The sequence below is a fragment of the Enterobacter chengduensis genome (genome assembly GCF_001984825.2).
In the GTDB taxonomy this organism is placed as follows: domain Bacteria; phylum Pseudomonadota; class Gammaproteobacteria; order Enterobacterales; family Enterobacteriaceae; genus Enterobacter; species Enterobacter chengduensis.
Genome location: NZ_CP043318.1, coordinates 917,964 through 975,634 on the forward strand (window position 1 = coordinate 917,964; position 57,671 = coordinate 975,634).

Genomic DNA, 57,671 nt, shown 5'->3' on the forward strand with positions numbered 1-57,671 from the left:
GGCCCTGAACCGCGGTGGTCACGATCCGAAGAAAGTTTACGCTGCACTGAAAAAAGCGCAGGAAACCAAAGGTAAAGCGACTGTGATCCTGGCCCATACCATCAAAGGTTACGGCATGGGTGATACCGCAGAAGGTAAAAACATCGCGCACCAGGTTAAGAAAATGAACATGGACGGCGTGCGTTATATCCGCGACCGTTTCAACGTTCCAGTGACCGATGAGCAGGTAGAAAACCTCTCTTACATCACCTTCCCGGAAGGTTCTGAAGAGCACAAGTACCTGCACGAACGTCGTCAGGCGCTGAAAGGCTACCTGCCAGCTCGCCAGCCTAACTTCACCGAGAAGCTGGAACTGCCAGCGCTGGAAGACTTCTCTCAGCTGCTGGAAGAGCAGAACAAAGAGATCTCCACCACTATCGCTTTCGTTCGTGCCCTGAACGTGATGCTGAAGAACAAGTCGATCAAAGATCGCCTGGTGCCAATCATCGCCGACGAAGCGCGTACTTTCGGTATGGAAGGTCTGTTCCGTCAGATCGGTATCTACAGCCCGAACGGCCAGCAGTACACCCCGCAGGACCGTGAGCAGGTTGCCTACTACAAAGAAGACGAGAAAGGTCAGATCCTGCAGGAAGGTATCAACGAGCTGGGCGCAGGCGCATCCTGGCTGGCTGCTGCGACCTCTTACAGCACCAACAACCTGCCGATGATCCCGTTCTACATCTACTACTCCATGTTCGGGTTCCAGCGTATCGGTGACCTGTGCTGGCAGGCAGGCGACCAGCAGGCTCGCGGCTTCCTGGTAGGCGGTACGTCCGGTCGTACGACCCTGAACGGTGAAGGGCTGCAGCACGAAGATGGTCACAGCCACATTCAGTCTCTGACTATCCCTAACTGTATCTCTTACGACCCGTCTTACGCGTACGAAGTGGCAGTCATCATGCATGACGGTCTGCAGCGCATGTACGGTGAAGCGCAAGAGAACATTTACTACTACATCACCACCCTGAACGAAAACTACCACATGCCGGCCATGCCAGCAGGTGCCGAGGAAGGTATCCGTAAAGGTATCTACAAGCTCGAAACCATTGAAGGTAGCAAAGGTAAAGTTCAGCTGCTGGGCTCCGGCTCTATCCTGCGTCACGTGCGTGAAGCCGCGCAGATCCTGGCGAACGACTACGGCGTGGGTTCCGACGTGTACTCTGTGACTTCCTTCACCGAACTGGCGCGTGATGGCCAGGATTGTGAGCGCTGGAACATGCTGCACCCGCTGGAAACCCCACGCGTTCCGTACATCGCTCAGGTGATGAACGACGCGCCAGCGGTGGCGTCTACTGACTATATGAAACTGTTCGCTGAGCAGGTTCGTACTTACGTTCCAGCTGATGATTATCGCGTACTGGGTACTGACGGCTTCGGTCGTTCTGACAGCCGCGAAAACCTGCGTCACCACTTCGAAGTTGATGCTTCTTACGTGGTTGTAGCAGCACTGGGCGAACTGGCTAAACGTGGCGAAATCGATAAGAAAGTGGTTGCGGACGCAATCACCAAATTCAACATCGATGCAGAAAAAGTTAACCCGCGTCTGGCGTAAGAGGTAAAAGAATAATGGCTATCGAAATCAATGTACCGGACATCGGGGCTGATGAAGTTGAAATCACCGAGATCCTGGTCAAAGTAGGCGACAAAGTTGAAGCTGAACAGTCGCTGATCACCGTAGAAGGCGACAAAGCCTCTATGGAAGTCCCGTCTCCTCAGGCTGGCATCGTTAAAGAGATCAAAGTCTCCGTTGGCGATAAAACCGAGACCGGCAAACTGATCATGATTTTCGATTCCGCCGACGGTGCAGCAGTTGCTGCACCTGCGCAGGAAGAGAAGAAAGAAGCCGCTCCGGCCGCCGCTGCTCCTGCAGCTGCCGCGGCAGCGAAAGAAGTTAACGTGCCTGACATCGGCGGTGACGAAGTTGAAGTCACTGAGATCCTGGTGAAAGTGGGCGATACCGTTGCGGCCGAGCAGTCGCTGATCACCGTAGAAGGCGACAAAGCCTCTATGGAAGTGCCGGCGCCGTTCGCGGGTACCGTTAAAGAGATCAAGATCAACACCGGCGACAAAGTGTCTACTGGCTCCCTGATTATGGTCTTCGAAGTGGCGGGTGCTGCACCTGCTGCTGCCCCGGCTCAGGCGGCTGCTCCGGCACCTGCCGCTGCTCCAGCTGCGGCTGGCGGTGCGAAAGACGTGAACGTGCCTGACATCGGCGGTGACGAAGTTGAAGTGACCGAAGTGATGGTGAAAGTGGGCGATAAAGTTGCCGCTGAGCAGTCACTGATCACCGTTGAAGGCGACAAGGCTTCTATGGAAGTCCCAGCGCCGTTCGCCGGTACCGTTAAAGAGATCAAAATCAGCACCGGCGACAAAGTGTCTACCGGCTCTCTGATCATGGTCTTCGAAGTGGAAGGCGCTGCGCCTGCCGCTGCTCCGGCGGCCGCGGCTGCGCCGGCACCGGCTGCTGCACCGGCTCAGGCTGCTAAACCAGCTGCTGCCCCTGCTGCGAAAGCGGAAGGCAAATCTGAGTTCGCTGAAAACGACGCTTACGTCCACGCGACTCCGCTGATTCGCCGCCTGGCGCGCGAGTTCGGTGTGAACCTGGCGAAAGTGAAAGGGACCGGCCGTAAGGGTCGTATCCTGCGCGAAGACGTTCAGACCTACGTGAAAGACGCGGTGAAACGCGCCGAAGCTGCACCAGCTGCAGCCGCCGGTGGCGGTATCCCGGGCATGCTGCCATGGCCGAAAGTCGACTTCAGCAAGTTCGGCGAAATCGAAGAAGTGGAGCTGGGCCGCATCCAGAAAATCTCTGGTGCTAACCTGAGCCGTAACTGGGTGATGATCCCGCACGTTACGCACTTCGACAAAACCGATATCACCGATCTGGAAGCGTTCCGTAAACAGCAGAACGCCGAAGCCGAGAAGCGCAAGCTGGACGTGAAATTCACCCCAGTGGTCTTCATCATGAAGGCCGTTGCCGCTGCACTTGAGCAGATGCCACGCTTCAACAGCTCCCTGTCCGAAGACGGCCAGAAGCTGACGCTGAAGAAATACATCAACATCGGTGTTGCGGTTGATACGCCAAATGGTCTGGTTGTTCCGGTCTTCAAGGACGTGAACAAGAAGAGCATCACCGAGCTGTCCCGCGAACTGACCGTGATCTCCAAGAAAGCGCGTGATGGTAAGCTGACTGCCGGCGAAATGCAGGGCGGCTGCTTCACGATCTCCAGCATCGGCGGCCTGGGTACCACCCACTTCGCGCCGATTGTTAACGCGCCGGAAGTGGCGATCCTTGGCGTGTCCAAGTCCGCCATGGAGCCGGTGTGGAATGGCAAAGAGTTCATGCCGCGTCTGATGATGCCAATCTCTCTGTCCTTCGACCACCGCGTGATCGACGGTGCTGATGGTGCGCGCTTCATCACCATCATCAACAACATGCTGAGCGACATTCGCCGCCTGGTGATGTAATCGAAAAGCCGGCCAGTCGGCCGGCTTTTTTCTGGTAACCTCATGGTGTTATTGAAGTTACTGGCGTAAGCAAAAATTCATGAGCCGTTTGTTGTTTCAAAATTGTTAACAATTTTGTAAAATGCGGGCGGATAGAACGACCCGGTGGACGACGGGTATAAATTAAGAGGTCATGATGAGCACAGAAATCAAAACTCAGGTCGTAGTACTTGGGGCAGGCCCGGCAGGTTATTCCGCAGCATTCCGCGCCGCGGATTTAGGTCTGGAAACCGTCATCGTAGAACGTTACAGCACCCTCGGCGGTGTTTGTCTGAACGTCGGCTGTATCCCTTCTAAAGCGCTGCTGCACGTCGCGAAAGTGATCGAAGAAGCCAAAGCGCTGGCAGAACACGGTATCGTCTTCGGCGAGCCGAAAACCGATATCGACAAAATTCGTACCTGGAAAGAGAAAGTTATCACTCAGCTGACCGGCGGTCTGGCGGGTATGGCCAAAGGCCGTAAGGTGAAAGTGGTAAACGGTCTGGGTAAATTCACCGGTGCGAACACCCTGGAAGTGGATGGCGAAAACGGCAAAACCGTGATCAACTTCGACAACGCGATCATCGCGGCAGGCTCTCGCCCAATCGAACTGCCTTTCATTCCGCATGAAGATCCGCGCGTGTGGGATTCCACCGATGCCCTGGAGCTGAAAACCGTTCCTAAGCGCCTGCTGGTTATGGGCGGCGGTATCATCGGTCTGGAAATGGGTACCGTGTACCATGCGCTGGGTTCAGAGATCGACGTGGTTGAAATGTTCGACCAGGTTATCCCGGCTGCCGATAAAGACATCGTTAAGGTCTTCACCAAGCGCATCAGCAAGAAATTCAACCTGATGCTGGAAACCAAAGTAACTGCCGTTGAAGCGAAAGAAGACGGTATTTACGTTTCCATGGAAGGCAAAAAAGCCCCGTCCGAACCACAGCGTTACGACGCCGTGCTGGTGGCTATCGGCCGCGTGCCGAACGGTAAAAACCTCGACGCGGGCAAAGCCGGCGTGGAAGTGGACGACCGTGGCTTCATCCGCGTTGATAAACAGCTGCGCACCAACGTGCCGCACATCTTTGCTATCGGCGATATCGTCGGTCAGCCAATGCTGGCGCACAAAGGCGTTCACGAAGGTCACGTTGCCGCTGAAGTTATTGCCGGCATGAAGCACTACTTCGATCCGAAAGTCATTCCATCTATCGCGTACACCGAGCCAGAAGTGGCATGGGTGGGTCTGACCGAGAAAGAAGCGAAAGAGAAAGGCATCAGCTACGAAACCGCCACCTTCCCGTGGGCTGCTTCTGGCCGTGCTATCGCTTCCGACTGCGCAGACGGTATGACCAAACTGATCTTCGACAAAGAGACTCACCGCGTGATCGGTGGTGCGATTGTCGGCACCAACGGCGGCGAGCTGCTGGGTGAAATCGGTCTGGCGATCGAAATGGGCTGTGACGCGGAAGACATCGCGCTGACCATCCACGCTCACCCGACTCTGCACGAGTCCGTGGGCCTGGCGGCAGAAGTGTTTGAAGGCAGCATCACCGACCTGCCAAACGCGAAAGCGAAGAAGAAATAAGCTTCTTTCGATTGCTAAACGCCTCCCCGGAGGCGTTTTTTTTTGCCCGGAAACTACCCGAATTGGTAGTCATCTCATTGATATTTCCGCTAAAAATTTCCCTTCTTCTGCCGATACTTTTTTCACCGTTGTGTGGCTACTGGCTGCGCGGTTCAGGGGTTCTGGACTTTTAATTACACGAAAAAAGGAAAAAGCATGTCTTTTAAGAAAATTGTGGGAATTGGCTTACTGGCGTCAGTTATGACGCTGACCGGATGTGGCGCAATGACGACAGCCGTGAAAAAGCGCAACCTGGAAGTGAAAACCCAGATGAGCGAAACCATCTGGCTTGAGCCATCCAGTGAAAAAACGGTCTACATTCAGGTAAAAAACACCTCCGATAAAGACATGAGCAACCTCCAGACGCTGCTGGCAAACGATCTGAGTGCCAAAGGGTACAAGGTCACCAGCTCACCTGACGGCGCATACTACTGGGTTCAGGCTAACGTCCTCAAAGCCGATAAAATGGACCTCCGCGAGTCTCAGGGCTACCTGAAAACTGGCTATGAAGGTGCCGCCGTGGGCGCCGCGCTAGGGGCCGGTATCACTGCCTACAACAGCAACTCTTCCGGCGCCGCGCTGGGCGTGGGGCTGGCGGCAGGCCTGATCGGGATGGCGGCGGATGCGATGGTGGAAGACGTGAACTACACCATGGTTACCGACCTGCAGATCTCTGAGCGTAGCAAAGCGAAAGTCACCACCGATAACATTGCGGCGCTGCGCCAGGGGACGTCCGGCGTGAAGCTGCAAACCAGCTCCGAGCAGGGCGATCGCGCGAAGTATCAGACCCGCGTGGTATCGAATGCTAACAAGGTCAATCTGAAGTTCGAAGAAGCGAAACCGGTTCTGGAAGCGCAGCTGGCGAAATCGGTGGCAAATATTCTGTAAGTAAAACAGCCGGGTGGCGGCTTCGCCTTACCCGGCCTGCAAAATGGCGTTAGGGGACCACAGGCTGCCAGCTTTTATCAGGACTATAGGCGGTCATTGCCCGGGCTTTCTGCTCGGAATCGCTGCCAAGATCGGACTGATACACCTTGTCATCCTGATTTACCACAAAGCTCATGACGCCCGTCTGGCCGTAGCTAACCGGCCAGGCAACCATCGCGAAACCGTGATTATCCGGCAGGATCCGAAAGCGATAGCCGTGATAGCCGGTACCCGGCACGCTCGGGCTAAATGCCGGTCCGAGCGGGCTGGGCGCTTCGCCGGGTGAGGCGGGCCAGTACAGGCCGTCCTTTTTCCCCTGCGAGCTGACAATCTTCTGCGCGTATTGCTGGTTCATCGCAAAGTAGCTTTGCTGCGCATCAACATAGGCATGTAGGGCTTCAATGGCGGCGAGCTCGTTACGCCCGATTTCGCGGGTCAGGATCTCTTCCGCCCCTTCTTTAATATCAAACGCCCAGCCGGCAGCGGTTTTGATCACCGGAATGGGGAGCTGCCAGCCGCTGTCTCCGACGACAAGATGCGCCGTATCGCCTTCGACAACCGTGTTGTGACGGACTTTCCAGTCGCGCAGGAAGCGATCGACGGCGTCCGGATCAACGCCTTCCGGCGGCAGAAAATCGCGCCAGTTCTCTCCAAGCAGGTTGCTCATCGCGCGCCCATTTTGCTCACTGATGGCTTTAGCCAGCGCATCGGTTGCCTGGTCTGGCGTACTAAAGGACTGCTGCGCCATCACCGAGGCCGAAAGCACGAACAACGCTATTCCACTGAGTAGTTTACTTTTCATGTCGGTTCCCTTAGCGATGTCGAATTTCACGGCGCTCAACGCGTCCACCAGACGCCTGACGCATCTGCTGCTGGCGAGCGGCGAGCTGTCTGCTTTGCGCACCGCGCTGCTGCTGCGCCTGCCAGTTCGCGGAGCGGCTGTCGTTGCCGCTCAGCGCATTGGCCCGGGGCTGACTGTTTCGCTGCTGAAGAGGGCGTTGCTGCGCGGGCTGCGACGCGCGTTTCTCTTGTCGCTGCGCGGTACTTCGCTTCGCCGTCTGCGGTTTGGTGTCGTAGCCACGGTAGTTATTGCGCTGCGAAATCTGCTTCAGCTGTTCGCTTGAGGCCTGACGCTGCGCGTCTCTCGTTCCGCTGCGCGCCGTTTGCGGGAAGGTTTTGCCCGTGGATTTCTCCATCTGGCTCAGCGCAGCCTGACGCTGGCTATCCCGGTTAACCGGTGTTTGCTGCGCTGAGCTTAGCCCGGTCGCCGCGCTGGTTGAGTGGAAGCGGGTGTTGAGCTGGTTAGTGGGATAGGGCACGCCTTCCCGATAGGCCGGGTTGTGCTGCCAGGTGCGGTTGGCGTCCGTCAGGCGCTGTCCGCTGATTTTATTGAAGTTCTGAACGTTGATATTGATATTGTTATCGCCGTTGCGGTTATAGCCGCCGTGATTATCCCAGTCGCCATGGTGGTGATCCCAGTCATCGTCATCATCCCAGTCGATGTTGCTGAAAATGGCATAGGTTGTGGCGACGCCCAGGCTGAAGCCTAAACCGTTGACGAAGCTGTTGCCAAACTGCTCCCAGGGCGTTGGCGGAAGATAGGTGGGCGGATAGGCGGTGTTTGGCCAGGTTCCGTAAACCGTATTGGGGTTATAGGTGGGGACGTAAATCACCTGCGGGTCGGCAGATTCAATTTTGATTACCGTTGGGGCGGGCGCGGACGTCGTCGCTGTCGTTGTCTCGCTGGTGCTGGTTTTCGCCGGCGCCGGTTTTGTCACGGTGGTGACCTTCTGCTGAGGCGTGGATTGCAGCGCGCCGGTCTTCTGTGCCAGCGCGCGCAGGCGTTGCACGGAATCCATCACGTCTTTCGGCTGCGCGAGAAACGCATCACCCAGATTTTGCACCCACGGCGGGTTTTCCCCCATCAGCGACATCAGCTGAGGAAACGCGACCAGCGATTTTACGCTCGGATCCCACGGCTGGCCCGCAACGGCCTGGATCGCGGCGTCCCCTTCCATTTTGGGGTTGTCTTTGGACCACTGCGCCGCCTGGATCACGTTGGCTGGGTAAGTTGCGGCCATCAGAATTTGTGACAGCAGGGCGTCAGGGTAGAGCGCAATGGGGGCAACCCACTGATCGATTTGCGCGGCCGTATACGTTGGCGCGGCGACCGGGGCGGGCTGGGCTGCGGCAGGCGCTGGTGCAGCCGGCTGTTGAGCGGCCGCTGCCGGCGCTGCGGGCTCCGTCGCGCGGCCTTTGACAAACATGACGCCTGAGGCGGCAAACAGCCCGGCACTGCACAGAAGGACGAGCAGATGTGGCTTAAAGGACAACTTCATAAAATGACTCCAACGAGACAAGCGCTGTGCCGTGAGGCGTTACGGTTGGCGTGAGTATTATTCACCCGTCTTTGACTGTTTTGACTTTTATTGGGAAGCGTCCGGCACGTCCGGATAAAGAGTGTGAGTATTTATTACGCAATTATATCCGATGACGAAAAAACTGAAGCGTTACGGTGCAGCAGAAACGGCAAAATGCTGCCCTAAATCCCTGCTACACCATGCTTAACGATTCAGCAAATTTTTTAATGTTGCTTTTTTGTAAACGGATTAACACTGTGCAGAAATCCTGCTATGCTGCCCGACGCGGTATCGGGCATTTACCCTACAAACTGCTGTCTCACAGGAGCGTGAAGAGAACGCCCGCCGCATATGACAATGAGAGCGAGGAGAACCGTCGTGCTAGAAGAATACCGTAAGCACGTAGCAGAACGTGCCGCCGAGGGAATTGTACCCAAACCTTTAGATGCAACCCAAATGGCCGCGCTCGTCGAGCTGCTGAAGAACCCGCCTAAGGGCGAAGAAGAATTCCTGTTAGATCTGTTGATCAACCGCGTACCGCCTGGCGTAGATGAAGCTGCCTACGTAAAAGCCGGATTCCTTGCCGCTATCGCCAAAGGCGAAGCCACCTCCCCACTGGTCACTCCTGAAAAAGCCATTGAACTGCTCGGCACCATGCAGGGTGGTTATAACATTCATCCGCTGATTGACGCGCTGGATAACGACAAGCTGGCACCGATTGCCGCTAAAGCGCTCTCTTCCACGCTGCTGATGTTCGATAACTTCTACGATGTAGAAGAAAAAGCCAAAGCAGGCAACGTCTACGCGAAGCAGGTGATGCAGTCCTGGGCGGATGCCGAATGGTTCCTGAACCGTCCCCAGCTTGCTGAGAAAATCACCGTTACCGTCTTCAAAGTGACCGGTGAAACCAACACCGACGACCTCTCTCCGGCGCCGGACGCGTGGTCTCGCCCGGATATTCCTCTGCACGCTCTGGCGATGCTGAAAAACGCCCGCGAAGGCATTGAGCCGGATCAGCCGGGCGTGGTGGGTCCGATCAAACAGATCGAAGCCCTGCAGAAAAAAGGTTTCCCGCTGGCCTACGTGGGTGACGTTGTGGGTACCGGTTCTTCCCGTAAGTCCGCGACCAACTCCGTGCTGTGGTTCATGGGCGACGACATTCCGCACGTGCCGAACAAGCGCGGCGGCGGCCTGTGCCTCGGCGGCAAAATTGCGCCAATCTTCTTCAACACCATGGAAGATGCGGGCGCGCTGCCAATCGAGGTGGACGTGAGCAACCTGAACATGGGCGACGTGATTGACGTTTACCCGTTCAAGGGTGAAGTACGTAACCACGACACCAACGAGCTGCTGGCAAGCTTCGAGCTGAAAACCGACGTGCTGGTCGATGAAGTGCGTGCGGGTGGCCGTATTCCGCTGATCATCGGTCGTGGCCTGACCACCAAGGCGCGTGAAGCGCTCGGTCTGCCGCACTCGGACGTTTTCCGTCAGGCGAAAGACGTCGCGGAAAGCAACCGCGGTTATTCGCTGGCGCAGAAAATGGTGGGTCGCGCGTGCGGCGTTGCGGGCGTTCGTCCTGGCGCGTACTGCGAGCCGAAGATGACCTCCGTGGGCTCTCAGGACACCACCGGCCCAATGACCCGTGACGAACTGAAAGACCTGGCGTGCCTGGGCTTCTCTTCCGACCTGGTCATGCAGTCCTTCTGCCACACCGCGGCGTATCCGAAGCCGGTTGACGTGACCACGCACCACACGCTGCCAGACTTCATCATGAACCGCGGTGGCGTTTCCCTGCGTCCGGGTGACGGCGTTATCCACTCCTGGCTGAACCGCATGCTGCTGCCGGATACCGTGGGTACCGGCGGTGACTCCCATACCCGTTTCCCTATCGGGATTTCCTTCCCGGCGGGCTCCGGTCTGGTGGCGTTTGCTGCGGCGACCGGCGTGATGCCGCTGGATATGCCGGAATCGGTGCTGGTGCGCTTCAAAGGTAAAATGCAGCCGGGTATCACCCTGCGCGACCTGGTTCACGCTATCCCGCTGTATGCGATTAAACAGGGCCTGCTGACCGTTGAGAAGAAAGGGAAGAAAAACATCTTCTCTGGCCGCATTCTGGAAATTGAAGGTCTGCCGGACCTGAAAGTGGAGCAGGCGTTCGAGCTGACCGACGCCTCCGCCGAGCGTTCCGCCGCGGGCTGCACCATCAAGCTGAACAAAGAGCCGATTATTGAGTATCTGAACTCTAACATCGTGCTGCTGAAGTGGATGATTGCAGAAGGCTACGGCGACCGTCGCACGCTGGAGCGTCGTATTCAGGGTATGGAAAAATGGCTGGCCGATCCGCAGCTGCTGGAAGCCGACGCTGACGCAGAGTACGCGGCGGTGATCGACATCGATCTGGCGGATATCAAAGAGCCGATCCTGTGTGCACCGAACGATCCGGACGACGCGCGTCCGCTGTCTGAGGTTCAGGGCGAGAAGATCGACGAAGTGTTCATCGGTTCCTGCATGACCAACATTGGTCACTTCCGTGCGGCCGGCAAACTGCTGGATACCCACAAGGGCCAGCTGCCGACCCGCCTGTGGGTGGCGCCGCCAACCCGTATGGATGCCGCGCAGCTGACGGAAGAAGGCTACTACAGCGTGTTTGGTAAGAGCGGTGCCCGCATCGAAATTCCTGGCTGCTCCCTGTGCATGGGTAACCAGGCGCGCGTAGCCGACGGTGCGACGGTGGTCTCCACCTCGACCCGTAACTTCCCGAACCGTTTAGGTACCGGTGCGAACGTCTTCCTGGCTTCTGCGGAGCTGGCGGCGGTTGCCGCGCTGATTGGCAAACTGCCAACGCCGGAAGAGTACCAGACCTTTGTGGCTCAGGTAGATAAGACGGCGGTGGATACCTATCGCTATCTGAACTTCGACCAGCTTTCTCAGTATACCGAGAAGGCCGACGGGGTTATCTTCCAGACCGCGGTATAAAAACCAACCCCTCACCCTGGCCCTCTCCCCAAAGGGTAGAGGGAATATAACCCCCCCTCGCCCCTGTGGGGAGAGGGGCTGGGGGTGAGGGGTATTTTTTTATTTTCATTCCTCCCACCTCTCACGCTTTTTTTCTTCCTCTCTGCTGCGATAATTACCCTAATGGCTTTGCAGAGGAAAATACTATGGATTACGAATTTCTGCGCGACATCACCGGAGTGGTGAAAGTGCGTATGTCGATGGGCCACGAAGCCGTTGGACACTGGTTTAACGAAGAGGTGAAAGAAAATCTTGCCCTTCTTGATGAAGTTGAACAGGCGGCAAATACGGTGAAAGGCAGTGAACGCTCCTGGCAGCGTGCCGGCCACGAATACACGCTGTGGCTGGATGGAGAAGAGGTGATGGTGCGTGCCAACCAGCTCGAGTTTTCAGGCGACGAGATGGAAGAGGGCATGAGCTACTATGACGAAGAGAGCCTGTCGATGTGCGGCGTCGAGGACTTTTTGCAGGTGGTCGCTGCGTACCGGGCGTTTATGAAACAGAAGTAACGGACGTTCCCTCCGGAGAGTTCCGGAGGGAATCTGCGGGTTTCACCCTACAGTAAAAATCTCACAAAATTAGCGGTGGGGTTGGTTGCCGCAACCGGCGTTGCCTTCCCGGCGCTGAACGACCACGCCTGGCACTGGGAAGCGACTGGCATACCGTCGTTACGTACAAGGAATTTCACACCACCCGGGTTTTGCGGCGGCTCGCTGACCGGCATTCCGCAGGCTATCAAAAAATCAATGTCGCTGCTTTTGCTCTGCAGCTCCGCGACCCGTTGCTCCCAGCCCGCCGGGCGCACATTCCCCTGCGTGAAGTAATCCAGACAGATATCAATGCTGAACGGCTTATCGCCAGCATAGGTATTGGTGAAGTAGTCGGTCACAACGATCCCATTCAGTGATTCTGCCGACACTTCGCTGCTGTCGCCGATATGAACGATCTGGCCATCCGGCAATTGGACTGAAATATGGCCGGGGATCGCGTGACCCTCCACCTGAGGAAAGAAATCAATCGTGGAAACGTAGCGTTTTGGCCACATCGTCAGGGATTTATCGCTACGGGTGTTTTGCCCGCACAGCAGCCAGTTCACGGCGTGAAAAACAGGGTCGTGACAGGGCGTTTTCTCACTCTCGTCATCATCGCGATACAGGGTGGCACAGGTTCCCGCCAGAAAGGTGATGGCAGAAGAGGGATCCCCGGACCGGGCAGGGAAGGCATCAATCAGTTTGTTAACGACGTCGCTAACATTGCTCATGTAGAAGTCACCGAGCTTCATGATGTCATCTTCACCGTGCACATTAGACCAGCGGGTATTCCAGAAGAATTCTGGAAGCGTGACAAAGGTATGATCCCAGCTACCCGCGTCGGTTTCGAGGACCGTTTTGAGCTGAGCAATGACCTGACTCAGACGCAACGCCATCCGCTCTTTGGCGTGTGCCAGCAGATCTTCATCCGCACTCCGCAGGTCGTCTGCCTCGTGCGTAAAGGAGTCAGCACGCCAGGAAAGAATTCGAATTGTCATGTTACACCTCGTGATTGATCAGGATAAAAACAGGTTTTTTTCAGCGTTTCGACGTGCCGTCAGGCCCGCCAGAACCTGGCCACCGGCATGGTTCCATTTCGGAAATTCTTCTGCTGCGCCGCTGAAGTCGCCGCTGTTCACTTTGCGCAGCAGGGTTGAGCTCTTGAGATTGGCTGGCCCCAGATTAAAGGCGAAGCTCACCAGGGCATCGAACTGGTTCTGGGTGACGTCCACCGTCAGCATGCTGTTGACGTCATGCTCAAACCGCTGCAAATCCTCACGAAGGATCTGTTCCGCGGTTTCCGCGGTGATGGTTCGCGTGCCGCCCGGGGGGATCGGGTTTTCGACATGGCCATAACCGATGGTCGGAATACCGACGGCATCTTTGTAGGTGGTTAAGCGCAGGCCTTCATACTGTTTGATAAGGGCAATGCCGCCATTGCCTGTTGTTTTCACAGCATTACTCATGGTTTTTCTCCTTTATGGGGACGGGGGTCATACGGTGGATGAATTCATCAAGCAGGCGGAGCACCGCTTCTGGCGGCTCCTGAGCGACAAAATTAATTTCAATATCAATGTTTTGGGTGTCCGTTTTGCCCTCATGAGGCTGGGGCGCCATGGTGACGTGGAAGTGTCCGCGCTCTCCCTGTCCCGTCAGCGTGCTTATGGATTCGGTCGCATCGCCGCGAACGGTCAGGCGCATCTTCATTCTCTCCATCGAGAGATTGCGCGGTGGTGCAAGCGTGACCAGCGGCACGTTCAAACGGTGCTCATCATCCAGCTGAAGCTCGGCGTAGTCCGGCCTGTAGCTGCCGTCCGGGGCCTGCTCAAACAGCTGGGAGAGCACGGCGATGTACTGATGGGTCATATACTGGTTGGCACTGAACGCAGCGTGCTGGAGCCCTTGTACCAGGGCATCTAAGCCCATAGCGTGGTTGCCCTTGTTGCCGGCTGGAGGTGGTGGCGTACCGTTATCGCCTCCACCGGCACCGCCGTTGTTTCCCCCACCATTGCCCCCGGTGTTGCCACTTTCCCCGGAGGGAGCGGGGGACGGTGTTACGTCCAGGGGCGCTTCAGACGCCAGCGTTGGCGGTGTATCCGCCGGGGTTTCGGGACTGGCTTCAGGCGTTGCAGCGTCGGGCGATTTACGGCTGAACCAGAATCGACGTGAATCAGGCATGCTTTTTCTCCTTCAGGCAGGTGCCCGCTAGCCGGGCACCTGTCAGGGGTAATAAATGCGTTTGAACGTGTGGCGTGGGTTAACCGTTACCCCCTTGAGGCGGCGCGACCGGGGCCGGGGCCGGTGCTGGGGTAATCAGACCTGAACTGTTGGTCGCAGGCAGTGTTGCAGGCTGATCTTCTGCGCGTTGCGCCGGTTTGGTGGCAGCATTTGTCAGATAATCGACCACGCGGCTGAGCGCCTCCGGCATTGGCTGACGTTTTACAGAGGTGTGGATGGAGTATTTGGCGCGGGTATCGGTCGAGCGGGTCTGTTCTGACTTATGGCTAACGCTCCCCTTCACGCTGACGGAGAATGGACCCCAGCCGATTTTGCCCTCCAGGGAGCCTTCCTGGCTGCTGCTTTCGTTGCTGGCCGCGCTCTGGTGGATCTCAAGCTCGAAGTCGATAGTCCCTTCTTCGATACAGATGATGGGATGCACGACTGCCGCGAGCAGGGGAATACGCATGACTTTGGTCTGCGTACCGGTCGTCACGCCTTTCTCATCGACGAGCGTTTCTTCATAATCAAACTGTACCGAAACGGCCTTGCCGTCCTTAATACAGACGCTCAATAAGAAATCGGTATAACTTTTTGCCGCCTGGGTTTGGGCTTTAATCATTGCCTGCAGTGGCGCAGAAATCATACTGTCTAGCGGCAATGAACTAATAACTGAACCTATAAATCCGGCATCAACATTTGCATCTGGCATAATTCATTCCTCAATATTCGTGTGGTCGCAGAATATGTCTGCCCCTTAATCATGGATATCGATGAATAAAGCATCTATGAGCCTAAAGTTATGTTTTCAGAAATCATTGCATCTGTATGGAACGGCCTGTATCGAAAGTTACATGGCGAAATGTGACGGGCTGTGCTTAATAAATTAAACCAGCATTATTCCTGCAGTTGAAAATTTCATCTGGTGTTATTGCTTTTCATCGCACAGCAGCTCTCGCGTTGAGGTCTGTATGAGAGTTTTAAGTGCCGCTAACAAGATAACGATTATTTAAGTGGGACGACAATGAATATACTTATTTATGATGAATTGCCGCTGTTCGTTCATGGCATCCGATGCCGTTGGGCTGAGCTTGCGCCCGCGCTGCACATCACAGCTGCACATAGCGAAGATGAGGTCTGGAAAGGTTTAATAAAAAACCGGGCTGATGTTATTATTCTGGATGCCGATTATGAAATTGAGAAAAAAAGAACATTATTAACGCAGTTAACATCACAGGCGGATAATGGTTTCGTGTTGATGAACTTTTCTCGGCTGGATAATGTGAATCCAATTTATTTTCTGGAGAATGGTGCGGCTGGCATTTTGACAAAGAAAATGGAGTCGGAAGAGTTATTGCAGGCAATCGAATGGGTGCGTCAAGGAAGAATATATTTACCGGATTGTTGCCTGCGCGAGCCTAAATTAATACGGATGCAAAATTACCCGTCCCCTCTGCGCGCGCTTTCACCCCGGCAGCGCGAGATCCTGCATCTTGTTGTACAGGGAAATAGTAATAAACAAATTTGTCGTGTACTGGGGATTGCGGAAGGAACGGTTAAGAATCATCTCCATGCCCTGTTTCGTCAACTGGGCGTCAGAAATCGTACGGAAGCGGCGATGATACTGGCCCAAACGCCGGTCTAGAAAACAAACAGAATAGTAAAGAAGGAAAAATCATCGCTTTTCCTTCTTTATCTACCTGCATGCGCGTTACACGGTCGGAATATTACGGCCGTAGTAGATCTCGCGCATCTCTTTCCAGAGCAGGTCGGTAATCGCCTGACGCTCTTCTTCGCTTAAATCTTCCGGCTTCGTGTGGAACATATAGTGCTTAAGGTCGAATTCCTTAAGCAACATCTTGGTATGGAAGATATTTTCCTGGTACACGTTCACGTCCATCATGTCGTATAGCGATTTCATGTCCTCGGACATAAAGTTCTGGATGGAGTTGATCTCGTGGTCGATGAAGTGCTTCATGCCGTTGACATCACGGGTAAACCCGCGCACGCGATAATCAATGGTCACGATGTCGGATTCAAGCTGGTGGATGAGATAGTTCAGCGCGTTCAGCGGAGAAATCACGCCGCAGGTTGACACTTCAATATCCGCGCGGAAGGTACACAGCCCGCCTTCCGGGTGGCTCTCCGGATAGGTATGGACGCAGATATGGCTTTTATCCAGATGGGCAACCACCACTTCCGGCAGCGGGCCCGGATGTTCCGTTTTGTCGATAAGCTGCGGGTCGACCGGCTCTTCGCTGACCAGGATGGTCACGCTCGCGCCCTGGGGTTCATAATCCTGTCGGGCGATATTCAGGATGTTGGCGCCGATAATGGAACAGGTTTCTGACAGGATCTCGGTCAGACGGTTGGCGTTGTAGAGTTCGTCGATATAGGCGATGTAGCCATCGCGCTCTTCCGCTGTTTTGGCATAGCAGATATCGTAAATACAAAAACTCAGGCTTTTGGTCAGGTTGTTAAAGCCATGCAGCTTAAGCTTTTTCAATTAGCTCACCCCCTTAGTGGATAATGCGTCTTGCAGGTACTGCGGCAGCGCAAACGCTGCGGTATGAATGGCCGGATTGTAGTAGCGGCACGTGAGGCCAGCGTGATGGAAGCGGGCCTGAATAATTTCGGTGGAGAGATGGCGTAATACGTCGTTATCCGTCGCCCAGGCGAAGGTCATGATCCCGCCGTAGTACGTCGGAATGGCGGCCTGGTAGAAGCTGACGTCATCGAAATAGGTGCTGAGCTTGCGATGGCTATCCAGCGCTTCATCCTGCTGCAGGAAACAGACGCCGTTTTGGGCGACGAAGATCCCGCCCGGGTTCAGGCAGCGTTTGCAGCCTTCGTAGAAGGAGGAGGTAAAAAGCGACGCGCCGGGACCGATGGGGTCGGTGCAGTCGGAGATGATCACGTCAAAGGTCTGGGAAGTCTGGTTAACAAAGTTAACGCCGTCGTCAATCACCAGGCTAAAGCGCGGATCGTCATAGCTACCGGCATTGTGGTTGGGCAGGTACTGGCGGCAGAAAGAGACCACGCCCACATCGATTTCCACCATGGTGATGGTTTCAATGGAACGATGGCGGGAGACTTCACGCAGCATTGCGCCGTCGCCACCGCCGATAATCAGGACATGCTTCGCGTGCCCGTGCGCCAGCAGCGGAACGTGGGTCATCATCTCATGATAGATAAACTCATCCCGCTCGGTGGTCTGCACCACGCCGTCCAGCGCCATGACGCGGCCAAAGGCGGCATTCTCGAAGATGATCAGATCCTGGTGATCGGTTTTCTCATGATAGAGCACGTTATCAACGGCAAAGTACTGCCCAAACTGGTCATGCAGCGTTTCATGCCACAACGTGTTGTCGGCCATACGCGGACTCCTCCTTTGTTAACATCCGTAACACTCATTAAAAATGAGCGAAACATCATAGCTAACTCTAACCGTGGTTGCACGGTCAGAGGTTCAACAGGAGGCGTCGTCGGGAAGGTTATTTGACGTAGGCGAGCAGGCTGAGTGAATCGCGAGCCAGCGCTTTACATTTTTTGGCGGTGGGAATACCAATACCGCTCAAGTCACGGTAGCTGTCTTCGCCGAGCGCCTTCATGTCGAAGCTATCGTAGTTGCTGAGATCCCACTGGTTCTGCTGGGCAAAAAAGACCAGCGCGCGGCGAATTTGCCCGTTGGGTAAATTCTGGTAGCCGCAATCATTTTTCAGGAATACAAAAACCGCCGTTAAATCGGCCATATCTTCCGCTTCATTTTCACTGAGCGCATAGCTGTTCGCACACATTGCCATCAGGCTTCCGAACAAAATTGTCCTGAAAAACGTCTTCATTGCTTCTACCACTTCTTCACGGAAAATTAACGTTAGCATACTTGATGCCGGTGCGACGATCTTTATTATTGCCGCTTGACTTGACCTTCCGGTAAGGGGAGGGTTTATGCTCAAAAGATCGCCTGCTGGAAATAAGGAAATGAACATGCAACGTCGTGATTTTTTAAAATATTCCGCTGCGCTGGGTGCTGCCAGCGCATTACCCCTCTGGAGCCGCGCGGTTTTCGCCGCTGACAGGCCTGCCTTACCCATCCCTGACCTACTGACCGCGGACGCCCGCAGCCGAATCCAGCTTGTGGTTCAGGCCGGTAAGACGGCGTTTGGCGCACACAACGCCACGACGTGGGGCTATAACGGCAATCTGCTCGGCCCGGCGCTGCAGCTGCGCAAAGGGAAGGCGGTGACGGTGGATGTCCACAACACGCTCGCCGAAGAGACGACGGTGCACTGGCACGGGCTGGAAGTGCCTGGCGAGGTAGACGGCGGGCCGCAGGGCATCATCAAAGCGGGCGGCTCGCGCAGCGTGACCTTTACGCCCGACCAGCGCGCGGCGACCTGCTGGTTCCATCCGCATCAGCATGGCAAAACGGGCCATCAGGTGGCGATGGGGCTGGCGGGGCTGGTGCTGATTGAAGACGACGAAAGCCGCCTGCTGCGCTTGCCGAAGCAGTGGGGCATCGACGACGTGCCGGTGATTGTGCAGGACAAGAAATTCACCGCTGACGGGCAAATTGACTATCAGCTGGACGTGATGAGCGCGGCGGTAGGCTGGTTTGGCGACACGCTGCTGGCCAACGGCGCGATTTACCCGCAGCACGCCGCGCCGAAAGGCTGGCTGCGCCTGCGCCTGCTGAACGGCTGTAACGCGCGTTCGCTCAACTTCGCCACCAGCGATAAGCGCCCGCTGTACGTGGTCGCCAGCGACGGCGGGCTGCTGCCGGAGCCGGTAAAAGTGAGCGAGCTGCCGATGCTGATGGGCGAACGCTTTGAGGTGCTGGTGGATATCAGCGACGGCAAGCCGTTTGACCTCGTGACCCTGCCGGTGAGCCAGATGGGGATGGCGGTTGCGCCCTTCGACAAGCCGCATCCGGTGCTGCGTATTCAGCCGCTGCTGGTGGCCGCTTCCGGCACGCTGCCCGATACGCTGACCACGCTGCCAGCCCTCCCGTCGCTGGACGGGCTTACCCAGCGCAAGCTGCAGCTCTCCATGAATCCGATGCTGGATATGATGGGGATGCAGGCGCTGATGGCGAAATATGGCGATAAGGCGATGGCGGGGATGCACCACGGGCAGATGATGGGCCACATGAATATGGACCACGGCAGCATGGGCGGTATGGGGAACATGCATCACGGCGACCGTGGCTTTGATTTCCACAACGCCAATATGATCAACGGCAAAGCGTTCGACATGAACACGCCGATGTTTGCTGCGGCAAAAGGCCAGCCTGAGCGCTGGGTGATTTCAGGCGAAGGGGACATGATGCTGCACCCGTTCCACATCCACGGCACCCAGTTCCGCATTCTTTCCGAGAATGGCAAAGCGCCCGAGGCGCATCGCGCGGGCTGGAAGGATACGGTGAGAGTGGAAGGCGGCGTCAGCGAGGTGTTGGTGAAGTTTGACCACGAGGCGCCGAAAGAGTTTGCCTATATGGCGCACTGCCACCTGCTGGAGCATGAGGATACGGGGATGATGCTGGGCTTTACCGTATAAAAAAAGCCGGGTGGCGGCTACGCCTTACCCGGCCTACATTTCGCTGGTGCGGCCTGATGCCCTCACCCTGACCCTCTCCCACGGGGAGAGGGAACAAACACTAAAACGGCAACTTTCGTTGCCGTTTTGCTTTTATTTGCCTTCGTCAGGCAGCGCATACGCGACGATATAGTCGCCCATCTTCGTACCAAACGAACCGTGACCGCCCGCGGAGATGACAACGTACTGCTTGCCATTCACCTCGTAGGTCATCGGCGTGGCCTGTCCACCCGCTGGCAGACGGCCTTGCCACAGTTTTTCACCGTTGGTCATGTTGTACGCTCGCAGGTAGTTATCTGCGGTTGCCGCGATGAACAGCACGTTACCGGCGGTGGAGATTGGGCCACCCAGCATTGGCATACCCATATTGAACGGCACCGGAACCGGCATCGGGAACGGCATGCTGTCCTGCGGCGTACCAATACGTTTTTTCCACACGATCTGGTTAGTTTTCAGATCCAGACCGGAGATATAACCCCAGGCAGGCTGTTTACACGGCAGACCAAACGGCGACAGGAACGGGTTCAGCGTTACGCCATACGGTACGCCGTACTGCGGCTGGATGCCGGCTTCGGTACCACTGCCTTTCGCGTCTTTCGGCTGCTCCATTGGGTTGCCCGGACCGCGTGGGATCAGACGAGAAACGAACGGCAGCGCCATTGGGTTCGCAATAGCAACCTGACGGTTAGGGTCGACGGAGATCCCGCCCCACTCGAACATCCCCAGGTTACCCGGGAAGACCAGCGTGCCCTGCTCGGAAGGCGGCGTGAAGATGCCTTCATAGCGCAGCTGGTGGAACATTACGCGGCACACCAGCTGGTCAAACATGGTGGCACCCCACATGTCTGCCCCGCTCAGGTCTTTCTTCGGACGGAAGCTCAGGTCAGAGAACGGCTGCGTTTTAGAGACGTAGTCGCCTTTCGCCGCGCCCTGCGGAACCGGTTTTTCCGGCGCAGGCACAACCAGCTTGCCGTTGCTGCGATCCAGCACGAAGATGTTGCCGGTTTTCGCCGGGGCGTAAATTACCGGCACGGTTTTGCCGTTAACGGTAATGTCGGCCAGCGTCGGCTGGGACGGCATATCCATATCCCACAGATCGTGGTGTACGGTCTGGTAGCTCCACGCCAGCTTACCGGTGGTCGCGTTCAGCGCCACGATGGCGCTCGCATAGCGCTCCTGCTCCGGCGTGCGGTTACCGCCCCAGATATCCGGCGTGGTTACACCCATCGGCAGGTAGACCAGGTCCAGCTTCGCGTCATACGCGGCGGGTGCCCAGGAGTTTGGCGAGTTGAAGGTAAACGTGTGTTCGTCTGACGGGATCGCGTTAGGATCTTTCGCGCCCGGGTCGAAGGCCCACAGCAGCTTACCGGTGTTCACGTCGAAGCCGCGGATCACGCCGGAGGTTTCGCGCGTGGAGAAGTTATCCGTTACCGAACCGGCAATCACGATGGTTTTATCGGTGATGATTGGCGGTGAGGTTGGTTCATACAGACCCGGCGTGGTGTCAGGCATGTTGGTCTGCAGGTTCAGAATACCTTTGTTGGCAAAGGTTTCGCACAGCTTGCCCGTTTCGGCGTTAATCGCGAACAGGCGACCATCGTTCACCGGCAGCATGATGCGGCGCGGGCAGTCGGCAACCACTTCCGGGCTCGCATTATCGGCGCGCGCTTCGTGGTAAGAGACGCCGCGGCAGGTCACGTGCTGGAAGGACGGGTTGGAGTTCAGCTGCGGATCGAAGTGCCATTTCTCTTTACCGGTGGCCGCGTCGAGCGCGAACAGACGCTGGTGCGCCGTACACAGATAAAGCATGTTGCCGACCTTAATCGGCGTCACTTCGTTGGTCAGCTCGCCCGGATCGTTTGGCATCTTCAGATCGCCGGTACGGAATACCCAGGCTTCCTTCAGGTTTTTAACGTTGTCCGCGTTGATTTGCTTCAGCGGGGAGTAGCGTTGACCTTCCTGGTTACGGCCATAGGCCGGCCAGTCACCGTCAGCAACCTGCGAGATAGCCGCAGCTGGCGTCGATTCGGTGTTCAGCGTGCCGTGAATTTCCTGCGGGTCGTTAAAGCCGGCCCAGGTGAGGATACCGCCGCTGATCAGCAGGGCCACCACCAGCGCCGCAACGGCACCGCTGGACGGCACGATCAGGCGACGCCAGACGAACGGCAGGATCAGCCAGATGCCGAAGAAGACCAGGATGTCGCTGCGCGGCGTCAGCGCCCAGAAGTCAAACCCGACTTCCCAGACGCCCCAGATCATGGTGGCAAGGAGGAGTGCAGCATACAGCCACAGAGCAGATTGTTTTCTACGCAAGAGCAGGACGGTTACGCCAAGCATAACCAGGCCTGCAATCGGGTAGTACCAGGAGCCGCCGATCGCGACCAGCCAGACGCCACCGATTAACAGATACAGCGCGCAGAAGGCTGCGAATGCTGCAGTTAATGTCACCAGTAGACGCGGCTGTTTAGAGTGTGTTTCAGCCATAGAAAGTGTACTCGTCAGTTTTTGTTAATAATTTGCTAGCAACTAATTATAGGTATTAACAAGTGTGATCGGAATCACAATATTTGCTTTTTATAACTCATACGCCAGGGTTATCCATTTGCTGGTATAATAGCTGGCTTGCGTATCAGTGCTGGATATTAACGCATCCGTATTGAGAGATTTTCATTAAAATCATTTGGTTAGTTATATGAAACATACTGTTGAAGTGATGATCCCGGAAGCCGAGATCAAAGCGCGTATCGCCGAACTGGGTCGTCAAATCACCGAACATTACAAGGACAGCGGCAGCGAAATGGTGCTGGTCGGTCTGCTGCGCGGCTCTTTCATGTTCATGGCAGACCTGTGCCGTGAAGTGCATGTGCCTCACGAGGTCGATTTTATGACCGCCTCCAGCTACGGCAGCGGCATGTCTACCACTCGTGATGTGAAAATCCTGAAAGATCTGGATGAAGATATTCGTGGCAAAGATGTGTTGATCGTTGAGGACATTATCGACTCCGGCAACACGCTCTCTAAAGTGCGCGAGATCCTGAGCCTGCGCGAGCCGAAATCGCTGGCGATTTGTACGCTGCTGGATAAACCTGAGCGCCGTGAAGTGCAGGTGCCGGTCGAGTTCGTCGGCTTCTCGATTCCGGACGAATTCGTGGTGGGTTACGGTATCGACTACGCGCAGCGCTATCGTCATCTGCCGTATGTGGGAAAAGTGGTATTACTGGACGAGTAGTTGCGGTTTGTTGCCCGGTGGCGCTACGCTTACCGGGCCTACGAATGGGCACATGTAGGCCGGGTAAGGCGCAGCCGCCACCCGGCTTTTTAACGTGCACTTATTTGTGGTTCACATGCTTAAGCTTGAGGTTGGCGATCCCTGAACGGTAGCGCTGCTCCAGCGTCTCGCGGTTGGTGGCGGTGACTTCCAGATTGCGCAGCAGACCGTCGTGAATGCCGTACGCCCAGCCGTGGATCGAAACCTTCTGCCCGCGCTTCCACGCTGACTGCATGATGGTCGAATGCCCAAGGTTATACACCTGCTCCATCACGTTGAGCTCGCACAGGGTGTCCATGCGGCGCTCCTGCGGCATTTCGCCCAGCAGTGAGCTATGTTTGAACCAGATATCGCGGATGTGCAGCAGCCAGTTATCAATCAATCCCAGCTCCGGGTTTTCCACTGCCGCCTGCACGCCGCCGCAGCCGTAGTGGCCGCAAATAATGATGTGCTCGACTTCCAGAACGTCAACGGCATACTGAACCACAGAAAGACAGTTGAGATCGGTGTGGATCACTAGGTTGGCAACGTTGCGGTGAACAAACAGCTCGCCAGGCTCAAGACCGGTCAGACGTTCGGCGGGCACGCGGCTGTCGGAACAGCCAATCCAGAGAAAGCGCGGGTTTTGGGCCTGTGCGAGTTTTCCAAAAAATCCGGGGTCTTCCTCCACCAGCATTTTTGACCATAGTGCATTGTTGCTAATGAGTGTATCTATGTCGTTCATGGAGGTTAGCGACCTGTAACCAAGTAATTGCGTTGCGCTACTATAGGGTAACCCGACTTTTAATGAAACCACACAACGTGTGTCAGAACTGAAGGTAAGTTAAATTCATGGCAATTGCACTGGAGCTTGAGCAGCTTAAAAAAACCTATTCGGGTGGCGTTCAGGCGCTACGCGGAATAGATCTCAAAGTAGAAGCCGGGGATTTTTACGCGCTTCTGGGGCCGAACGGGGCGGGAAAATCCACCACCATCGGGATCATCAGCTCGCTGGTGAACAAAACCTCCGGCCGCGTGAGCGTGTTCGGCTACGATTTGCAAAAAGATGTGGTTAACGCCAAGCGCCAGCTGGGGCTGGTACCGCAGGAGTTCAACTTCAACCCGTTCGAGACGGTGCAGCAAATTGTCGTTAACCAGGCGGGTTATTACGGCGTTGAGCGCAAAGAGGCGCTGGAGCGCAGCGAAAAATACCTGAAACAGCTCGATTTGTGGGAAAAGCGTAACGAACGCGCGCGGATGTTGTCCGGCGGGATGAAGCGCCGCCTGATGATTGCCCGCGCGCTGATGCACGAGCCAAAACTGCTGATTCTGGATGAGCCGACGGCGGGCGTAGACATTGAGCTGCGCCGCTCCATGTGGGGCTTTCTGAAGGATCTCAACGACAAAGGCACCACCATTATTCTGACCACCCACTATCTGGAAGAGGCAGAAATGCTGTGCCGCAACATCGGCATCATTCAGCACGGCGAGCTGGTGGAAAACACCTCGATGAAAAATCTGCTCTCCAAGCTGAAATCCGAAACGTTCATTCTCGATCTGGCGGCAAAAAGCCCGCTACCGAAGCTCGAAGGGTATCAGTATCGCCTGGTGGATACCTCGACGCTGGAGGTAGAAGTGCTGCGCGAGCAGGGGATTAACAGCGTGTTCTCCCAGCTGAGCGCGCAGGGGATTCAGGTCTTGAGTATGCGTAACAAAGCGAACCGACTGGAAGAGCTGTTTGTCTCTCTGGTGCAGGATAAACAAGGAGACAAGGCATGACGCATCTTTACTGGGTCGCGCTGAAAAGTATCTGGGCGAAAGAGATTAACCGCTTTATGCGTATCTGGGTGCAAACCCTGGTGCCGCCGGTGATCACCATGACGCTCTATTTCATCATCTTCGGTAACCTGATTGGCTCCCGGATTGGTGAGATGCACGGCTTTACCTATATGCAGTTTATCGTCCCGGGGCTGATCATGATGGCGGTGATCACCAACGCCTATGCCAACGTGGCGTCGTCGTTCTTTAGCGCCAAATTCCAGCGCAATATCGAAGAGCTGCTGGTAGCACCCGTGCCGACGCACGTGATTATCGCCGGGTACGTGGGCGGCGGCGTGGCGCGCGGGCTGTGCGTGGGGATCCTGGTCACGGCGATTTCGCTGTTCTTCGTGCCGTTCCAGGTCCATTCGTGGCTGTTTGTCGCGCTGACGCTGCTCCTGACGGCAATTCTGTTCTCGCTGGCCGGTCTGCTGAACGCCGTGTTCGCCAAAACGTTTGACGACATCAGCCTGATCCCGACCTTCGTGCTGACGCCGCTGACCTATCTCGGCGGGGTGTTCTACTCCCTGACGCTGCTGCCGCCGTTCTGGCAGGCGCTGTCGCACCTGAACCCGATTGTTTATATGATCAGCGGCTTCCGCTTTGGCTTCCTTGGGATCACCGACGTGCCGCTGTTCACCACGGTGGCGGTGCTGGTGGTGTTCATCATTGCCTTCTACCTGCTGTGCTGGTATCTGATCCAGCGCGGGCGCGGTCTGCGCAGCTAATCTTTTGCCCGGCGACGTTCTGTTTGCCGGGCGCTTTCTTTGACAGTTATCACCGAAAGCTAACCTTCACTCCGCTAAACTACTTGCCTGCTAAGGAGAGAGTTATGCTGGGATGGGTTATCACCTGCCACGATGAACGGGCGCAGGACATGTTGCTGAAGCTGGAAGCCAGGTTTGGTCCGCTGCCACAGTGTCGCGCCGTCAACTACTGGCGCGGCTTAAGCACCAACATGCTGGGCCGGATGATGTGCGATGCCCTGCACGAAACCGACACCGGAGAGGGCGTCATTTTTCTTACCGATAAATCCGGCGCGGCGCCTTACCGTGCTGCGGCCCTGCTGAGCCACAAGCACGACTGCTGTGAAGTGATCTCCGGTATCAGCTTTCCATTACTTGAAATGATGTATCCCCAGCGCGCAACATTAACCAGCGCGGCGTTCCGTAACGCCATCGTCGAGCAGGGGGCTCCGGACGTCAGCAGCCTGTGGCATCAGCAGCAAAAAAATCCGCCCTTCGTCCTGCTTCATGACCTGTATAAGAATTAAACGTTGGTATTGATGTCGCTTTTGCTACAATGGCATAAGTATTTCCGCTTCGACTAAGATCCTCATGTTCACGCGTATTGTTTTCCTGCTTTTGATGTTCGTGTCCGGCACGTCTTCTGCCAGTTTATTAAGTCAGCAAAGATTGCCTGCTCAATATATGCAAACCACCGAAGATGCCGCGATTTGGGCCCAGGTCGGCAATAGCGTCATTAACGTTGGCAACGTGCGGGCAGGGCAGATCCTCGCGGTGGTGCCTGCGGCGGCGGACTACTATGAATTTCGCTTCGGATTCGGCACGGGCTTTATCGACAAGGGGCACCTGGAGCCGGTTCAGGGTAAACAGCGCGTTGAGGATGGCCTGGGGGATTTGAATAAACCGCTGAGCAATCAAAACCTGATAACGTGGAAAGACACGCCTGTTTATAACGCCCCAAACAACGGCAGTGCCCCCTTCGGCACCCTAAGCGCCAACCTTCGCTATCCGATCCTGAACAAACTCAAGGACCGTTTGAACCAGACCTGGTTCCAGATCCGCATCGGCAACCGCCTGGCCTGGATCAGCAGCCTGGACGCGCAGGAAGATAACGGCATTCCGGTGATTACCTATCATCATATTCTGCGCGACGAAGAGAATACCCGTTTTCGCCATACCTCCACGACGACCAGCGTGCGTGCGTTTAACAACCAGATGACCTGGCTGCGCGACCAGGGCTATACCACCCTGACGCTCTATCAGCTGGAAGGGTACGTGCGCAATAAGATGAACCTGCCGGCGAAATCGGTGGTGATTACCTTCGACGATGGCCTGAAGTCCGTTAACCGCTACGCTTACCCGATCCTCAAAGCGTATGGCTTTAAGGCCACGGCGTTTATCATCTCGTCGCGCATCAAGCGCCACCCGCAGAAGTGGGCGCCAAAATCCCTGCAGTTTATGAGCGTGTCGGAGCTGGAGCAGATGCATGACGTGTTCGACTATCAGTCACACACGCACTTCCTGCATCGCGTTGACGACAACCATCAGCCCATTTTGCTGAGCCGCAGCTATCACAATATTTTGTTTGATTTTAAGCGCTCACGAAGGGATCTGGCGCAGTTTAACCCGCACGTGCTTTACCTCTCTTACCCGTTCGGCGGTTACGACGACAAGGCGATCAAAGCCGCAAATGACGCCGGGTTCCATCTGGCGGTGACGACGGTACGAGGGAAGGTTAAGCCGGGGGATAATCCGTTCTTGCTGAAGCGGCTGTACATCCTGAGAACGGATTCGCTGGAGACGATGTCGCGGCTGATTAGCAATCAGCCGCAAGGTTAACTTACTCGTAGGTGACCTGGAAGGTGACGTTAGCGCCGAAAACGCCCGGCGTCACGGGATCGCTGCCATATTTAACCAGCCGCGCGTGGAAGGCCTGATCAAAATCCATGCTGATGGGAGTCCACTCAGGACTTGCTGCGATAGCCTGTTTGTTCATGCTTTTTGTCATGCGGCTGTTGCCGTCCATTCGGATTTCGACACCCACCCCGCTGGCTTTGGTTACGCTCTCTCCGTTGACATCATTCTTGATGTATTGACCGTCGTCCGTCCAGTTATTTGACGAGACTTTCATCCATACTACGGTTGTGTTGATACAGTTGCCGGTAATATCGAACTGTACCTGCGTTGTACCGGTGCTGGTGATTTCCTGCGGCCACCAGTCACCCAAGTCAACGGTCGTAGGGCCTCGTACCGCGCAGGTGGGTCTGTCCAGCGGGATGTCAAAGTTCATCTGTGATAGCTCGACGAACGGGCTCGGCTCTTCTGAACCGCTATCGTGATAGGGATCGCCCAGGACCATCTGCCCAACTGGACCAGGACCGATGCTCAGAAAATTGACGTCTGATGGTACGCCGGTAAAACCGTTGGTTTGATAAAATTCCATGCGCACATGCCATTTTTTTCCGTCCACAAGCGATTCGTTTTCGTGAATATCGCCGGTTTTAGCCCACTGCCCACCGCCGGAGGGTGGAAACCACGCCGTCACGCCGTTGCCGTCCGGATAGAATGCCAGGGTGAAATAAATACCAGGAATATTGGTGTTGAATAATGCCCTACCTTCGGATGTTTGAGCAGATGACATGGCATTGTTGGTCCACATGTAGACGTTATCGCCATCATTACCCGCGCGGCATGATGATGAGACCATCGGTGTGGTTTCCATGATAATGGTGTCACTGATCTTCGTGGGGCCTACGACGGTGCCAACAGGGCGTGGCACAATATTCGGCTTTACGCCCGGTGACATAATTTGCAGCGTGGCGCCGCTGTTAAATACACATTCAATAGCCGCATGGCTGAGGCCGGAAACCAGCATCAGCGCAGCAGCGATAAAGACTTTACACTTCATCCTAAATCCCTTTATTCGTAACGTACATCGACCAGAACATTGCTGGTGACGGACCCGCCCGTCACTGCACCGGTGTTCTGATAGCGCACGCTGAATTCATAATCCGTTAAAACATTCCCGTTTTCCGCAATGTCATAGGCCACGTCTGAACTGCCATCGCTTTTCAAAACGTTGGTATTGTACTTTGCAGAAAAAATAACCAGGCCGACGTTCTGTGCGGCACCGGTAGTGGCATCATTTTTAAATACCTGATTCTGCCCGCTCCAGAATCCATTTTGCGGGGAAAAGCTGAAATGCAGCTGTCTGATCCCAGAGGTGTCTTCTTCGCCAGTGTAGCAATCCGTTACCGACACGGTGAACGGCGTTCCGGAGACGTAATCCGTCGGCGCGAGTCGGGTGGTGTTATCGCTGTTGTAAAACCAACTACGCGTAACCGTTGGCAGATAGACGTTCCCGCCATTGTTCACACTGATCTGACAGGTCGAGTTAACAATATTGGCCGTCATGTTCACATCCAGGCCTGAACTTGCCTGGCATACGCCAGGCAAAAGCCCACCAGCCAGGCCGACAAGCAACACAAGACCGGGCTGGCGAAATAAAATCGGTGATTGTTGCATGACAATTCCTGTATTACTGATAGGTGACGGTGAAGGTCACGGGTGCAGTTACCGAACCTGTACCGACGTCGGAGATGGTTTTATCTTTCGCGACCACAATACGGGAGTTCATTGGGAACTCACCTGCGCCGCTGGTGATGTTAACCGTCTGTGCTGCAGGTGGCGTCTTACAGGCCAACTCCACGCCGGAATCCACCGCGCCAGACCAAATTTCAAAGGCGGTGTTCTGGCCTGCGGCATAAGAGCTACCGTCCTTGTTAGTACCTGAACATGAACCACCTGTACCGGCCGCCGCAGAGACCGTGGCTTTTTTGACGCCTGAACAACCCGAGAATGAGATTTTCAGCGGTTCTACGCGACTTTTGTTCGCAATATCAGGTTTAAACACATCACCAAAATTCACCACAGTGGTATCAGCACCGGCGCTGTTGGTGACTTTAGCCGTACAGGTGCCCGCAGTAATCGTCGACTGTACGGTTAGCTTGACGCTGGAGGTGCCGGTGATGGCCGCATTTGCCGCGCTAGTAGCGAAAAGGGCAGCAACGGACAGGGCGAGTAATGTTGAGTTAAATTTCATTGGAGTGCTCCGTTATCTGCACAAATCATTCGTAGCTGAATTCAAACGTCACCACGGCTTCGAAATCGCCTGTGGTCATTTTGCCGGTTTGGGTTTCTTTCAGGGTCGCTACCAGTGGGACTTCCTTACTGGTGATTTCCGCCGCGCTCCAGACCAGACGTTGAGAATCGGTAGTCGAGTTAATGGTAAACGGTGCGTTTGTCGCGGATGCACGGGCAATGGTGACGGCCGCATAATCTGAACCACCGCTGGCGACGGGTTTCGAGTTGGTAATCCCCGTTGACAGATAGCCGCTTTGTGTACCTTTCACCGTGGTTTTCAGTGAGGTCAGCGATGACGGACATTCAACGATCGCCAGCTTGAAGCTGGCTGTTGCCGTACCCGCCTGTACCTGGTCGAGACCAATTTTGCCTTGTGAGTCGCCGATTTTGATCGTCTGCTCGGTATCGGAACCTGAGCCGCCCACCAGTTTCATATCACAGGTGGTTTCCTTGATGTTGGCGATAAAGTTAACGTCAAGATCGGTGCTGCGTGCCGTCCCTGAGAGAGTCAGCGCTGTCACTGCAATGACAGACAGGCTGAGAAGCGTCTTTTTCATATGATTTCTCTTGATTTCCCTGATTACATTTCACAAGTTTGGTTATTGAGGAGGGTGATAAGCCCGGCTTTTTCTGCATCCGGTCTCAGCTGATAGCGCACCGTGCAGGAACCGTCCTTGTCACCACTCCAGACCACGCGGAGCACGCCGCTGTTCTCGATGCCGCGAACATAGGCCTGGCCCGCCTGGCCAACTGTGCCCACAGATTCATTTTTTTCGTTCAGCACATCAGCGCCCAACGGAATAAAGCCGTTATCGTTGCGCTTAAGCTCCAGAATGACCGAACGTCCTTCGTCGGTTTCAAAATTCACCAGCACGACAGAACCGTTGCGCGGTACGGTGGTGGCAGTGGTGTTTTTCACTTCAACGTCATTTTCGAGGGTACTGATATCCAGCGAAACCCGGTTTTCCCGATAGGGGGACATATACGGCAGAATGCCGTACCCGGAGCCGTCAATCTTGCCTGCGCCATAGCCCACGCCGGCTCCTTTCGCACCGCTGGCCTTGACCACCGCGATGGAATCGTTATCGCCAATGCTGCCTGGTGCAAAGGCGATACCGCCTGCGTGCGCTACCATGCCGCCGCTGTAGGAGGCGGAGAACTGCTTGCTGTTATCGTCACCAAATGAGGCGGAGAGGCCAAGTGGACCATAGCCGCTATTCAGCGAGCCATAGCCGCTGACCTGGTTCAGGTTGCCGTAGTCACCGCTGCTGGACGACGCGCTGACGGAGTAGCTGACCTTGCTGTCACTGGTGCTGCCACTGGCGGAACTGTTGAAGTTGGTGCCGCCTTTAAGATCGGAACGCAGGCCCATGTTGAGGTTAGAGAACCCCGCCATGCGTGAGTTATCCGGCGAGAAGACGCTCAGCGGCACGCTCAGGCTGAGGTAAACGCTGTCATCCTGCTTACCGCGCTGGTCGTAGGTGCGCTGCAACGACAGGCTATAGCTACCGTAGGTAAAGCTGTTGTTGTAGCCCACGTTGTAGTTAGAGTTCGAGCCTTCCCCGTTCCAGTAATCCTGCCAGGTACCGCTAACGTACAGTGAACCATAATCCTTTTTATCCGCCCTCAACGGCTGGTTGAGACTGATTTGGACCTGGTTTTTAGTACGCTGGAAGTCATCGTACAGCGCGGTATTCGACGGGTAGCTACGGTTCGCATAGTTCTGCTGTTTGATGCTGTTGCTCAGCTGCGCGGCATCGTTCAGGCTCAGGTAGTCTTCCGTTGAGAAGCGATAGGCCGCCACGTTGAACGAGGTATTCGTGATTTCGATGCGCTTGCTGTATGTCAGACGATAACTCTGCCCGCTACGCGTGCCCAGGTCTTCGATATCCGCATGCGACTGGGTAATATCCAACGCGAAGGCACCGATCCCGGTGTTCATCGCCAGGCCGACAATACCTGCATAGAAGTCCATGTCGGTGTACTGTGCACCCACATAGCCCGTGAAGGTGTTGTTGATGCCGTAGTAGAGCGTACCGTAGCCCACCTGAGGTTTGTCGATCAGCGAGTCGTCGTTGAGCTCACCCATGCCAACATCCCAGCGCGAGGAGCCCGGGCGTAGCATCTGGGTAACGGACGAGAACGGCACGGTAAACGAGCGCTTGCTGCCGTCTGCCTCTTCTATGGTGACCAGCAGATCGTTACCGTAGCCCGTGGTGCTAAGATCGTTGATCTCAAACGCGCCCGGCGGTACGGAGGTTTCGTAAATTTTGTTGCCGCTCTGCGTGACGCTGACTTTGGCATTGCTGTTTGCCACGCCGCGAATCACCGGAGCGTACCCCGTCGTGCCGGTTGGCAGCATACGTTCGTCGCTGTAAAGGCGTGTGCCGCGCAGGCTTAACGAGTCGAAGGCTTCACCGTTGGTATAGGAGTCACCGATTATCCATTGCGCATCCAGGGCGGTGATGTCGCGCTGGAGATAAACGTCCTGGCTGTTGTAGTGCGTACCGTTGTCTTTATCCCAGTTCAGACTGCCGCGCGAGCGCAGGCGCCATGGTCCCATGTTGAGGCCATAGCGCAGGCCTGCATAGGCGCTTTCTGACGTTGAGCCGCTGTATTCACTGTGCCAGCCGTTGAGATCGTAAGACAGAAGCGCAGCCGGAATGCCGTTATCCCAGAGGGACGGATCGACATAGCCTACCGGGCGCTTAATCACGTAGATCTGCGGGAAGTCGAGGTTCAACTCCTGCTTAGCACTGTCGTAGATTACCGACGCTTCAGGATAGAATTTTTTAACATCGACGCAGGTCTCGTTGTCGTCGTCGGCCAGCTCGTCGCCGAGTTTGCTTGCATCAACGCCGGCCTGTACGAGCAGTTGCTTCGTGATACACGGCGTCGCGCGCGGCGTTCCGTTATCTTTAAAGACAACATTGGCCGTCAATTTTAACGTGCCGTTTAAATTGATTTTGGTACGGTAAGTCCCCGGAGATACCGGGTTACCGTGCGCAAAACGGCTTACGTCAATATTCGTACTGCCAGAAAGAAGAAACTGATCGTTAAACTCGACCGTATCTTCATTTTCCGGCGCGGTCTTGGTCGCTTCGTTATTTTCAGCACAAACATGTAAGGGGAATGCCGTGCCGATCGCAAGGCATAAAAGAGAACGTCGGAACACCATGGCACATCCATTTATCAGTGCGGATAAAAAATATCCGCAGACTTCATGCTATCTATCGTTATATTTCGCGAAGGAATTACTTCAGCGTGGTTTCGTGGTTGTCGACGCCGCCGTGATCGTTGATCGTTTCGTATGCCACTTTACCGGTCGTGGTGGTAGTTAATCCTTTGACCATCATGGCTTTCTCGCTGAAAGGCAGTACAGACTGGTGCGCGACCTCATAGGTCTTTTGACCCGACTTAAGCTTCACCATTGAAATGGCGACGTTGTATGGCGAGTCGTTATGGGCGACGAGGCTGACGCCGTTGCCTTCTTTCTTCATGGTCCAGGTAACATGATCGGCGGCGTCCAGCGCGTTGCCTTTCAGTCCGTCTGGGCGGAAGAAGAATTTAATGCGGGTGCGAAACGCCAGCTGGAGTTGGTTTGTGTTTTCGGCGTTGGCATTTTTAGGTTTTGGTGGAATTTCCAACACGTTAAACCAGAACAGCGATTCGCGGTCTTTTGGCAGCGAATGACCCATGTAGGTGATACGCAGAGACTGACCTTGCTTAGGATCGATACGTGAAACCGGCGGGGTGATCACGAACGGTAACTTAAGTTCTTCTGGGTTTGTTTCGTCACGACCGTCGTCCAGCCAGGATTGAACCAGCAGAGGTTTTCCCCCACGGTTATCCAGGTTAACGATCACGTCTTTTGATGATTCAGGATAAACAATACGAGTGCCAGAAATAACGATATCAGCACTGGCGTGTGATGCTGCAAATACAGCAGTAGTAAACAGCGCGGTCTTTAATCCTTTAATTACGGATGCGTTTAACATTTTTCCACTTCCTGTTGGAATGATACGAATAATCCCCCGAAAGCGGGGGATTAATTACAACTTAACTAAACGAATGGATTATTCGTAGATCATGGTGAAGGCAACCTGTGCCTGCACGGTACCCGCGGTTACTGGGTTAGTGGTTTTATCCCAGCCTTGACCCTGAGTGTAAGCCACTTTGTAGTACAGGTTAGCAGCACCGTTTGCATCAACAGTTGCCTGCTGGGTATTGTTGGTCTGGTCAACTTTTACCACGTCAGTTTTGGTGTTGCCGTCGTTGCTCAGCACCAGGTTAACGTTTTTCGCTGCGCCTTTAGCGTTTGCTGGTGGAACCAGCAGGCCGCCTTCGGTAGAAGAAGAACCCGCCCAGGAGTTGAACTGTGCAGATGCTTTAGCAACGGTATCAGCATCACAACCGGTCAGTGACAGGTTGAATTTCTTCTGGCCCAGGGTGCTGGTAGTACCCAGTGCAGTGGTGCCAAAATCAGCAACAGATACGGTGTCCAGCGTTACGTCGAAATCGTTACCATTCTGGTCGATTTTCTGATCCAGGGAAACTTTACAGGTAGTGTTAGAAACCATACCGTGGAAAGTGATAGTACCTGTGTCACTTGGAATTTCCGCTGCAACTGCAGAACCTGCGCTCAGAGCCAGTGCAATTGCCATACCCATGCCAACTTTTTTAAAAGACATACAAATATCCATATTTTGAGGTTAATATATTTAAATTAATAACTTAATATAAAGTTATTAATTGACAGCCTGAAATTTTATTTCGGGGTGGATTTTAGGGTTTTTTTTGAGACAGCGATAGTCAAAGGGGGTGATTAAAACTGCAGGTTGGTTTAAGTATTTCTTAATAGGTGAGGGCTATGCGTTTATATTATGTAAGGAAATCATATAAAATTTATTATGTTATATATTTAATTTATTGATTGGCCCGTTAATAAGCGCGATTTGCGCAAAAAAAGATTGGACTCATTTTTATGGTGAATGAAATTAAAATGAGTCCACGGAAAAATTAGGCAACCTGAACCGGAATCGCCTTCGCGGTGCGCTTCATTTCATTGTCGCCTTCAAAGTAGGCAACTTTTGGCTGCCAGCGACGCGCCTCTTCGTCAGACATCATCACGAAGCTGGCGATGATCACGATATCGCCCACGTCCGCGCAGTGCGCTGCCGCGCCGTTAACGGAGATGATTTTTGACCCGCGCTCGGCGGCAATGGCATAGGTGGAGAAGCGTTTGCCGTTGTTGACGTTCCAGATATCAATGGCTTCGTTTTCAAGAATACCCGCCGCGTCGAGGAAATCCTGGTCGATGGCGCAGGAGCCTTCATAGTGCAGGTCTGCCTGTGTGACTTTTACACGGTGAAGCTTACCTTGCAGCATTTTGCGAATCATTACGTTTACCTTTTCTCTTCCGGCCAGGAAAACCTACGCCAGTTCAACCACTTTGTTGTCGATTAGGCGGGCTTGACCAAGCCATGCCGCCACCAGAATGACCGCACGTTTGCTGGTCTGTACAAGCTCCAGAAGCGTGTCGGCATCGCGAATTTGAATATCATCAGCGCGGAAGCCTTTATCGTTCAGCGCCTGTTCAGCGAGGGCGATAATCTCTTCTGCCGCCAGCTCTTTTGCCAGAAGCTGCTCCGCCATGGCGTTCATGACCTTGCTTAAGCCCGGGGCGATTTTACGCTGGTCGGCGGTCAGGTAGCCATTTCGCGAGCTGAGCGCCAGGCCGTCTTTGGCGCGCACAATCGGTACGCCGACAATCTCGATATCGTAACCCATATCCGCCACCATCTTGCGGATCAGCGCCAGCTGCTGGAAATCTTTCTCGCCAAAACAGGCCACGTCCGGCTGTACCAGGTTGAACAGCTTGCTGACGATGGTCGACACGCCGCGGAAATGGCCCGGGCGGCTGGCGCCTTCGAGCATGGTGGAAATGCCCGGTACGTCAACGTAAGTGGCCTCATCGGTGCCCTGAGGGTAGACGTCCGACGGCGCCGGAGAGAAGACAATATCCGCATGGCGTTTTTTGAGCTTCTCGCAATCTTCCTGCAGGGTGCGCGGGTAGCGCGCCAGGTCGTCGGCGCGGTCAAACTGCATGGGGTTTACGAAGATACTGACCACCACGATATCCGCGCGGGCTCTGGCTTCGTCGACCAGCTTCATATGGCCGTCATGCAGGTTGCCCATGGTCGGGACCAGTGCGATACGTTTACCTTCCTGACGCGCGCGGCGGATATGCTGGCGAAGCAGCGGCAGGGTTTCAATGATTAGCACAACGAGACTCCTTAATGGAAACTGTGTTCTTCACCCGGGTAAACACCGGATTCAACGTCGGCAATATACTGCCTGACCGCGGCGCGCATGTCGCCCGCTTCGGTGAGGAAATTTTTGGCAAACTTCGGAATATGCCCGCCGGTGATGCCAAAGGCGTCGTGCATTACCAGAATCTGGCCGTCGGTGACGTTGCCCGCACCAATACCAATGACCGGAATGGACAGCGCGTCGGTGATACGCTTCGCCAGCTCAACCGGCACGCACTCCAGCACCAGCAGCTGGGCACCCGCGGCTTCCAGCGCCAGGGCATCATCAAACAGCGTCTGGGCGGCGTCACCGCGGCCCTGTACCTTATATCCACCAAAGATGTTGACGGATTGCGGCGTCAGGCCCAAATGGCCGCACACCGGCACGGCGCGTTCGGTGAGCATTTTCACCGTCTCCACCAGCCAGGCGCCACCCTCAATTTTGACCATATTAGCACCGGCACGCATCACAGCCGCCGCGTTTTCAAACGCCTGCTCCGGCGTGGCGTAGGCCATAAACGGCAGATCGGAGAGCAGCAGGCAGGCTGGAGCACCCCGGCGCACGGCGCGGGTATGGTAAGCGATATCCTCAACCGTGACCGGCAGGGTGGAATCATGTCCTTGTACCGTCATCCCTAACGAATCTCCCACCAGCATGACGTTGATACCCTCTTCGGCAAAGAGTTTGGCGAAGCTGTAGTCATACGCGGTGATGGTGGCGAAGCGTTTTTTTTCCTGTTTGCATTTCTGCAGTAAGGAGATGGTGGTTGGTTTCATACTGTTTCCTGATAGCCCAAAAGCGAATCTTTGCGCATTCTAACAGTAACATTCGAGGGAACAATGATTTTAGGCAACCGATTAACCACAATTATTTCGCGGTCAATCGGTGGGTGGAGAGGATCACCAGAGTGCGGGTTTTTCCGCGTTGAGGTTTTCCAAAATGGTCTTTAGCGAGGTACCGTCCGGGAAAGTAAGATCGGGAGCGACTTCAAAGAGCGGCCAGAGCATAAACCCGCGGTTTTTCATGTCGTAATGCGGAACGGTGAGGCGATCGGTATGAATAACCTCATGACCAAACAGCATAATATCGAGATCGAGGGTGCGCGGACCCCAGCGTTCGGCTTTGCGCACGCGTCCCTGCTGTAGCTCGATGCGCTGGGTGTTATCCAGCAGCGCTTCTACCTCGAGGCCTGTTTCCAGCACCACGGCAGCGTTCAGGTAATCAGGCTGATCCTGCGGGCCCAGCGGCGGCGTGCGGTAGAACGAGGAGACCGCCACGATCTGACTCTGTGGGATCTCGCCCAGCGCCTGTACGGCAGCATTAACCTGCTCCAGCGGAGAGGCTAAATTACTGCCGATGGCGATATACGCGAGGGTCATGCTGTCCCTTCACGACGCGGCGCGCGCTTGCGCGGACGACGATGGCGGCGACGCGGTTCCGGCTCTTCATCCAGCCCGGTAAGCATATCTTTTTGCTCCGGCGGGGCGGAGACCTGGAATTCGGCCCACCACTGTGACAGGCGCTGCAGCTCCTGGTTTCTTTCAATTTCGGCCCGCAGCGACAGCAGATCGAACGCGGCGCGGAATTTAGGATGCTCCATCAGCTTCCAGGCGCGTTTGCCCTGACGACGGGACATGCGCAGCTGAAGCTGCCAGATATCGCGCACCAGGGTGGTAATACGTTTCGGAATGGCGAGCGTGCGGCACCCTTCGTCCAGCACGTCGTTGGCGGCCAGCGCGAAGGCATCGTAATAGGCGAGCCCGCTCTCCTGGGTAATGCGCTGTGCCGTTTCCAGCAGCGGATACCAGAACATCGCCGCAAACAGGAACGCCGGGTTCACGCGCATGTCGTTGCGAATGCGGGTGTCGGTGTTTTTCAGCACCTGCGCAATCATCCGCTCCATTGGGCTGTCACCGTTTTCGGTGAAGTAGCGGGTAATGGTCGGGAACAGCGGCTGGAACAGGTTGTATTCGCGCAGCAGGTTATAGGTGTCAAAGCCGTGACCGGCCTGCAGCAGCTTCAGCGCCTCTTCAAACAGGCGGGCAGGCGGCACGTCGTTGATCAGCGTCGCCAGACGCGGAATAGGCTCTGCCGTTTCCGGGCTGATGCGCATATTGAGCTTGGCGGCGAAACGCACGGCGCGCAGCATGCGCACGGGATCTTCACGGTAGCGCGTTTCCGGCGTGCCGATCAGGCGAATCAGACCCTCTTTCAGGTCCTGCATACCGCCGACGTAGTCGCGCACGGTGAAATCCGCCACGCTGTAATACAGGCTGTTGATGGTGAAATCGCGACGCTGGGCATCTTCTTCGATAGAGCCGAAGATATTGTCGCGCAGCAGCATGCCGTTCTGGCCGCGCTGCGACGTGGTGCGATCGGACGCGCCCGCTTCGTGGTGGCCGCGGAAGGTCGCCACTTCGATAATTTCCGGCCCAAACATCACGTGAGCCAGGCGGAAGCGGCGGCCAACGAGACGGCAGTTGCGGAATAATTTGCGCACCTGCTCAGGCGTGGCGCTGGTCGTCACGTCGAAATCTTTGGGTTTTTTGCCCAGCAGTAAATCACGCACTCCACCGCCCACGAGATAGGCCTCGTAGCCCGCTTTATTCAGACGATAGAGCACCTTGAGGGCATTTTCACTGATATCTTTGCGGGAAATAGTGTGCTGCTCACGCGGAATAACCGACATGTGTGGCTGCGCAATAGCATCGTTCGCCATGCTCTCTTCGCGGCTTAGCACTTTACGGCAAAAATTAGCGACTCGGGTAAAAATGGTACACCTCGTAGTGTGTTTTGTTATGAAAAAAGCGGCTAATCATAGCTCAGCGCAACGCATTTGAGAATGCTGGATTTTTGGCACCGCCGCGAGCGTCCAGTTGGCAACGGCCATTTTCAGCAGTTCGTCAATATGCAGATCCTGCCATTCGTTGGTTACATTCTGGTTGAGAAATCGCAGCGCGTCGATCAAAACAGGACGCGGATCGCCGTCCGGCAGGGCCGGGGCGTGGTTCTGCTTTGACAATTTTAAGCCCTGCGCATTGACCGCCAGCGGCAGATGAATATAGTCCGGCGCCGTCCAGCCAAACCGGTGATACAGCGAGATTTGCCGCACGGTCGGCTCGACCAGATCCGCCCCGCGCACAATTTCCGTCACGCCCTGAAAACGATCGTCCACCACCACGGCAAGGTTGTAGGCGAACAGGCCATCACGACGGTGAATAATAAAATCTTCACGCGCGAGACGTTCATCGGCATGGATCTCGCCGGAGAGTAAATCGTTAAAGCGCGTCACCGGGGAGCGCTGCTTAATACGCACGGCGGCGTTTTCCGGAGGGTGGTTAAGCGTGCGGCAGTGGCCGTCATAGACGCCCCCCACGCTCTGGATACGCGCACGGGTGCAGGTGCAGTTATAGGAAAGCCCCTGCTCAGCGAGCCAGGCCAGACGTTCCCGATACGCTTCGTGGCGTTTTGACTGCCACAGAACCTCGTCATCCCAGTGAAGACCGTAATGTTCCAGCTGACGCAGAATCGTCTCTGCTGCACCGGGAACTTCACGCGGAGGGTCAATATCTTCAATGCGGACGAGCCATTTTCCCCGACGGGCGCGAGCCTGCAGGTAGCTGCCGAGCGCGGCAATTAATGAGCCGAAGTGTAATGCACCGGAAGGAGATGGCGCGAAGCGCCCAATATAGTGTGATTCAGACATATCAACGGTAACAAGGCGGGAGAGACTCCCGCCTTTGAGTGGGTAAACAGCGCTGGTATTAACCGGCCATCTGTTTTTCGCGGATTTCGGCCAGCGTTTTACAGTCGATGCACAGATCGGCGGTTGGACGCGCTTCCAGGCGACGAATGCCAATTTCAACACCGCAGGATTCGCAGTAGCCAAAATCTTCGTCTTCGACTTTTTTCAGCGTTTTCTCGATCTTTTTGATCAGTTTGCGCTCGCGGTCACGGTTACGCAGTTCGAGGCTGAACTCTTCTTCCTGAGCGGCACGGTCTACCGGATCTGGGAAGTTAGCAGCTTCATCCTGCATATGAGTAACGGTGCGATCGACTTCATCCCTGAGTTGATTACGCCATGCTTCAAGAATACGCTTGAAGTGCGACAGCTGGGCTTCGTTCATATACTCTTCGCCCGGCTTCTCTTGATACGGCTCCACCCCAGCGATGGCGAGAATACTCAGGGACGATGTTTTACGGTTTTGCCCTTCTTGCATGTTGCTTCTCCTTAACACGCACTATCGATCCCCGTGTTGGGGGAAAAATCAGGTCGCTATAAATAGCAGATGCTTTTCCGGATGGCAATTATCTAAACGTAACACTTGACAAGCCTGTGAGGAAAAGCGTATTTGCGCACGCGGCCAGAACACTTAATCGTCAATCGTCTAATCCCTTATAAGACAATGGGAAGAGAGGATCTCAGAGTCATATTATCGGCAGAAAGTTCCGCTTTATAAGCGAAAACCTCTACCCCCTGCTTTTGTGCCTCATTCAACAATTGCGCGTATTTAGGATCGATATGGCGGGCAGGGGAGAAACGTTCAATGGCTGAATGCAACACCGCAAACAGCAATACGGCGCGTTTGCCCGCCGCCGCAACACTCATTAGCTCTCGCAGGTGCTTCTGGCCACGTAGCGTGACCGCATCCGGGAAGAAGCCGTTTTCCTGCTCCGCTAACGTCACTGATTTTACTTCAATATAGCACTCCGGCCTGTCTTCTGCCTGTAACATGAAGTCAATTCTGCTGCCTTCATCGCCATATTTCACTTCGTTTTTATGCGTGCCATAACCGACCAGTTCGGGAATTGTGCCATGGGTCAGCGCTTCCTTAACCAGCTGATTTGCGCGCAGGGTGTTAACGCAAATAAATGCCCCATTTTGGGTTTCAGTCATTTCCCAGGTATGGGCATATTTACGTTTAGTATTTTCTGATGTGGAATACCAGACCGTGTCACCCGGCGTGGCGCAACCGGTCATGGCTCCGGTATTGGGGCAGTGCAGAGTGAGCGTTTCCCCCTCAGGTGTCACCACGTCGGCGAGGAAGCGTTTGTAGCGTTGGACAAGCGTAGCGTGCTGCAGGGGAGGACTAAACTTCATCAGAATTCCTTTCGGTGTCGCCCAGCGTCCAGCGCTGCAGCGGCGTGTAGCGTGTGCGTCCTTGAGCAAAGACGGATTCATAAAGCGCGAATTCATTGACCGGGAAGGCCCAGTGAAAGCCCGGGGCCGGGAGGGCAACGGCCTGACCGGCATCGCGCAGCAGCGTGATATGCGGATGAAATGGCTGCGGGCTCTGATAACAGCCGCTGCGGGCCGCCTGCGCGCGCAGCATATTTGCCAGCTGTAACAAACCGCGCGGCGGCTGGCGCGTGCCCAGCCAGACCACGCGCGAACGCAGCCACTGTCCCGCGTCGTCGAGATGAAGCGTAAACGGCGGCTGAGAAATCCGCCCGGCCATGGCGGCTAGCGCCCCCTGTTTTTCGGGGCTGACGTCGCCCAAAAAGGCCAGCGTCAGGTGCAGGTTGGCCGCCGCTACGGGGCGGCCTGCCTCCGGCGGGAAGCGATCGGCGCGCCAGCGAACAATCTGACGCTGTATCGTGGTGGGCAATTCAATGGCAAAAAACAGCCGTTTCGACTCGGGCATACGGAGGACTCGGTAATGATATGCGCCGATGCTACAATGTACGCCGACTAATGTTAACCCTCTGGAGCTGTTAGTGTCCTCATTGCCGGTCGCCGTCATTCTTCCCGAGCTTCTCGCTGCCTTACGCCATGCCCCGCAGGTTTTGCTGAATGCCCCGACGGGCGCGGGCAAGTCCACCTGGCTGCCGCTGCAGATCCTGAAAGACGCAAACATCAGCGGGAAAATTATCCTGCTGGAGCCGCGCAGGCTGGCCGCGCGCAACGTGGCGCAGCGTCTGGCGGAACTGCTGAATGAAAAGCCGGGCGAAACCGTAGGTTACAGGATGCGCGCCGAGACCTGCGTTGGAGCGACCACGCGGCTTGAGGTGGTCACCGAGGGGATTCTCACCCGCATGCTGCAAAACGATCCGGAGCTGACCGGCGTCGGGCTGGTGATCCTGGATGAGTTCCACGAGCGCAGCCTGCAGGCGGATCTGGCCCTCGCGCTGCTGCTGGACGTTCAGCAGGGGCTGCGCGACGATCTTAGGCTGCTTATTATGTCGGCCACGCTGGACAACGCGCGGCTACGGCAGACGCTGCCCGATGCGCCGGTCATCAGCTCGGAAGGGCGGGCCTTTCCGGTTGAGCGCCGCTTTCAACCGCTTCCCTCGCATCAGCGCTTTGACGAGGCGGTCGCCATTGCCGCCGCCGAGCTGCTGCGTCAGGAAGCGGGTTCCCTGCTGCTGTTTTTGCCGGGCGTCGGTGAAATCCAGCGCGTGCAGGAACAGCTTTCTTCCCGCGTAGGTGGCGATGTGCTGCTTTGCCCGCTCTACGGCGCGCTGTCGCTTCAGGAGCAGCGTAAAGCCATTCTTCCCGCCCCGGCGGGGCAGCGCAAGGTGGTGCTGGCCACCAACATTGCTGAAACCAGCCTGACCATTGAAGGTATTCGCCTGGTGGTGGATAGCGCGCAGGAGCGGGTGGCAAGCTTTGACCCGCGTACCGGGCTGACGAAACTCCTGACGCAGCGCATCAGCCAGGCGTCGATGGTGCAGCGCGCGGGCCGTGCGGGGCGTCTTGAGCCGGGTATCTGCCTGCATTTGACCAGCGCGGAGCAGGCCGAGCGCGCTGCGCAGCAAAGCACGCCGGAAATTTTACAAAGCGATCTGTCAGGCCTGGTGATGGATCTGCTGCAGTGGGGCTGTCCGAACCCCGAGCAGCTCACCTGGCTTGATGCCCCTCCAGTGGTGAACCTTGCCGCCGCGCGCAATCTGTTAACGGAGCTTGGCGCGCTGGAAGGCGAGCGTCTGACGGCGCGCGGCCAGAAAATGGCGGCGCTGGGCAACGATCCGCGTCTGGCCGCGATGCTGGTGGCCGCGCGGGGGGACGATGAAATTGCCACGGCGGCCAAACTGGCGGCTATCCTTGAGGAGCCGCCGCGCGGGGGCAGCAGCGATCTGGGGCAGGCCTTTTCACGTAATCAGGGGAACTGGCAGCAGCGGGCACAGCAGCTGTGTAAACGGCTGAATAGCCGGGGAGGCGCGCCCGACAGCGATAAGATCGCCTTCCTGCTGGCGCAGGCCTTCCCGGACAGGGTTGCCCGTCGGCGCGGGCTGGACGGTCGCTACCAGCTGGCAAACGGCATGGGGGCGATGCTGGACAGCGATGATGCGCTGACGCGTCACGAATGGCTGATTGCACCGCTCCTGCTCCAGGGGAGTCACTCCCCGGATGCGCGCATCCTGCAGGCGGTAGCGGTAGAGATAGACGCCCTGGCGCGAGCCTGTCCGCAGCTGCTTAAGCAATCGGACATCGTCGAGTGGGATGATGCCCAGGGCACGCTGAAGGCGTTTCGCCGTAGCCAGATTGGTAAGTTGACGCTCGGGACGACGCCGCTGGCGAAGCCGTCGGAAGAGGAGTTACACCAGGCGATGCTCAACGGTATCCGGGAAAAAGGGCTGAGCGTCCTGAACTGGACGCCGGAAGCGGAGCAGTACCGCATTCGTCTGCGCTGCGCCGCGAAGTGGTTACCGGAAAACGATTGGCCCGCTGTGGATGATGAGACGCTGCTGGCTACGCTTGAGCGCTGGCTACTGCCGCAAATGAGCGGCGTGCACTCCCTGCGTGCCCTTAAGGCGATTGATGTTAAGACCGCGTTACAGAATTTACTGGACTGGTCATTACGTCAACGTCTGGATAGTGAACTGCCGGGGCATTACACTGTGCCGACCGGAAGCCGGATTGCCGTCCGTTATCATGAGGATAATCCGCCGGCGCTGGCCGTTCGGATGCAGGAGATGTTTGGTGAGGCCACCACGCCGTCCGTTGCTGACGGGCGCGTGCCGCTAGTGCTTGAGCTGCTGTCGCCAGCGCATCGCCCGCTACAAATCACCCGGGATTTGGGTGCGTTCTGGGCGGGCAGCTACCGTGAAGTGCAGAAAGAGATGAAGGGGCGATACCCCAAACACGTGTGGCCGGACGATCCGGCGAATACGGCGCCGACGCGGCGAACGAAGAAGTATTCGTAAAAGGGGAGTGCGGCCTGATGCCCTCACCCCGGCCCTCTCCCACAGGGAGAGGGAGAAAACACTAAAAACGGCAACTATCGTTACCGTTTTGCTTTTGTTTTGAGAGATTTCTTCTTTCACTGGTCAGTGGAAGAAATGAGAATCGGGCCTTTGCGCCTGAACGTTGCGGAGAAAAAGCATGGCGGGGAATGACCGCGAGCCAATAGGACGTAAGGGAAAACCCACGCGTCCGGCGAAAGAAAAAGTAAGCCGTCGTCGCCTCAGAGATGAGGACTATGACGATGACTATGAAGACGATGATGAGGATGATGAACCCATGCCGCGTAAAGGAAAAGGCAAAGGGCGCAAGCCTCGGGGCAAACGCGGCTGGTTCTGGCTGCTGCTGAAGCTGTTTATTGTTTTTGTTGTGCTGATGGCAATTTACGGCGTGTACCTGGATCAGAAGATCCGCAGCCGTATCGACGGTAAAGTCTGGCAGCTACCTGCGGCAGTGTATGGCCGTATGGTGAACCTTGAGCCAGATATGTCCATCACGAAGAACGAAATGGTGAAGCTGCTGGAAGCCACCCAGTATCGCCAGGTGTCAAAAATGACGCGGCCCGGCGAGTTTACCGTGCAGGCGAAAAGCATCGAGATGATCCGCCGTCCGTTTGATTTCCCGGACAGCAAAGAAGGCCAGGTGCGCGCGCGTCTGACCTTTGACGGCGATCGTCTGGACACCATCGAGAACATGGATAACAACCGTCAGTTCGGTTTCTTCCGTCTCGATCCGCGCCTGATCACCATGCTCTCGTCGGCAAACGGCGAGCAGCGTCTGTTCGTGGCGCGTAACGGCTTCCCGGATCTGCTGGTGGATACCCTGCTGGCAACCGAGGACCGTCATTTCTACGAGCACGACGGCATCAGCCTTTACTCTATCGGCCGTGCCGTACTGGCGAACCTGACCGCGGGTCGTACCGTGCAGGGGGCGAGTACGCTGACTCAGCAGCTGGTGAAGAACCTGTTCCTCTCCAGCGAACGCTCTTACTGGCGTAAAGCCAACGAAGCGTACATGGCCGTGCTGATGGACGCGCGTTACAGCAAGGATCGTATTCTTGAGCTGTACATGAACGAGGTGTACCTCGGTCAGAGCGGCGATAACGAAATCCGCGGCTTCCCGCTGGCCAGCCTGTACTACTTTGGCCGCCCGGTGGAAGAGCTGAGCCTGGACCAGCAGGCGCTGCTGGTGGGCATGGTGAAAGGGGCGTCCATCTACAACCCGTGGCGTAACCCGAAGCTGGCGCTGGAGCGTCGTAACCTGGTGCTGCGTCTGCTGCAACAACAGCAGGTGATTGACCAGGAGCTGTACGACATGCTGAGCGCGCGTCCGCTTGGCGTTCAGCCGCGCGGTGGGGTGATCTCGCCACAGCCTGCGTTTATGCAGCTGGTGCGTCAGGAGCTGCAAAGCAAGCTGGGTGATAAGGTCAAAGATCTCTCCGGCGTGAAGATCTTCACCACCTTTGACTCGGTCGCCCAGGACGCGGCGGAAAAAGCGGCGGTGGAAGGTATTCCGGCCCTGAAGAAGCAGCGCAAGCTCTCCGATCTGGAAACCGCGATGGTGGTGGTTGACCGAAACACCGGCGAAGTGCGCGCGATGGTGGGCGGCGCCGAGCCGCAGTTTGCAGGCTACAACCGCGCCATGCAGGCGCGCCGTTCGATTGGTTCTCTGGCAAAACCGGCGACCTACCTCACCGCCCTGAGTCAGCCGAATCTGTATCGTCTGAATACCTGGATTGCGGATGCGCCGATCTCCCTGCGCCAGCCTAACGGCCAGGTTTGGTCCCCGCAGAACGATGATAAACAGTTCAGCGGCCAGGTCATGCTGGTGGATGCGTTGACTCGCTCCATGAACGTGCCAACGGTGAACCTGGGCATGTCGCTGGGCCTGCCTGCGATTGTCGACACCTGGCAAAAACTGGGCGTGTCGAAAGATCAGCTGCACCCTGTGCCGGCGATGATCCTCGGGGCCCTGAACCTGACGCCAATCGAAGTCGCCCAGGCATTCCAGACCATCGCCAGCGGCGGTAACCGTGCGCCGCTGTCGGCCCTGCGTTCGGTGATTGCCGAAGATGGCTCCGTGCTGTATCAGAGCTTCCCGCAGGCGGAGCGCGCCGTTCCGGCTCAGGCCGCCTATATGACGCTGTGGACGATGCAGCAGGTTGTGCAGCGCGGTACCGGGCGTCAGCTGGGGGCGAAGTATCCGGGCCTGCATCTGGCGGGAAAAACCGGGACCACCAACAACAACGTCGATACCTGGTTTGCCGGTATTGATGGCCGCGAAGTGGTCATCACCTGGGTAGGCCGCGACAACAACCAGCCGACCAAACTGTACGGGGCGAGCGGGGCGATGTCGATTTACCAGCGCTATCTGGCCAATCAGTCCCCGGTGCCGCTGAACCTTGTCGCGCCGGAAGATATCGTGGATATGGGCGTTGATGGTTCCGGTAACTTTGTCTGCGGCGGCGGGATGCGTACCCTGCCGGTCTGGACGACCAATCCGGACTCGCTGTGCCAGCAAAGCCAGCCAGAACAGCCAGCGGGTAACCCGTTCGACCAGTCTTCTCAGCCTCAGCAGCCGCAGCAACAGCAGCCACAGCAGAACGAGAAGAAGGACAGCGATGGCGTAGCCGGCTGGATTAAGGATATGTTTGGCGGTAACTAATTAGTTCGCTGAATAAAAGGCCGCTTTATTATAAAGCGGCCTTTTTTTATGATTCACAGTTTGTAATTTTTTAATAAAAATAAATCCATAATTAAGAATTGCTAAGGTTTGTTATTTCTTATTTAAAACATGCTCTTGTGAGCTTTTGCTTTTGATTGGTTTGTATACGGTCTGGACACTCGCAAGAATAATCTGATGTAATGTTCTTAAGGAATTATTGGTTTTCCTCAAATGTCGCTGGCTACATTGCCTGGCGTGAGTGATATAAAAGATTAAATAACATTCTGACGCACTGTACAGTGGCGGGAATGGATGACTGCATCGGAATATATAAGGATATGAATATGAACAAGTCTGTTATTTCTTCATTTTTGGCTGGAAGCATTTTGGCTGCGCTGTCTCTGCCAGTATTAGCCTCGAGCGATTCAGGCACGGTGAATTTTGCCGGAAAAGTGGTGGCTGACACCTGTGAAATCAATGTCGACGGCTCCGGCACGACATCATCAACCGTGACGTTCGCCGATACCTATCCTTCCGACTTTGGCTCTGACGGCGCGGTGGGCACCACCAAAGCGTTTAAGATCGAAGTGAAAAAATGCGACCCGCTGGTTGCCAAGCTAAACCTCAAGTTCAGCGGTACGACGACGGACGCCGCGAAAAAACGGCTCAAAAACGATCTCAGCGGCGCGGGCAATGCCAGCAACGTTGGCATTATCGTCAGCAATGAAAACGGCTCGAAAGGCGACGTGGTGTTTGACGGCTCCGTGCCCGCTGCGGGCACCGATGTGGCAAACGATGAGACAGGAGCCACCGCGTCGGTCTTTAACTATATCGCGAAGGTGATTCAGATAGGCGATACGGCACCTACCGCTGGCCATTATTCCTCTTCGGCAACGTTCGAGGTTGTGTATCGCTAAATTATGACAGGCAGCCTTCACGGCTGCCATTTGGAACGCAGTATGAAGACTTTATTTAAATTGTTATGTGGTTGTTTAGTTATTTCTTGCCTGTCAGCGCAGGCCAGCGTGGTTCTTGGCGGAACGCGTATTATTTATCCTTCAAATAAATCTGAAGTACAAATAGCCCTTAAAAATAAAGATCCGCATACGCGTTATCTGGTGCAAAGCTGGGTCAGCTACGTCAATAATGCCAAAGCGCCCTTCGTTATTACGCCTCCTGTTTATAAGCTGCAGGAGAATCGTCAAACCCTTTTACACATTATTTTCACCGGCGATAAAAAAAGCCTGCCGTCAGACCGCGAATCGCTGTTCCTGGCGAATGTGAAATCGGTCTCCGCGCTGTCCCCGGAGCTGAAAGAGAAAAACACCCTGCAGTTCGCGATGAAAACGCGGCTGAAGCTTTTTTGGCGCCCGTCTCAGCTAAAAGAGGCCGATGCGCTGGTGGCGGATGAAAAAATGACGTTCCGTCGCCAGGGCGACACGCTTATCGCCAAAAACCCGACACCGTATTACATCTCCTTTGGCGACCTGGCCGTGGGCGGGAAAAGCGTACCGGTGGAAGAGACGGAAGCCACGCCGGGGGCCATCTCGATGATGGTCGCGCCGTTTAGCGAGCAGCGTTTTGCGTTGCCGAAAGGGGCGGCGGGTGCGGTGACCTGGACGGCAATCAATGATTTCGGGGCGCAAACCCCTCAGCGCAAGCAGGCCCTTTAACGAGATCGTGTTGGAATGCTATGTCATCGTCCTCTCACCATAAGCAGGTATTGTCCGGGATTGTGCTCGTGCTGTTCGCCGCGATCCCGCCTGCGTGGGCCGATGACGAATTCAACCTGCGGATCCTCGAGCTGGATACCCCGCTAGAAAATACCGCTACGCTCAAAAACTTCATTAACGATAACGGCTTGCTGGCAGGAAGCTATCTCACCACCATCGTGTGGGATCGGGACGTCGTGGACAAACGCGTCGTCAACTATGTGCTTTCTGACGATAAGCAGCGTCTTCTGCCGGAGCTAACCAAAGCGGACCTGCGTGAATACGGCGTGAACGTCGACGCCGTTCCGGATCTTAAAGATCTCGACGACACGACCTGCATCCGGGATATCTCCCATTTTATTGAACATGCTCGCTACGATTACAATCAGGATAACCAGACTCTGACGCTGGTCATTCCGCAGGTATATCGTAGCCGCGCGGTTGCGGGCGCGATTAACCCGAAATTCTGGGATGACGGCGCCCCGGTGGCGTGGACAAGCTATCAGCTCAGCGGTTCTCAGCAGCACTACAGCACCGGCCAAACCTCATCCACCTGGCTTGGCCTGACGTCGGGTCTTAATTTCGGCGCGTGGCGGCTGCGTAACAACAGCACCTGGAGTGATGCCTCGAGCTGGGAAGCCATCGCCACCACCCTTCAGCGCGATATCAAAACGCTCAAAAGCCAGCTTGAGCTGGGCCAGACGTACACCAACAGCGAGCTGTTCGACAGCGTGCAGATGACCGGCATGACGCTGGAGACGGATACGGCGATGCTGCCGGTTAGCCAGCAGGGGTTTGCGCCCGTCGTGCGGGGGATTGCCAACAGCGATGCAAAAGTCACCATTAAGCAAAACGGCTACATCCTTTATCAAACCAACGTCTCGCCGGGGCCGTTTGAGATCCGTGACTTAAGCCAGGTTGCCTCCGGCTCGGATCTGGAGGTGACCGTTGAAGAGGCGGATGGCTCGGAACACAGCTTTATACAGGCCAGCGCCTCGGTGCCGGTGCTCCAGCGCGAGGGCGGGTTTAAGTATTCGCTGGCGGCCGGACGTTATCGTGGTAATGAAGGGGAGGAGGAGCCTGCCTTCGTGCAGGGCACGGCCATTTATGGCCTGCCGTACGGCGTAACGGCCTACACCGGTGCGCAGGGGGCGTCGTTGTATCATGCGCTGCTGCTGGGCGTTGGCGCGGATTTGGGCCGTCTGGGCTCAGCCTCGGTAGATCTCACCTCCGCCCGAACCGCCTTTGACGACGGGCGTGACGACGCAAACGGACTTTCATGGCGAGCACAATATTCGAAAGATATTCCCGATACGGATACCACCGTTACGCTTGCCAGCTACCGCTATTCCACGTCCGGGTTTTATACCTTCCAGGAGGCCATCGATCAGCGCGACAGCGAGATTGATGACGGTATTTATACCTATCGCAGAACCAACAACCGCCGAAGCCGCATGCAGGTAAACCTTTCCCAGCAGCTTTCTGACTGGGGCTCGGCGTATCTTAACGGCTATCAGCAGGACTACTGGGATATGGACGGTCATGAGCGCAGCGTCAGCGCCGGGCTGAGCTCCAGCTGGCGGGATATTACCTGGTCGATAAGCTATAACCTGACCCGCACGCCAGATGCCGATACCGATCGGCAACTGGCGCTGAACGTCAACATCCCGTTATCGCGCTGGCTCTCTAACGCGTGGGCTAACTACAGCGTTAATACCGCAGGCGATGGGTTTGCCTCCCACCAGGTAGGGATCGGCGGTACCGCGCTTGAGGATAACAAGCTGAGCTATAACCTGCAGCAGACCTACGCCAACAAGGATACGGGCTATGGTGCGAGCGTATCAGGACGCTACCGCGGCTCGTCCGGCGAGGTTGGCATGGGGTACAGCTATGGTGGGGATAACCGGCAGTGGAACTACAGCGCGCAGGGTTCCATCGTGGCCCACGGACAGGGCATTACGCTGGGGCAGCCCGTGCGGGACGCCTTTGCGATTGTCCACATCGACGACGGAGATAACGTCAACGTTCAGAACGGGCGTGGCATTTATACCGATGCCTTTGGCAATGCGATCGTGCCGTCGCTGACGGCGTACCGACACAATACCCTCACGGTCAACACGCAGGATCGCAGCGATATTGATATTGATGCGGCAACGTTAGGTCTCGTGCCGACAAAAGGGGCGGCGATACTGGCGACCTTTGACGCCCGCGTTGGGCGTCGCGCGCTGGTCGCCCTGCGCCACCAGGGGAAACCGGTGCCGTTTGGCGCCATCGTGGCGCTCGATAACACCACCGCGATTGTCGGTGATGAGGGCGAAGTCTACCTCTCCGGGCTCAAGGGACATACCTCGTTCAGCGCGCAGTGGGGAGAGGCGCACGACGAACAGTGCCATGGGGACATCGATTTGCCGGATGGCAAAGCCGAGGGAATTATTAACACCGCGGTCAATTGCCGCTGAAGCAGGAGTAAATGCGCGTGAATATGCTGGTTAGAAGCTTTATCTCAGTCGTCGTGCTGGCATCCGCCTTGTTGATCCATCCGGCTTTTGCCGAATGTTCCTTCAGCGGTGGGGAAGGCGGCGTCGTGACCTTTCAAATTCCTCAGACCATTATTCTCGACCCCGATACGCCTGTCGGCACCATCATCTATGACAATAACGTCGAAAGCGACCTCATCACGATACACTGCGGTGGCGCAGACGAGAGGATCCGACGCGGCTATTTAACCCTGACGGACGCCGACGCCCGCGAGGACGTTTTGCCCGGGGTTTATAAAACCAACCTGCCGGGTATTGGTATCCGCGCGGCTGCCTCGACCGAGCGGCTCCCCGTCTACACTGAGGATGATTTAGTGCGTCCCTGGCAATATTACGGTTCCATTCATGGCTATTCTGATAATACGGTTACCTTTCGCGCCGCCGCCCAGCTGGTGGTGATCGGTAAAGTTCAGGAAGGGGATGTGGATACCTCGCGCCTGACCGCGCAGGATACGCTAGGCGGGGCCGTGATTGGCGAAATGCGTTTTTCGCCCACCAGCGTTCATATCGTAACCAACACCTGTAACCTGGTTGACCGTAACATTTATGTCCCGCTCAAAACGGTCAACTCGCAGGATTTTGTTGGAGACTACTCCGACATACTGACTGACAGCAGCTTTAAAATTGCAATAAACGACTGCAGGGCGGGGACGAAGGTGGATTATCAGTTTGTCAGCTCGCGATCGACGGGGCTGATTAACGACAATATTCTGGACATTGCCTCCGGCGATGCCGCCGCCCAGGGATTAGGCATTCAACTTCTCGACAACAATAACAATGTGCTGCAGTTCGACCAGACCTATACCGCGTTAACCACCACGGAGGACAACGCGCCCGTGGAGATCCCCCTTAAGGCGCGCTATGTCAAAATGGGGCCGATCAGACCCGGAAAAGTCGAAGCTGTCGCCACGTTCGAGCTGTTTTATCGCTAATGCTACCCACCCGCTGCGGCGGGTTTTGGCGATCCTTTCGCTAACATCATTAACCCCCTGTTTTCATCTGGTTATTTCTTAATCCCTTAATTCTCGTAGGGCCGCTTATTGCTTGCTATGCAACCGGCGTTTCGCCTATTATTCTTGCGCTCATAATAATAATTCTCGTTTACGTTATCATTCACTTTCACATCAGAGATTCAACATGGCGCTTTCCAATACTGCTCAGCCCATTAACACGTCGCGGCGTAAAATCGCGATCGTCGTCGCCACAGCGGTTGCCGGCATGTCGGCGTATGCACATGCTGCCGAAACCCCGAAAAAAGAAGAAACCATTACGGTAACGGCCGCACCAGCAGCACAGGAAAGTGCGTGGGGACCTGCTGCGACGATTGCGGCAAGACAGTCTGCTACCGGCACGAAAACAGACACGCCAATCCAGAAGGTGCCGCAGTCTATTTCTGTCGTCACGGCCGAAGAGATGGCGCTGCACCAGCCTCGCTCGGTGAAAGAAGCCCTGAGCTATACGCCGGGCGTAGCGGTCGGCACGCGCGGTGCGTCGAATACCTATGACTATCTGGTGATTCGCGGCTTTGCGGCCGACGGTCAGAGCCAGAACAATTACCTCGACGGCATGAAGATGCAGGGCAACTTCTATAACGACGCGGTGATTGATCCCTACATGCTGGAGCGCGCCGAAATCATGCGCGGTCCGGTTTCCGTTCTGTACGGCAAAAGCAGCCCCGGCGGTTTGCTGAATATGGTAAGCAAGCGCCCAACCACCGAACCGCTGAAAGAAATTCAGTTCAAGATGGGCACCGACAGCCTGTTCCAGACCGGCTTTGACTTCAGCGATGCAATTGACGATGACGGCGTTTACTCATACCGTCTGACGGGCGTTGCGCGTTCGAATAACTCGCAGCAGGAGGGGAAAGGCGAGCAGCGTTATGCTATCGCGCCATCGTTCTCCTGGCGTCCGGACGACAAAACGACCTTCACGTTCCTCTCTTACTTCCAGAACGAGCCTGAAACGGGCTACTACGGCTGGCTGCCAAAAGAGGGGACGGTCGATCCGCTGCCAAACGGCGATCGTCTGCCGACAAACTTCAACGAAGGCGCGAAGAACAACACCTATTCCCGTAACCAGAAAATGGTGGGATATAGCTTCGACCACGAATTCAACGATACCTTTACCGTGCGCCAGAACCTGCGCTATGCGCAGAATAAAACCTCGCAAAACAGCGTTTACGGCTACGGCATGTGTTCCGATCCGCTTTACTCGAGCAATCCGGCATCCAGCCCTTGCGCGAGCGTTCCTCAGTCGCAGTGGGGACACACGCTGACTCGTCAGTATGTAATTGATAACGAGAAGCTGGAAAACTTCACTGTTGATACGCAGCTGCAGAGCAAGTTCGCGACGGGTTCTGTCGATCATACTCTGCTGACGGGCGTTGATTTCATGCGCATGCGCAATGACATTGATTCGTGGTTTGGCTATGCCGGCTCCGTTCCTCCCTCTGATATCTACAACCTCGATCGTAGCGACTTCGATTTCGGTTCTCATCCTGGACCGTCAGGCGCCTATCAGGTGCTGAACAAGCAAAAGCAGACCGGTATTTATGCCCAGGATCAGATCGAGTGGGATAAAGTCCTGGTGACGCTGGGCGGTCGTTATGACTGGGCCAATCAGGAGTCTTACAACCGCGTGTTGAATACCACCTCCGCGCGTGATGACACTCAGTTTACCTGGCGTGGCGGCGTTAACTACCTGTTTGATAACGGTGTCACCCCTTACTTCAGCTACAGTGAGTCGTTTGAACCGGCTTCTCAGACCGGAGCGAACGGCAACGTCTTTGCACCGTCTAAAGGCAAGCAGTACGAAGCGGGCGTGAAATACGTGCCGAACGACCGTCCGATTGTTGTCACCGGTGCGGTATACCAGCTGACCAAAACCAATAACCTGATGGCGGACCCTGCGGGATCCTTCTTCTCCGTTGAAGGCGGTGAAATCCGCGCGCGTGGCGTTGAGCTGGAAGCGAAAGCGGCGCTGTCGGCGAGCGTGAACGTCGTCGGTTCCTATACCTATACCGATGCGGAATACACCACCGATACGAACTACAAAGGCAATACGCCTGCCCAGGTGCCGAAACACATGGCATCCGTGTGGGGTGATTACACGATGTTTGATGGCCCACTGTCCGGCCTGACGCTGGGTACCGGCGTTCGCTACACCGGCTCCAGCAAAGGCGATCCGGCGAACACCTTCACGGTAGGCAGCTACACCGTGGTTGATGCGCTGGTCAGATACGATCTGGCGCGCGTGGGCATGGCTGGCTCGAACGTGGCGCTGCACGTGAACAACCTGTTCGATCGCGAGTACGTTGCCAGCTGCTTCAACACCTACGGCTGCTTCTGGGGTGCTGAACGTCAGGTTGTCGCCACTGCGACCTTCCGCTTCTAACCGCTCTTTGGGCACGGTTCGCCGTGCCCTTTTTATTTAAGTTGGCTGATATGCAGGATAATCAAACGCAATCCGACACCACCTTCACGCTCAATCATCTCTCCTTTCGCGTACCCGGACGCACGCTGCTGCATCCGCTCTCTCTGACGTTCCCGGCCGGTAAAGTGACGGGCCTGATTGGCCACAACGGCTCCGGTAAATCCACGCTGCTCAAGATGCTGGGGCGCCATCAGCCGCCGTCTGAAGGGGATATCCTGCTGGATGACCAGCCGCTGGAGAGCTGGAGCAGCAAGGCCTTTGCGCGCAAAGTGGCCTATCTGCCGCAGCAGCTGCCGCAGGCGGAAGGGATGACGGTACGCGAGCTGGTGGCGATTGGGCGCTATCCGTGGCACGGGGCGCTGGGACGCTTTGGCGTGGCCGACCGGGAGAAAGTGGAAGAGGCGATTGCGCTGGTGGGGCTAAAGCCGCTGGCGCACCGTCTGGTGGATAGCCTGTCCGGCGGCGAGCGTCAGCGGGCGTGGATTGCGATGCTGGTGGCGCAGGACAGTCGCTGCCTGCTGCTGGATGAACCCACCTCTGCGCTGGATATTGCCCATCAGGTCGACGTGCTGGCGCTGGTACATCGCTTAAGCCAGCAGCGCGGCCTGACGGTTATTGCGGTCCTGCACGATATCAACATGGCGGCGCGCTACTGCGATTATCTTGTGGCGCTGCGCGGCGGCGAAATGATTGCCCAGGGCACGCCGTCAGAGCTGATGCGCAGCGATACGCTGGAACATATTTACGGTATTCCGATGGGTATTCTGCCTCACCCTGCCGGGGCTGCACCGGTGAGCTTCGTCTACTGATGCTGGACAACATGCGCATTAGCCGCCGTCGCCTGCTGACGGCGATGGCCCTCTCACCGCTGCTGTTAAAAATGAATACGGCGCGTGCCGCCGTCGATCCACACCGCATCGTGGCCCTGGAGTGGCTGCCGGTCGAGCTGATGATGGCGCTCGGCGTGACGCCCTACGGCGTGGCGGATATTCCCAACTATAACCTCTGGGTGAACGAGCCGAAGCTGCCGGACTCGGTGATCGACATCGGCCTGCGTACGGAGCCAAACCTTGAGCTGCTTACCCAGATGAAACCCTCGTTCCTGTTCTGGTCTGCGGGCTATGGCCCGTCAGAAGAGATCATGGCGCGCATTGCGCCGGGGCGCGGTTTTTCCTTTAGCGACGGTAAAAAACCGCTGACCGTGGCGAAAAAATCCATAAACGAGATGGCGCATTTCCTCAACCGCGAGGGGGAGGCCAGAAAGCATCTCGACGAATTTGACGCTTTGATTGACTCGCTTAAGCCGCGCTTCGCGCACCGGGGCGATCGCCCGCTGCTGATGGTAACGCTGCTGGATGCCCGCCATGTGCTGGTCTTCGGTAAAAACTGCCTGTTCCAGGAGGTGCTGGACAGCTTCGGCATTCGCAACGCCTGGGAAGGGGAGATGACCTTCTGGGGCAGTACCGCCGTGGGGATCGATCGTCTGGCGGCGTTTCGCGATGTGGACGTGCTGTGCTTCGACCACGGCAACGAACGCGACATGCAGGCCCTGATGGCGACGCCGCTCTGGCAGGCGATGCCGTTCGTGCGCGAGGGGCGCTTCCAGCGCGCGCCCGCAGTGTGGTTTTACGGCGCGACGCTGTCGGCCATGCATTTTGCCCGCGTGCTGGATAACGCGCTGGGAGGCAAATCATGAGTCAGCGTATTGCCCGTTTCCCGCTGCTGCTGCTGTCCGCGCTTTTGCTGGCCGCGCTGGTGCTCACCGGGTTCAATCTCTCGACGGCGTTACCGCGCGCGCAGTGGGGCGTCGCGCTGGCCTCGCCGGATATCGACAATATTCAGCAGATGCTGTTCCACTACAGCCTGCTGCCGCGTCTGGCGATCTCCCTTTTGGTCGGGGCCGGTTTAGGGCTGGTGGGCGTGCTGTTCCAGCAGGTTTTACGCAACCCGCTGGCGGAGCCGACCACGCTCGGCGTCGCGACCGGGGCGCAGCTTGGGATCACCGTCACGACGCTGTGGGCATTGCCCGGCGCGTTAACCTCGCAGTTTGCGGCCCTCGCGGGGGCGTGTGTCGTGGGGGCACTGGTCTTTGGCGTGGCCTGGGGGAAACGCCTTTCGCCGGTTACGCTGATCCTGGCCGGGCTGGTGGTCAGCCTCTATTGCGGGGCGATAAATCAGCTGCTGGTGCTGTTCCATCACGACCAGCTGCAAAGCATGTTCTTGTGGAGTACCGGCACCCTTACCCAGACCGACTGGAGCGTTGTTGAGCGCCTGTGGCCGCAGCTGGTTGGTGGCGCGCTGCTGACGCTGCTGCTGCTGCGTCCGTTAACGCTGATGGGGCTGGATGATGGCGTGGCGCGTAACCTGGGCCTGGCGTTATCACTGGCGCGTCTGGCGGCGCTGGCGCTGGCGATTGTGCTCAGCGCGCTGCTGGTGAATGCGGTGGGGATTATCGGCTTTATCGGGCTGTTTGCGCCGCTGCTGGCGAAAATGCTCGGGGCGCGTCGCCTTCTGGCGCGTCTGATGCTGGCTCCGCTGATCGGGGCGCTGATCCTCTGGCTTTCCGATCAAATTATTCTCTGGCTGGCCCGCGTCTGGATGGAAGTTTCTACGGGCTCGGTGACGGCGCTAATCGGTGCGCCGCTGCTGCTGTGGCTGCTGCCGCGTCTGCGCAGCATCAGCGCGCCCGCGATGGATGCGGGCGATAAGGTTTACGCCGAGCGCCAGTCCGTGCTGTGGTTTAGCCTTGCGGGCCTGGCCGTGCTGTTGCTGGCTTCCTTTGCGGCGCTCGCTTTCGGGCGCGATGCAACCGGCTGGCACTGGGCCACGGGAGATTTACTCAATGAACTGCTGCAGTGGCGCTGGCCGCGCATCTTCGCTGCGCTGATCGCGGGGGTGATGCTGGCGGTGGCGGGCTGTATTATTCAGCGTCTGACCGGCAACCCGATGGCGAGCCCTGAAGTGCTGGGGATCAGCTCCGGCGCCGCCTTTGGCGTGGTGCTAATGCTGTTCTTCGTGCCGGGTAACGCGTTTGGCTGGCTGATGCCTGCCGGGAGTATCGGTGCGGCAGTCACGCTGATGATTA

Annotated in this window: 50 protein-coding genes (2 of these 50 cut by a window edge); 23 read left to right on the forward strand and 27 right to left on the reverse strand. The window is 56.2% G+C overall.

Features of this window, described 5'->3' with window-relative positions; genetic code table 11:
- The 4 genes from aceE to traT all read left to right on the forward strand — a co-directional run.
- Window positions 1–1,591 carry the 3' portion of a pyruvate dehydrogenase (acetyl-transferring), homodimeric type gene (gene aceE / locus FY206_RS04420; RefSeq protein ID WP_032644083.1) on the forward strand. 1,073 nt of this gene lie to the left of the window's left edge, so the window shows 1,591 of its 2,664 coding nt (coding positions 1,074–2,664); the start codon falls outside the window, past its left edge; it ends in the stop codon at window positions 1,589–1,591.
- A gap of 14 nt (window positions 1,592–1,605) precedes the next feature.
- Window positions 1,606–3,507, forward strand: a complete 1,902-nt coding sequence (gene aceF / locus FY206_RS04425) for a pyruvate dehydrogenase complex dihydrolipoyllysine-residue acetyltransferase (RefSeq protein WP_032644084.1) — start codon at window positions 1,606–1,608, stop codon at window positions 3,505–3,507.
- Window positions 3,508–3,682: 175 nt separating this feature from the next.
- The gene (gene lpdA / locus FY206_RS04430; RefSeq protein ID WP_032644085.1) at window positions 3,683–5,107 is read left to right on the forward strand and encodes a dihydrolipoyl dehydrogenase; all 1,425 of its coding nucleotides are present in this window, start codon (window positions 3,683–3,685) and stop codon (window positions 5,105–5,107) included.
- A gap of 195 nt (window positions 5,108–5,302) precedes the next feature.
- Window positions 5,303–6,034, forward strand: a complete 732-nt coding sequence (gene traT / locus FY206_RS04435) for a conjugal transfer complement resistance protein TraT (RefSeq protein WP_077064276.1) — start codon at window positions 5,303–5,305, stop codon at window positions 6,032–6,034.
- A gap of 49 nt (window positions 6,035–6,083) precedes the next feature.
- On the opposite strand, the gene FY206_RS04440 is transcribed toward traT, so the two are convergent.
- A complete protein-coding gene (locus FY206_RS04440) occupies window positions 6,084–6,875 on the reverse strand; it encodes a DUF2950 family protein (protein ID WP_032644086.1) in 792 nt (263 codons plus the stop codon).
- A gap of 10 nt (window positions 6,876–6,885) precedes the next feature.
- Window positions 6,886–8,412: a DUF3300 domain-containing protein gene (locus FY206_RS04445; RefSeq protein ID WP_032644087.1), complete on the reverse strand. Its 1,527-nt coding sequence runs from the start codon at window positions 8,410–8,412 to the stop codon at window positions 6,886–6,888.
- 399 nt (window positions 8,413–8,811) lie between these two features.
- Between FY206_RS04445 and acnB the strand changes: the two genes are divergently transcribed.
- Together acnB and yacL are read left to right on the forward strand one after the other, a co-directional pair.
- A complete protein-coding gene (gene acnB, locus FY206_RS04450) occupies window positions 8,812–11,409 on the forward strand; it encodes a bifunctional aconitate hydratase 2/2-methylisocitrate dehydratase (protein WP_032644088.1) in 2,598 nt (865 codons plus the stop codon).
- Between the two features lie 185 nt (window positions 11,410–11,594).
- The gene (yacL, locus tag FY206_RS04455; protein WP_032644089.1) at window positions 11,595–11,957 is read left to right on the forward strand and encodes a protein YacL; all 363 of its coding nucleotides are present in this window, start codon (window positions 11,595–11,597) and stop codon (window positions 11,955–11,957) included.
- Window positions 11,958–12,004: 47 nt separating this feature from the next.
- Here yacL and FY206_RS04460 read toward each other — a convergent pair whose 3' ends face one another.
- From FY206_RS04460 to FY206_RS04475, 4 genes are all read right to left on the reverse strand, one after another.
- Window positions 12,005–12,976, reverse strand: a complete 972-nt coding sequence (locus tag FY206_RS04460) for a hypothetical protein (protein ID WP_032644090.1) — start codon at window positions 12,974–12,976, stop codon at window positions 12,005–12,007.
- An 18-nt stretch (window positions 12,977–12,994) separates the two neighbouring features.
- Window positions 12,995–13,444, reverse strand: coding sequence for a lysozyme (locus tag FY206_RS04465; protein ID WP_032644091.1), 450 nt, complete (start codon window positions 13,442–13,444; stop codon window positions 12,995–12,997).
- Window positions 13,437–14,156 carry a DUF2589 domain-containing protein gene (locus FY206_RS04470; RefSeq protein ID WP_032644092.1) on the reverse strand — a complete coding sequence of 240 codons (720 nt, stop codon included), beginning with the start codon at window positions 14,154–14,156 and terminating at the stop codon, window positions 13,437–13,439. The genes FY206_RS04465 and FY206_RS04470 overlap by 8 nt, the downstream gene beginning before the upstream one ends.
- A 79-nt stretch (window positions 14,157–14,235) precedes the next feature.
- Window positions 14,236–14,907, reverse strand: a complete 672-nt coding sequence (locus FY206_RS04475; RefSeq protein WP_023332101.1) for a DUF2589 domain-containing protein — start codon at window positions 14,905–14,907, stop codon at window positions 14,236–14,238.
- Window positions 14,908–15,219: 312 nt separating this feature from the next.
- Here FY206_RS04475 and FY206_RS04480 point away from each other — a divergent pair, with 312 nt between their 5' ends.
- A complete protein-coding gene (locus FY206_RS04480; RefSeq protein WP_032644093.1) occupies window positions 15,220–15,840 on the forward strand; it encodes a LuxR C-terminal-related transcriptional regulator in 621 nt (206 codons plus the stop codon).
- 66 nt (window positions 15,841–15,906) lie between these two features.
- Here the strand turns inward: FY206_RS04480 and speD are convergent, their stop codons facing one another.
- The 3 genes from speD to FY206_RS04495 form a co-directional block, all read right to left on the reverse strand.
- Window positions 15,907–16,701 carry an adenosylmethionine decarboxylase gene (speD, locus tag FY206_RS04485; protein ID WP_032644094.1) on the reverse strand — a complete coding sequence of 265 codons (795 nt, stop codon included), beginning with the start codon at window positions 16,699–16,701 and terminating at the stop codon, window positions 15,907–15,909.
- On the reverse strand, window positions 16,702–17,571 hold the full coding sequence (speE, locus tag FY206_RS04490; RefSeq protein WP_032644095.1) for a polyamine aminopropyltransferase: 870 nt from the start codon (window positions 17,569–17,571) through the stop codon (window positions 16,702–16,704). It abuts the gene before it with no gap.
- Between the two features lie 118 nt (window positions 17,572–17,689).
- A complete protein-coding gene (locus tag FY206_RS04495; protein ID WP_014882582.1) occupies window positions 17,690–18,037 on the reverse strand; it encodes a YacC family pilotin-like protein in 348 nt (115 codons plus the stop codon).
- A 145-nt stretch (window positions 18,038–18,182) separates the two neighbouring features.
- Between FY206_RS04495 and cueO the strand changes: the two genes are divergently transcribed.
- Window positions 18,183–19,751 (forward strand): multicopper oxidase CueO, encoded by a 1,569-nt coding sequence (gene cueO, locus FY206_RS04500; protein WP_032644096.1) that lies wholly within the window; start codon window positions 18,183–18,185, stop codon window positions 19,749–19,751.
- A gap of 132 nt (window positions 19,752–19,883) precedes the next feature.
- Here the strand turns inward: cueO and FY206_RS04505 are convergent, their stop codons facing one another.
- Window positions 19,884–22,274 (reverse strand): glucose/quinate/shikimate family membrane-bound PQQ-dependent dehydrogenase, encoded by a 2,391-nt coding sequence (locus FY206_RS04505; RefSeq protein ID WP_032644097.1) that lies wholly within the window; start codon window positions 22,272–22,274, stop codon window positions 19,884–19,886.
- A 208-nt stretch (window positions 22,275–22,482) separates the two neighbouring features.
- Between FY206_RS04505 and hpt the strand changes: the two genes are divergently transcribed.
- On the forward strand, window positions 22,483–23,019 hold the full coding sequence (gene hpt / locus FY206_RS04510) for a hypoxanthine phosphoribosyltransferase (RefSeq protein WP_032644098.1): 537 nt from the start codon (window positions 22,483–22,485) through the stop codon (window positions 23,017–23,019).
- 100 nt (window positions 23,020–23,119) lie between these two features.
- On the opposite strand, the gene can is transcribed toward hpt, so the two are convergent.
- Window positions 23,120–23,782 carry a carbonate dehydratase gene (can, locus tag FY206_RS04515; RefSeq protein WP_014882586.1) on the reverse strand — a complete coding sequence of 221 codons (663 nt, stop codon included), beginning with the start codon at window positions 23,780–23,782 and terminating at the stop codon, window positions 23,120–23,122.
- Window positions 23,783–23,889: 107 nt separating this feature from the next.
- On the opposite strand from can, the gene FY206_RS04520 reads away from it, so the two are divergent.
- The 4 genes from FY206_RS04520 to FY206_RS04535 all read left to right on the forward strand — a co-directional run bounded on the left by FY206_RS04520 (window position 23,890) and on the right by FY206_RS04535 (window position 27,440).
- A complete protein-coding gene (locus FY206_RS04520) occupies window positions 23,890–24,816 on the forward strand; it encodes an ABC transporter ATP-binding protein (protein WP_023332105.1) in 927 nt (308 codons plus the stop codon).
- Complete coding sequence (locus tag FY206_RS04525; RefSeq protein ID WP_023334536.1) at window positions 24,813–25,583, forward strand: ABC transporter permease; 771 nt, start codon at window positions 24,813–24,815, stop codon at window positions 25,581–25,583. Before FY206_RS04520 ends, FY206_RS04525 begins: the two co-directional genes overlap by 4 nt.
- Before the next feature lie 104 nt (window positions 25,584–25,687).
- Window positions 25,688–26,128, forward strand: coding sequence for a PTS sugar transporter subunit IIA (locus FY206_RS04530; RefSeq protein WP_032644099.1), 441 nt, complete (start codon window positions 25,688–25,690; stop codon window positions 26,126–26,128).
- 64 nt (window positions 26,129–26,192) lie between these two features.
- Window positions 26,193–27,440: a polysaccharide deacetylase family protein gene (locus tag FY206_RS04535; RefSeq protein ID WP_032644100.1), complete on the forward strand. Its 1,248-nt coding sequence runs from the start codon at window positions 26,193–26,195 to the stop codon at window positions 27,438–27,440.
- Window position 27,441: 1 nt separating this feature from the next.
- On the opposite strand, the gene FY206_RS04540 is transcribed toward FY206_RS04535, so the two are convergent.
- The 16 genes from FY206_RS04540 to thpR all read right to left on the reverse strand — a co-directional run bounded on the left by FY206_RS04540 (window position 27,442) and on the right by thpR (window position 41,701).
- Window positions 27,442–28,509: a fimbrial protein gene (locus FY206_RS04540; RefSeq protein ID WP_045889922.1), complete on the reverse strand. Its 1,068-nt coding sequence runs from the start codon at window positions 28,507–28,509 to the stop codon at window positions 27,442–27,444.
- An 11-nt stretch (window positions 28,510–28,520) separates the two neighbouring features.
- Window positions 28,521–29,126, reverse strand: a complete 606-nt coding sequence (locus FY206_RS04545; RefSeq protein ID WP_032644101.1) for a fimbrial-like protein — start codon at window positions 29,124–29,126, stop codon at window positions 28,521–28,523.
- A gap of 13 nt (window positions 29,127–29,139) precedes the next feature.
- A complete protein-coding gene (locus tag FY206_RS04550; RefSeq protein WP_032644102.1) occupies window positions 29,140–29,703 on the reverse strand; it encodes a fimbrial protein in 564 nt (187 codons plus the stop codon).
- 25 nt (window positions 29,704–29,728) lie between these two features.
- Window positions 29,729–30,301: a fimbrial protein gene (locus FY206_RS04555; RefSeq protein ID WP_032644103.1), complete on the reverse strand. Its 573-nt coding sequence runs from the start codon at window positions 30,299–30,301 to the stop codon at window positions 29,729–29,731.
- A 23-nt stretch (window positions 30,302–30,324) separates the two neighbouring features.
- The gene (locus FY206_RS04560) at window positions 30,325–32,922 is read right to left on the reverse strand and encodes an outer membrane usher protein (protein WP_032644104.1); all 2,598 of its coding nucleotides are present in this window, start codon (window positions 32,920–32,922) and stop codon (window positions 30,325–30,327) included.
- 76 nt (window positions 32,923–32,998) lie between these two features.
- The gene (locus tag FY206_RS04565; RefSeq protein ID WP_032644105.1) at window positions 32,999–33,742 is read right to left on the reverse strand and encodes a fimbrial chaperone; all 744 of its coding nucleotides are present in this window, start codon (window positions 33,740–33,742) and stop codon (window positions 32,999–33,001) included.
- A 78-nt stretch (window positions 33,743–33,820) separates the two neighbouring features.
- A complete protein-coding gene (locus tag FY206_RS04570; protein WP_032644106.1) occupies window positions 33,821–34,435 on the reverse strand; it encodes a fimbrial protein in 615 nt (204 codons plus the stop codon).
- Window positions 34,436–34,763: 328 nt separating this feature from the next.
- Complete coding sequence (gene panD, locus FY206_RS04575) at window positions 34,764–35,144, reverse strand: aspartate 1-decarboxylase (protein WP_003856284.1); 381 nt, start codon at window positions 35,142–35,144, stop codon at window positions 34,764–34,766.
- Between the two features lie 33 nt (window positions 35,145–35,177).
- A complete protein-coding gene (gene panC / locus FY206_RS04580; RefSeq protein WP_032644107.1) occupies window positions 35,178–36,029 on the reverse strand; it encodes a pantoate--beta-alanine ligase in 852 nt (283 codons plus the stop codon).
- An 11-nt stretch (window positions 36,030–36,040) separates the two neighbouring features.
- The gene (gene panB / locus FY206_RS04585; RefSeq protein ID WP_032644108.1) at window positions 36,041–36,832 is read right to left on the reverse strand and encodes a 3-methyl-2-oxobutanoate hydroxymethyltransferase; all 792 of its coding nucleotides are present in this window, start codon (window positions 36,830–36,832) and stop codon (window positions 36,041–36,043) included.
- 123 nt (window positions 36,833–36,955) lie between these two features.
- The gene (gene folK, locus FY206_RS04590; protein ID WP_032644109.1) at window positions 36,956–37,435 is read right to left on the reverse strand and encodes a 2-amino-4-hydroxy-6-hydroxymethyldihydropteridine diphosphokinase; all 480 of its coding nucleotides are present in this window, start codon (window positions 37,433–37,435) and stop codon (window positions 36,956–36,958) included.
- Complete coding sequence (gene pcnB / locus FY206_RS04595; protein WP_077064275.1) at window positions 37,432–38,829, reverse strand: polynucleotide adenylyltransferase PcnB; 1,398 nt, start codon at window positions 38,827–38,829, stop codon at window positions 37,432–37,434. The genes folK and pcnB overlap by 4 nt, the downstream gene beginning before the upstream one ends.
- A gap of 42 nt (window positions 38,830–38,871) precedes the next feature.
- Window positions 38,872–39,762, reverse strand: a complete 891-nt coding sequence (gene gluQRS, locus FY206_RS04600) for a tRNA glutamyl-Q(34) synthetase GluQRS (RefSeq protein WP_032644111.1) — start codon at window positions 39,760–39,762, stop codon at window positions 38,872–38,874.
- A 58-nt stretch (window positions 39,763–39,820) separates the two neighbouring features.
- Entirely contained in the window at window positions 39,821–40,276 is a 456-nt protein-coding gene (gene dksA, locus FY206_RS04605; RefSeq protein ID WP_001155232.1) for an RNA polymerase-binding protein DksA, read from the reverse strand.
- A 176-nt stretch (window positions 40,277–40,452) separates the two neighbouring features.
- The gene (gene sfsA / locus FY206_RS04610; RefSeq protein ID WP_032644112.1) at window positions 40,453–41,157 is read right to left on the reverse strand and encodes a DNA/RNA nuclease SfsA; all 705 of its coding nucleotides are present in this window, start codon (window positions 41,155–41,157) and stop codon (window positions 40,453–40,455) included.
- Window positions 41,147–41,701 (reverse strand): RNA 2',3'-cyclic phosphodiesterase, encoded by a 555-nt coding sequence (thpR, locus tag FY206_RS04615; RefSeq protein ID WP_032644113.1) that lies wholly within the window; start codon window positions 41,699–41,701, stop codon window positions 41,147–41,149. Before thpR ends, sfsA begins: the two co-directional genes overlap by 11 nt.
- A 73-nt stretch (window positions 41,702–41,774) precedes the next feature.
- Here thpR and hrpB point away from each other — a divergent pair, with 73 nt between their 5' ends.
- The 10 genes from hrpB to fhuB form a co-directional block, all read left to right on the forward strand.
- On the forward strand, window positions 41,775–44,204 hold the full coding sequence (hrpB, locus tag FY206_RS04620; protein WP_032644114.1) for an ATP-dependent helicase HrpB: 2,430 nt from the start codon (window positions 41,775–41,777) through the stop codon (window positions 44,202–44,204).
- Window positions 44,205–44,382: 178 nt separating this feature from the next.
- The gene (gene mrcB, locus FY206_RS04625; RefSeq protein ID WP_032644115.1) at window positions 44,383–46,905 is read left to right on the forward strand and encodes a bifunctional glycosyl transferase/transpeptidase; all 2,523 of its coding nucleotides are present in this window, start codon (window positions 44,383–44,385) and stop codon (window positions 46,903–46,905) included.
- 308 nt (window positions 46,906–47,213) lie between these two features.
- The gene (locus FY206_RS04630; RefSeq protein ID WP_050488837.1) at window positions 47,214–47,822 is read left to right on the forward strand and encodes a fimbrial protein; all 609 of its coding nucleotides are present in this window, start codon (window positions 47,214–47,216) and stop codon (window positions 47,820–47,822) included.
- 42 nt (window positions 47,823–47,864) lie between these two features.
- Window positions 47,865–48,578 carry a fimbrial biogenesis chaperone gene (locus FY206_RS04635; RefSeq protein WP_032644117.1) on the forward strand — a complete coding sequence of 238 codons (714 nt, stop codon included), beginning with the start codon at window positions 47,865–47,867 and terminating at the stop codon, window positions 48,576–48,578.
- 20 nt (window positions 48,579–48,598) lie between these two features.
- The gene (locus FY206_RS04640; protein WP_077064274.1) at window positions 48,599–51,076 is read left to right on the forward strand and encodes a fimbria/pilus outer membrane usher protein; all 2,478 of its coding nucleotides are present in this window, start codon (window positions 48,599–48,601) and stop codon (window positions 51,074–51,076) included.
- Between the two features lie 23 nt (window positions 51,077–51,099).
- The gene (locus tag FY206_RS04645; RefSeq protein WP_229267842.1) at window positions 51,100–52,086 is read left to right on the forward strand and encodes a fimbrial protein; all 987 of its coding nucleotides are present in this window, start codon (window positions 51,100–51,102) and stop codon (window positions 52,084–52,086) included.
- Window positions 52,087–52,291: 205 nt separating this feature from the next.
- Complete coding sequence (gene fhuA, locus FY206_RS04650) at window positions 52,292–54,547, forward strand: ferrichrome porin FhuA (protein ID WP_045889933.1); 2,256 nt, start codon at window positions 52,292–52,294, stop codon at window positions 54,545–54,547.
- 50 nt (window positions 54,548–54,597) lie between these two features.
- Window positions 54,598–55,395 (forward strand): Fe3+-hydroxamate ABC transporter ATP-binding protein FhuC, encoded by a 798-nt coding sequence (gene fhuC / locus FY206_RS04655; RefSeq protein ID WP_032644120.1) that lies wholly within the window; start codon window positions 54,598–54,600, stop codon window positions 55,393–55,395.
- Window positions 55,395–56,282, forward strand: a complete 888-nt coding sequence (gene fhuD / locus FY206_RS04660) for a Fe(3+)-hydroxamate ABC transporter substrate-binding protein FhuD (protein ID WP_045889934.1) — start codon at window positions 55,395–55,397, stop codon at window positions 56,280–56,282. Before fhuC ends, fhuD begins: the two co-directional genes overlap by 1 nt.
- On the forward strand, window positions 56,279–57,671 hold the 5' portion of the coding sequence (gene fhuB, locus FY206_RS04665; protein ID WP_032644122.1) for a Fe(3+)-hydroxamate ABC transporter permease FhuB. 590 nt of this gene lie beyond the right edge of the window; the window shows 1,393 of its 1,983 coding nt (coding positions 1–1,393); it begins with the start codon at window positions 56,279–56,281; its stop codon lies beyond the right edge, outside the window. Before fhuD ends, fhuB begins: the two co-directional genes overlap by 4 nt.

Excerpts from the sequence above, each read along its gene's own strand:
- aceF (WP_032644084.1), top strand. The coding sequence starts at position 1,606 with ATGGCTATCGAAATCAATGTACCGGACATCGGGGCTGATGAAGTTGAA.
- lpdA (WP_032644085.1), top strand. The coding sequence starts at position 3,683 with ATGAGCACAGAAATCAAAACTCAGGTCGTAGTACTTGGGGCAGGCCCG.
- traT (WP_077064276.1), top strand. The coding sequence starts at position 5,303 with ATGTCTTTTAAGAAAATTGTGGGAATTGGCTTACTGGCGTCAGTTATG.
- FY206_RS04440 (WP_032644086.1), bottom strand. The coding sequence starts at position 6,875 with ATGAAAAGTAAACTACTCAGTGGAATAGCGTTGTTCGTGCTTTCGGCC.
- FY206_RS04445 (WP_032644087.1), bottom strand. The coding sequence starts at position 8,412 with ATGAAGTTGTCCTTTAAGCCACATCTGCTCGTCCTTCTGTGCAGTGCC.
- yacL (WP_032644089.1), top strand. The coding sequence starts at position 11,595 with ATGGATTACGAATTTCTGCGCGACATCACCGGAGTGGTGAAAGTGCGT.
- FY206_RS04460 (WP_032644090.1), bottom strand. The coding sequence starts at position 12,976 with ATGACAATTCGAATTCTTTCCTGGCGTGCTGACTCCTTTACGCACGAG.
- FY206_RS04465 (WP_032644091.1), bottom strand. The coding sequence starts at position 13,444 with ATGAGTAATGCTGTGAAAACAACAGGCAATGGCGGCATTGCCCTTATC.
- FY206_RS04470 (WP_032644092.1), bottom strand. The coding sequence starts at position 14,156 with ATGCCTGATTCACGTCGATTCTGGTTCAGCCGTAAATCGCCCGACGCT.
- FY206_RS04475 (WP_023332101.1), bottom strand. The coding sequence starts at position 14,907 with ATGCCAGATGCAAATGTTGATGCCGGATTTATAGGTTCAGTTATTAGT.
- FY206_RS04480 (WP_032644093.1), top strand. The coding sequence starts at position 15,220 with ATGAATATACTTATTTATGATGAATTGCCGCTGTTCGTTCATGGCATC.
- speE (WP_032644095.1), bottom strand. The coding sequence starts at position 17,571 with ATGGCCGACAACACGTTGTGGCATGAAACGCTGCATGACCAGTTTGGG.
- FY206_RS04495 (WP_014882582.1), bottom strand. The coding sequence starts at position 18,037 with ATGAAGACGTTTTTCAGGACAATTTTGTTCGGAAGCCTGATGGCAATG.
- cueO (WP_032644096.1), top strand. The coding sequence starts at position 18,183 with ATGCAACGTCGTGATTTTTTAAAATATTCCGCTGCGCTGGGTGCTGCC.
- FY206_RS04505 (WP_032644097.1), bottom strand. The coding sequence starts at position 22,274 with ATGGCTGAAACACACTCTAAACAGCCGCGTCTACTGGTGACATTAACT.
- hpt (WP_032644098.1), top strand. The coding sequence starts at position 22,483 with ATGAAACATACTGTTGAAGTGATGATCCCGGAAGCCGAGATCAAAGCG.
- can (WP_014882586.1), bottom strand. The coding sequence starts at position 23,782 with ATGAACGACATAGATACACTCATTAGCAACAATGCACTATGGTCAAAA.
- FY206_RS04520 (WP_023332105.1), top strand. The coding sequence starts at position 23,890 with ATGGCAATTGCACTGGAGCTTGAGCAGCTTAAAAAAACCTATTCGGGT.
- FY206_RS04525 (WP_023334536.1), top strand. The coding sequence starts at position 24,813 with ATGACGCATCTTTACTGGGTCGCGCTGAAAAGTATCTGGGCGAAAGAG.
- FY206_RS04530 (WP_032644099.1), top strand. The coding sequence starts at position 25,688 with ATGCTGGGATGGGTTATCACCTGCCACGATGAACGGGCGCAGGACATG.
- FY206_RS04535 (WP_032644100.1), top strand. The coding sequence starts at position 26,193 with ATGTTCACGCGTATTGTTTTCCTGCTTTTGATGTTCGTGTCCGGCACG.
- FY206_RS04540 (WP_045889922.1), bottom strand. The coding sequence starts at position 28,509 with ATGAAGTGTAAAGTCTTTATCGCTGCTGCGCTGATGCTGGTTTCCGGC.
- FY206_RS04545 (WP_032644101.1), bottom strand. The coding sequence starts at position 29,126 with ATGCAACAATCACCGATTTTATTTCGCCAGCCCGGTCTTGTGTTGCTT.
- FY206_RS04550 (WP_032644102.1), bottom strand. The coding sequence starts at position 29,703 with ATGAAATTTAACTCAACATTACTCGCCCTGTCCGTTGCTGCCCTTTTC.
- FY206_RS04555 (WP_032644103.1), bottom strand. The coding sequence starts at position 30,301 with ATGAAAAAGACGCTTCTCAGCCTGTCTGTCATTGCAGTGACAGCGCTG.
- FY206_RS04560 (WP_032644104.1), bottom strand. The coding sequence starts at position 32,922 with ATGGTGTTCCGACGTTCTCTTTTATGCCTTGCGATCGGCACGGCATTC.
- FY206_RS04565 (WP_032644105.1), bottom strand. The coding sequence starts at position 33,742 with ATGTTAAACGCATCCGTAATTAAAGGATTAAAGACCGCGCTGTTTACT.
- FY206_RS04570 (WP_032644106.1), bottom strand. The coding sequence starts at position 34,435 with ATGTCTTTTAAAAAAGTTGGCATGGGTATGGCAATTGCACTGGCTCTG.
- panD (WP_003856284.1), bottom strand. The coding sequence starts at position 35,144 with ATGATTCGCAAAATGCTGCAAGGTAAGCTTCACCGTGTAAAAGTCACA.
- panB (WP_032644108.1), bottom strand. The coding sequence starts at position 36,832 with ATGAAACCAACCACCATCTCCTTACTGCAGAAATGCAAACAGGAAAAA.
- folK (WP_032644109.1), bottom strand. The coding sequence starts at position 37,435 with ATGACCCTCGCGTATATCGCCATCGGCAGTAATTTAGCCTCTCCGCTG.
- gluQRS (WP_032644111.1), bottom strand. The coding sequence starts at position 39,762 with ATGTCTGAATCACACTATATTGGGCGCTTCGCGCCATCTCCTTCCGGT.
- dksA (WP_001155232.1), bottom strand. The coding sequence starts at position 40,276 with ATGCAAGAAGGGCAAAACCGTAAAACATCGTCCCTGAGTATTCTCGCC.
- sfsA (WP_032644112.1), bottom strand. The coding sequence starts at position 41,157 with ATGAAGTTTAGTCCTCCCCTGCAGCACGCTACGCTTGTCCAACGCTAC.
- thpR (WP_032644113.1), bottom strand. The coding sequence starts at position 41,701 with ATGCCCGAGTCGAAACGGCTGTTTTTTGCCATTGAATTGCCCACCACG.
- mrcB (WP_032644115.1), top strand. The coding sequence starts at position 44,383 with ATGGCGGGGAATGACCGCGAGCCAATAGGACGTAAGGGAAAACCCACG.
- FY206_RS04630 (WP_050488837.1), top strand. The coding sequence starts at position 47,214 with ATGGATGACTGCATCGGAATATATAAGGATATGAATATGAACAAGTCT.
- FY206_RS04635 (WP_032644117.1), top strand. The coding sequence starts at position 47,865 with ATGAAGACTTTATTTAAATTGTTATGTGGTTGTTTAGTTATTTCTTGC.
- FY206_RS04640 (WP_077064274.1), top strand. The coding sequence starts at position 48,599 with ATGTCATCGTCCTCTCACCATAAGCAGGTATTGTCCGGGATTGTGCTC.
- FY206_RS04645 (WP_229267842.1), top strand. The coding sequence starts at position 51,100 with ATGCTGGTTAGAAGCTTTATCTCAGTCGTCGTGCTGGCATCCGCCTTG.
- fhuA (WP_045889933.1), top strand. The coding sequence starts at position 52,292 with ATGGCGCTTTCCAATACTGCTCAGCCCATTAACACGTCGCGGCGTAAA.
- fhuC (WP_032644120.1), top strand. The coding sequence starts at position 54,598 with ATGCAGGATAATCAAACGCAATCCGACACCACCTTCACGCTCAATCAT.
- fhuD (WP_045889934.1), top strand. The coding sequence starts at position 55,395 with ATGCTGGACAACATGCGCATTAGCCGCCGTCGCCTGCTGACGGCGATG.